Below are 54,581 nucleotides of genomic sequence, written 5' to 3' on the forward strand. Positions count from 1 at the left end.
AATCACCAACAAATGGTTCTTGTTCCATTGTGTAAATAGTTGCGTTTTTAAATAACATTTATATCACCTCTAGAGACTATTGTATCACGGTATGAAAAATATTACATATTAAATGTAATATTTTGTAAACAAAACTCAATTGTCTTTCATCTGCTTATTTAATATAATGGGTTTTAGGTGATTTTATGGCAAGAAAGAGAAGGAAAGTAAATACGAAGCGCATCGCAATCCTTGTTTTGATACCTATTATTTGTGTGGGTTTATTGATTGCGAATATGACAAATATTCGTTTGAGTATCAAAGGATATGATAGGGCTGCCAAAAAGGTCGTTTTAAAATTAGATAGTGAAGAAATTCATGATATTTTGAATTGTGATTATGTGATCGACATTGCGAAGTGGGATAAAGTAAAGAATAATTCGCATTATGTGTTGTATGACAAGTATTATCGAATGACAAAATATAAAACTTCCAAGGTTGTATATTTTGTGGATGCTTATTATGAGCGAATGGAAGATTTGAATTATTTGGGTTATACAACGAATTTCCTATTTAAAAATTCAGATTTATATACCATTAATACTTTGGATACTTTGATATCTTCAAATATTCCTTATGAAACGACAAAGAAATATTTAGCTGTCAAAGGGGCACAAATTTGTGACATTAAAGATTATGTGGATTCCGAACTAAGTCCATTAAAGGCGGTCTTAAAAGTTTCATATCCTGGCATTGACTCAAGTAAGCGAAATAGTCGTACATATACAATATTAAGTCCAGAAGATACTTTAGTTTTAATTAAAAATGGCTTTAGTGTAGGAAGTGATTATGAGCCAAGTGACTTAAGAAAGGTAAATATTCCTTATGAGAGTGAAGCTGGAAAATTAAGAGATGAGGCAGCTACGGCATTAGAAAAAATGTATAAGGATGGTTTAAAAGAAGGATACGATATCGCAATTAAGAATTCATATCGTTCGTATGAAAAACAAAAGGCGGTTTACGATGAATATTTTGCGACATATGATGCAGATTATGCGGCAAACCTAGTTTCTGTTCCTGGATCAAGTGAGCGTCAATGCGGGTTAAGTGTAGATTTAACGAGTCAAGGTGTGATGGACGGAATTTATGGTACATTTGGAGAAACTCCAGATTATGAATGGGTTGAGAAGAATGCATATAAATATGGTTTCATTTTACGCTTCCCAGAAAATGCAAGTGATAAAACGGGAGCTACAAATGAGCCATGGCATTTTAGGTATGTTGGAAAGAAAGTCGCAAAAGAAATCTATGATAAGGATTGGGTCTTAGAGGATTATATTCAGCATCATGGATTTACATACAATATGCGTTTGAATTGACGAATATAAAGGGATTAGATTAAACTAACTGCGGTGATGATTATGTGGTTAGGATTACTAATTCCTTTTTTTGGTACAACATTAGGTTCAGCTTGTGTATACTTTTTGAAAAATACAAACAATGAATTACTATCCCGGTGCTTTTCGGGAATAGCTTCAGGTGTCATGGTCGCTGCTAGTATATGGTCTTTATTGATGCCGGCAATGGAACAGGAAAAGAATATCTTGATCATTGTACTGGGGATATTCTTAGGGGCTTTATTACTTCTTTTCTTAGATTGTATGATTCCTCACATTCATCCTGGAACGGATGATGAGGAGGGAAAGGGTTCGCATTTAAAGAAAACCACAAAGTTAGTCTTTGCGGTAACTTTACATAATATTCCAGAAGGTATGGCCGTTGGGGTAGTCTTGGCACAAGCGATTCAAACTGGAAATTATTTTTCAGCCTTGGCCCTATCCATTGGGATTGCGATTCAAAACTTTCCTGAAGGAGCTATTCTTTCTTTACCATTAAAGAGTAATGGCTTTTCAAAAAATAAAGCATTCATGATTGGTGCATTATCTGGTATTGTAGAACCTATATTCGGATATATTACCATTCTGTTTTCAAATTGGATCTTACAAGGTTTACCTTTGTGTTTAAGTTTTGCGGCAGGCGCCATGTTGTTTGTGGTGATTGAAGAACTTGTTCCTGAAATGGCTCAAGGAAAACATTCCAATCTTCCTACATTTTTTTTCTTGTTAGGATTTTGCATCATGATGATGTTAGATGTACTTTTAGGATAGGGTTTCATTTTTTTCAGAAAAGAGTTAAAATTATTTTACATTATGTAGAAGACCAATCGGAATTCTGCATTTTCTTTTGGAAAGGGTGGGGTCATGGAAAGCACAGATTTATTAAAGGGAAGTATATGGAAGTCAATATTGATTTTTTCTTTACCATTACTTGTAGGAAATTTATTTCAACAATTATATAATACAGTTGATTCTTATGTGGTAGGAAACTTTGTTAGTTCGCACGCGCTTGCGGCCGTAGGACAATCCACTTCCATTATTAATATGTTGGTTGGATTTTTCATGGGATTATCGACTGGAGCCGGTGTTGTGATCGCACAATATTTTGGTGCAAAAGAAATAAAAAAGATGCAAGATTCGATTCATACATCGCTAGCTCTAACATTGGTTTTATGTGTGTTATTTACTTTTTTAGGAATTATTTTGGCTAGACCTATTTTAGACATGATTGGTTCACCTAAAGAAGTTTTACCTTTAGCTGTTACGTATCTACAAATCTATTTTGCAGGAGTAAGCTTTGCGCTAATCTACAATATGGGAGCCGGTATTTTAAGAGCTTTAGGCGATAGTAAAAATCCATTGATTTATTTAGTTGTATCCAGTCTAGTTAACATTGTGTTAGATTTTGTATTTGTGATTTACTTTGACTTAGGAGTTGCCGGTGTTGGCATTGCGACAACTCTAGCTCAGCTAGTTTCTGCCATTTTAGTCATGCATGAATTGATGCATACGGATAAGGATTATAAGGTATATATTTCCAAGATTCGTTTTTGTAAGCCAATCCTTTCACGAATTATTTCGATTGGAATTCCAGCGGCTCTACAAAACAGTATTGTTTCCTTTTCCAATGTCATTGTACAATCGTATATTTCTAGATTTGGATCGGCTGCCGTTGCAGGCTATAGTACAACGACAAAGCTAGATGGATTCTTGCAGCTTCCAATTCAAAGCTTCTCAATGGCCATCACAACATTCGTAGGTCAAAACTATGGGGCACAAAACTATAAGCGTGTAAGAAAAGGATTGTATACCACACTTATTATGTGTGAAGTGATTATTGTATTAGGAGCTTTCTTGATTTATACAAATGGAGACCTCTTAGTTGGACTGTTCTCACAGGATAAAGATGTGATTGTAGCAGGTGTCACTATGATTTCTGTTTTTGCGCCAGGCTATATCTTCCTTCCCTTATCCCACATTACGGCAGGTGCATTAAGAGGAGTAGGTTTATCGAAGGTTCCAATGTATTCGATGATTTTATGTTTCGTTATTTTAAGACAAGTCTATTTGTTTGTGGCAACACAATTTAGTTCAGAATTGATCACTGTATTCTTAGGTTGGCCTTTGACATGGATTGTAAATGCAGCATTATTAATGGGCTATTATCATATATATTCAAAAAAACTAGTAAGAGGCGAGATATATTAATATCCCGCCTTTTTTCTTTGTTTTGAATTAGGAATATTTAACTCCTTACGATATTTAGATATGGTTCTTCTTGAAGCATACAATTCCATATCTTCAAGTTCCTTTACAATTTGTTCATCCTGTAGAGGATTTTCTTTATCTTCTACCATAATTAATAATTGAATAGCCTTTTGAATCGAGTCCTTACTGCTTCCATTATGTGTTTTTGAAACAAATAGATCTTTAACAGGATAGATTTGATTATTGAATTCATAATATTTATCACTGAGTGTTCTAGAAACTGTGGAAATGGAGTATCCAGATTCTTGAGCAATTTCTTTAAGTGTACATTCTCTTAAATCATCTTGAAATAGAAAGTAATTCTTTTGATGGGTAATCAAAATATTGGCGAGTAAAAGAATGGTCTTATTTCTACGGTTTAAACTGTCAATATAGAATTTCGCTTCATTTAAATATTTCTTTGCCTCTTTCGATAATTTTACTTCTTCACAATGAAGCGACAGATTTCCCATTTCTTTAGGGATGATCTTTAATTGATCTTCAATAATCTCGATTGTGAATTCAGGTAATGCGAGATTTGTCGTGCTTTCTGTTGCATATTCACTACATGGAAAAGGATTGCACTCTTGCATGTGGGCTAATTCATCAAATACAGATTCATAAGGTATATCTAAGGATTCAGAAATCGTATAGAAATCTTTTTCTTCAAGTTCCTTTGAATAATCCTTTAATATTGTATATGCGATGATATATTCTTTTTCTTTTAGTTGTATCATTAAAGAATCAACACTGTTTTTGGCAGCAACTCCAAGGGGTTCAAAGGTTTGAATTAAATTTAATGTATCTGTAAATTCTTCTTTTGTACATTTTAAATCGTTTAGAACTATATCTAAGTCATAGTTAAAGAATCCATGACTATCTAAGGATTCAATAATATAATCGGCAATGGTTTCATTATGCTTTTGTTTTGTAGTGTGTAGCTGTAGATATAACTCATTCTTTAGGCTTGGTTTATCTGAAATACCTGCTTCTAAATATTGTTGGATATCTTGGCTAGGGGTGTATTCTAGAAAAGGATTATTTTGGCTGACAGTATATAAAAGGTCGGATAAAGTCTGTCTATCTTTACTTAATATTTCAAGATGCGACTTTAAACCCGTTGTCATATGGAATGTCTGTTTATAGGTATGTGTATATATCAAGTCTTGTTTCATATATATATGTTAGCACATAATGTGGTATAATCATCTAAAAAAGTGGAGGGTAACATGATAGAAAAAATATTGGCATATATTTTGGCTTGCTGTAATAATAATGAATTTGATCAAACAACAGTTGCCTTAATAAGTGAAAACTTAAAGATCAGTCGATCACAGATATCGGTTGTTTTAAATAAACTAGTGAAAGAAAATAAGCTTGTTCGTATTGAATCTAAGCCTTTTTGTTTCATTTCCGTTGATTATTTAAAAGAAAAGGGAATTCCCTATAAAGATAATGTATATACAAGTATAAATGAATTGATGTCAAACCAGGAAAAGAAGGATTTTGAAAAACTAGTAGGTATGAATCATTCATTGGCTCAAACAGTTAAACAATGTAAGGCTACGATTTCATACCCGCCTAATGGTCTACCAATGTTACTTTATGGTCCTACTGGAACAGGTAAATCTTTGATTGCGAAGCTTACGTATGAGTGGGCTAGAAATCAAGGTGTAATTGCGAAGGATGGACAATTTATACAGGTAAACTGTAGTGAATATGCGAATAACCCAGAATTATTAACGGCAAATCTATTTGGACATGTCAAAGGTGCCTTTACAGGTGCTGAAAAAGACAATGAAGGATTGATTGCGCTAGCTGATAATGGTGTCTTGTTTTTGGATGAGGTGCATGAATTAAAGGCGGAGTGTCAGGAAAAATTATTTTTATTTATGGATCAAGGTATTTATCATCGTGTGGGAGATAATGAAAAGTGGTATAAGTCCAATGTTCGGATTGTATTTGCGACAACAGAAAATCCGGATAAGGTTTTATTAAAAACATTGATGCGACGTATTCCTATGATTATTACGATTCCAAGTCTTGAACAAAGAGGCACGCAAGAGCGTATTGAGTTGTTGCATGATATTTTTAGTCAAGAAGAAAAGCGCTTGAATTGTCAGATCAAAATGAGCAGTAAGGTATATAATGCGTTGTTGCAAAGTAAGATGCCAGGAAATATTGGTCAATTAAAGAGTAGTGTTCAGTCTTGTTGTATCAATTCCTTATTCGATAAGGTTAATGATGATTTAGTGATTCATTTGGATAGCTTGCCTCAGGATTTGTTGCAGCAAGTGTATGCCAATCAAAAAACTGTTTTAGATGACGATGAATATATATATGTAGATGATTTACAAGGATACTATAATGGACAAAAAGAAATCTTACAGTTAAATGAGAGTGTGTTGGCTTGTTACAGACAGTACAAGGAAGAACATATGAATTTGTCGGATTTTATGGCTAAAGAGAAGAATTATGTTCAGAAATATTTTGATAATTTAATTTTTAGAAAGAAAGAATCTAGTCAAGTAGATTATTATAATCGTGGTGTGCAGCATATCTTTAATTTGATTGAATCTCGATATGGCTTAAAAATCACAAATAATGAAACGTTATCGATTGCTTCTTATTTAGATGAAATTCACCATGAGTATCATGATTTAAGAAGTTGGTTTATAAAGCATGAAGAAGAATGTGATGATTTATACCAGTTGCTTCAGGAAGAATTCTTTAGAGCTACTAATGTATCTTTAGAAATCTGTACATATTTAAAGTCTTATCTGGAAATTGATATGTATTCCATTATTATTTGTACATTTATCTTCTATGTATATAATGTACAAAAAGATTCTAGGCTTTCTCAAAAAGCAGCTGTTGTACTTTCACATGGCTTTTCTACGGCTTCTAGTATTGCAGATGCAGCCAATCGTTTCTTAGGCCAATATATTTTTGATGCCTTAGATATGCCACTATATATTGATACGGCTACAATGATTGAAAAGCTGAATCGTTATTTGGATCGTATTGGCAAGGTAAAAGAACTATATTTATTGGTGGATATGGGAAGCTTAGAAGATATTTATAAGGGTCTGCATATTGAAAATGCCAATATTGGAATTATTAATAATGTCAGTACACCAATCGCATTAGAGATTGGAAATGGCATTCGTAACAATATGGAGATGGATGCTTTGCTTCAAAAAACAATTGATGCTTTCCATGTGAATTTTGCGTATCATATTGAAAAGAACCAACTAAAACAACCTGTTATTCTTTGCTCATGTGCAAGTGGATTAGGAACGGCTAAGAAGTTGAAGTCAATGTTAGAACAGTCTTTTCCAGATGGAATCAATTTAGATGTGAAGACATTAAATTATTCGGAATTGATTGAACTAGGTAATAAGAATAATGTATTTGAAGAATATGATGTTCTATGTGTACTTGGAACGTTGGATCCCAATATGGAAGACATTCCATTTGTAGGGCTTGAAGACTTGATTATTGAAGATACATTTAATGATTTTAATCAATATTTCAAAGACTATATGGATGAAGAGCAGCTGTCTGTATTTGATAAAAATATTCTACATAACTTCTCATTGAGTAATATTATGAATGCACTAACGATATTAAATCCAACGAAGCTATTAGAACAGGTTGCCAATGCGATTGATGTTCTACAGAAATATGTCGGGGTTCGTTTTAGTAATCGTACTTGTTTTGGATTGTATGTACACATTTGTTGCTTGATTGAAAGATTGGTTGTATCTAGAAATGCAGAATATGACCCAAGCTTAGATTTCTTAAATGAACATAAAGATTTTGTGGACTATGTTAAGAAGGCGTTTAAACAAGTAGAGGATTTCTATGGTGTAGATATTCCTACAGAGGAAATGATTCATATTTATAATTATGTGAAGAATAACTAGTAAAGATGGGGAAACTCATCTTTATTTTTATATTATTTTTCTATGGCACAATATTTGCTTGTATATAAGTGAGCGACGTAATCAGAAAGGAGAAAGAAAATGAGTAGAGTGATATTTGCTTCTCATGGAGGATTATCAAAAGGAATGAAAGATTCTGTTTCTATGATTGTTGGTGACTTGGCGAAGGACGTAGAAACATATAGCTTACTTCCTGGTCAAAATCCTGAAGACTTTTATCAAGAGCTTTCTAAACAAGCAAAAGAGAGTGATGAACAAATTTTAGTTTTGTGTGACATCAAAGGTGGAAGTGTTCATACAGCTTTATCAAAGCTTGCGGTATTGGATAATGTAATGGTTTTCTCAGGAATGAACATGGGATTAGCACTAGATGCAGTGATGAAAAGTCTAGGTGGTGAAGTTAGCTTAGAGGATGCTACAGATTTGATCAATGCAGCTAAAGAGGGAATGACTGTTATGAATGGCATGTCTAGCGAAGAAGACGAAGATTTCTAAAAGGAGGAAAATAACATGATTAAATTATTAAGAGTAGATCATAGATTGTTACATGGTCAAGTTGCTTTTTCTTGGAAAAATGCAGTTGAAGCCGATTGTATCTTAGTTGCGTGTGACGCAGTTATGAAAGATGATTTAAGAAAAACTTCAATCAAATTGGCAAAACCAAATGGTGTTAAATTGGTTATTAAAAATATGGATGATGCAGTGAATGCGATCAACAGTGGTGTTACAGATAAATACAAATTATTAATTGTTGTTGAATCTATTAAAGATGCAGAAAGATTATGTAAAGATTGCAACATCAAGAAATTGAATCTTGGTGGAACAAAGGCAACAGCTGAAACTCGTAATATTTCAAAGGCTATGAATATTACACCAGCAGAAGAAACAATTTTAAAAGGATTATGTGCAGCAGGTGTGGATGTAACAATCCAAATGGTACCTGAAGATAATGCAGTAAACGTAGAAAAAGTATTATAGGAGGAGAAACATGTTACTACAAGCAATTTTACTTGGTTTGGTAGCAATGCTTGGAAATGCTGAATATTTGTTCGGAACAAGCTTGTTGTCAAGACCATTGGTTATGGGAGCTTTAACAGGTGTTGTACTAGGTGATATCCCAACCGGTGTTACTTTAGGTGCAACTTTAGAGTTGGCATTTATGGGAGCTTTCTCAATCGGAGCAAGTATTCCACCTGAAATGATTTCAGGAACAGTATTAGGAACAGCTTTCACAATTACTACAGGAGCTGGACCAGAAACAGCATTGACTGTTGGTTTACCAGTTGCTTCATTGGTTTTAATCGCAAAGAACGTTGGAATGGTATTCATTTTACCTCCATTTGTTCACAAAGCAGATAAATATGCAGCTGAAGGAAACATGGCAGGAGTTGCTAGAATGCACTTCTTAGGTGGATTCTTCGGTGTTAACTTGATTATCGGTGTTATCGTGGCATGTGGATACTATGCAGGTGGACCTGCAGTTCAGGCTTTATTGAATGTAATTCCTGAATGGATTTCAAATGGTTTACAAATCACAATGGGCTTATTACCTGCAATCGGATTTGGTTTATTGTTGATGATGATCATGGACAAAGATGTTGCATGTTTCTTCTTCTTAGGATTCGCATTAAGCGTATACTTAGGAATTCCAGTAACTGCAATCGCAATTTTTGGAGCTATCATCGCTATCGTATTAACTCAACTACGTAGCAATTCAGCTCAAACAGCTACAGAAGGAGGATTAGACGAAGATGACGACTTCTAATAAATTAACAAAAAAGGAAATAAATCAAGTATTCTGGCGTTCATTCGGAATGGAGTGGGACTGGAACTATGAAAGACAGATGAACATGGCATACTGCTACTGTATGTTACCAGTAATCAAAAAATTATATTCAAATAAAGAAGACCAAATTGCAGCTATGCAACGTCACTTGGAATTCTTCAATACAACACCTCAATTGTCAACATTGATTCTTGGTATCAGTGCTGCTATGGAAGAAAGTAACGCAAATGATCCTAACTTCGATACAGAAAGTATCAACAGTGTTAAGGTTTCATTGATGGGACCTTTAGCTGGTATTGGTGACTCATTCATCTGGGGAACATTACGTATCATCGCTACAGGTGTAGGTCTATCATTAGCAAATCAAGGAAATATCTTAGGACCTATCTTATTCTTATTGATCTTCAACATCCCTGCTCAAGGATTACGTTATTACTTAATGAACGCTGGTTATAAATTAGGTAGTGGATTCTTGGCTAAAATCCAGGAAAATGGATTGATGTCAAAATTGACTTATGCAGCAAGCGTTTTAGGATTGATGGTTGTTGGCGGTATGACGGCTGAAAACGTTTCAATCAAATTCCCATTGGCATTTGGTTCTGGTGATGAAGCAACTACATTAAATGATGTATTCAATAATATCATGCCTGGTTTAATGCCATTATTATTCACATTATTAGTTTACTATTTATTGAAAAAGAAAAATGTTAAGACAACATCATTGTTGTTATTGTGTGTCGCAATCGGATTGATTGGCTCATTCTTTGGTATCTTAGGTTGTTAATAAAATTTAAATAGATGGAGGACATGAAAATGATTAAATTTAACGAACAAGAAAAAATCGATAGCGTAAATGGAGCATTGGCTCTACGCCCTCGAATCAACGAAATCGTTGATGAAATCTGCGAACGTGGATATTCAAACATCTGCTGGTTAGGTGTTGGTGGTACTTGGGCAAGTGCTATGCAGGCTACAGTACACATGAAAGAGATGAGTGCTATTGAAACTTGGGCAGAAAATGCTGCTGAATACTTAACTACAGGAAACAAACGTATTACTAAAGATACAGTTGTTATTATCTCTTCTGTAACTGGAAACACTAAAGAAGTTGTTGAAGCTATTAAAAAAATCAAAGAAGAAGTTGGAGCTACAGTTATCTCATTTGTAGATGCTAAAGAAGCTATCTTATTAGACTTAGGAGACTACAAGATTTCTTACCCAGTTAACGAACAATTAAAGTTCTTCATGGTTGCTGACCGCTTTATGTTCAACAATGGTGAATTCGAAGACTACGAAGATATGTATGCAGAATTTGACAAATACTTAGCACAAGATTTAGTAGAAGTTGAAAAGCAAGCTGAACCATTCGCAATTGAATTCGCTAAAAAACACTGGAATGATGAAATGCACTACTTTGTAGGTGCTGGTAACCAATGGGGAGCAACTTACTCATACGCAATGTGCTACTGGGAAGAACAATTGTGGTTAAAAACTAAATCAATCACATCAAATGAATTCTTCCACGGTATGTTCGAAATCGTAACTAAAGAAACTCCAGTTACAATTTATATTGGTGAAGATGCTCAACGTCCATTATCTGAACGTGTTGCTAACTTCATTCCAAGAATTTGTGCAAACTACACAATTATCGATTCTAAAGATTACGAATTAAAGGGTATTAGCGAAAAATATCGTAAACACTTGTCTCACCATGTAATGCATGCTGTAAACAACAGAATTGACGTTCACATGGAAATCGAAACTCGTCACCCAATGGAAATCCGTCGTTATTACAGAAGATTAGAATACTAAAATATAAAGGTGGAACCATTCCACCTTTTATATGTTGTTTAGGGAGGTACATATGGAAAAATTAACAATGCTGGATTATGTTAAAGAAACGCCAGGCGTCTTAAGAAAGAACATTGAACAATATGAAACATTGCTAGAACCATTAATGAAGGAAGTGCAAGGAAAAGAAATCAAACGTATTTTGCTTGTGGCTTCTGGATCAAGTCATAATGCTTGTTATTGTGCAAGAAGCTTTGTAGAAAAAGTAAGTGGTTTAGAAGTAAGAATTATTACGCCATACACATTTACATATTATGAAAATGATATTAGAGAAACAGACTTAGTTTTGGTTGTTACGCAGAGTGGTTTAAGTACAAACGCAATTGAAGCGTTAAAAATCATTAAGAAAAAACAATATAGGGCAATTTGTTTAACTGGAAATAAGAATAGTGATGTAAAAGACTATGCAGATGCTGTCATCGAATATGGGGTTGGTGAAGAATTAGTTGGTTATGTCACAAAGGGCGTTTCAACATTGGCATTATTCTTAGATTTATTTGCGGTTGTGTATTCTGGTAAAGTGGAATATTTAGAAGAATTGAAAAAGGCTGCAGATTTGAATGAAGAAATGATAGATAAGGCAACAGATTTTATTCAGTTACACTATAAGAATTTATCATCTATGTCATGGGTGTATAGCTGTGGTGCAGGTGCCAATTATGGTACGGCATTGGAAAGTGCATTAAAAATGGGAGAAACAATACATATTCCTAGCTGCTGTTATGAAATTGAGGAGTATATTCATGGTCCAAATTTACAATTAACACCGAAATATAATGTGATTTTCTTTGATGGAAACGATGTGGCAAGTCATCGTGTGGAACAAGTATATAAGGCTACCCGCAAAGTAAGTGAGCGTGCTTATTTGATTTCAAATAATCCAGGATTGGCAAATGATAATCACGTTTTAAGCTTGAGTGATATGGTATCAAGTGAACTTTCACCAATTGTTTATTTACCATTTGTACAACTATTAAGCTTTATTATTTCAAACGACTTACATTCCATTTATCAACATCCTTTATTAAAGGAATTTAAGGCTATTGCGGCTGCAAAAACGGAGAATTTTGTAAATTATGACGGCGATGATTAATACAGTGATTTTTGATATGGATGGATTAATGTTTGATACAGAAACACTTTATATTGATGTATTTGAAGATGTTTGTAAAAAACATGGTCACGCTTTTCCAAGAGAAAATTTTTTAGGGATGTTAGGCACAAGTCATTTTGATTATTCGATCTACCATAAGGAATATCCATGGCTTGAGGATATGATAAAAATCGCAGATGATGTGTTCACTTCCTATTATGATGAGCGCTTTGCGATTCCGGGTTCTGCCAATAAATATGGTCTTGAAGAATTACATAATTATTTAAAGGAAAAAGGATACAAAATCTGTATAGCCTCTAGTTCAAGTGTTTCTCATATTAAGAAGTTAGTAGGAAACTGTGGATTTGATTTTCAAGCAGATTTGATGCTTTCATCACAAGATGAATATGCGTCAAAACCAGCTCCCGATTTATTTTTGGCATGTGCAAAAAAGATGGGAGTAAAGCCTGAAAATTGTATCGTACTTGAAGATAGTAAGAATGGAATTCGTGCGGCTTATAACGCAAATATGCGAAGAGTTTGGATTCCGGACCAAGTACAATTTGATGAAGAAGATATGAAATATGTGGATCTTCAATGTAAAGATTTAAAAAGGGTTATAGATATATTAGAAGCAATGTAGTGTTGCTTCTTTTCGTGCTATACTATATTTGTTTTTAGGGGAGATATGTATGTTAGAGTTAGTCGTATTTGATGTAGATGGGTTAATGATTGACACAGAAAGTGTATGGAAAGATGCTTTTGATGTAGTGGGAAATAAGTATGGTATTTCCAATTTAGGCGATGCTTTATTTAGTAAGCTTGTAGGGAAAAGACTTGAGGATGAAAAGGAAGCTATCGATGAGCATATTCCAAGTGAAATTCAAGAAGAATTATTGGATGAGTGGAGAGAAATTGGACTTCGTTCATTGGAAAGAGAAGTACCAGTAAAGCCAGGTTTATATGAGATATTAGATTTTCTTGAAGAAAATCATATTAAAATGGCCGTCGCAACTACTACAAGAAGAGAATTGACAGAACAACGATTAAAGAAAATTGGCGTATTTGATCGTTTTGACTATGTTCTTTGCGGGGACGAGGTGACAAAGCGAAAACCAAATCCAGAGATTTATGAAACTGTATTAAAAAAGATGGGCGTAACCAATAAGAATGCACTTGTATTAGAGGATAGCGTTGTTGGTGTAGAGGCTGCTTATCGAGCTGGAATTGATTGTATTCAAGTACCGGATTTGATTGCTCCAACAGAAGTACAGGAAAAACAGACAATTTGTATCGTTAGAGATCTAACAGAAGCTAGAGATTATATTAAAGAGAACCGAGTGTAAAATGCGACAAAATGATTTTGAAAATACACCCATGTTGAAGCTTGTTATGGGGTTGGCTATACCGAGTATGATTGCACAGCTCGTCAATATTCTATATTCCATTGTTGACCGTATGTTTGTAGGCCAGATTGAAGAAGTAGGAAATTTATGTTTGGCAGCCGTTGGAATATGTGGGCCAATCGTAACCTTGTTATCGAGCTTTGGAACACTGGTTGGTATTGGAGGTTCTATTTGGCTATCGATGTGTTTGGGACAAAAGAATGAGAGAAGGGCAAGTCAAATTTTATATAACAGCTTTGTGATGTTGGTTGTTCTTTCCATTTGTTTAACACTTGGATTCATTTTTTTAAAACACGATTTAATCTATTGGTTTGGTGGTAGTGATACTCTATATCCTTATGCCAATACATATCTTACAATCTATACATTGGGCACTTTTTTTGCTCTAATGTCGATCGGATTAAATTATTTTATAACGGGACAAGGTTATGCCACCATTGCCATGTTTAGCGTATGTATTGGGGCCATCACAAATATTATATTTGATTTTATTTTGATTCGTACACTGAAGATTGGCGTAGCTGGAGCTGCCATTGGTACTGTGATTGCTCAATTCTTATCGTGTATGTTTGTGCTTTGTTTTTTGAGGTTTAAGGCAAAAGTCAAACTTCGTAAGGAAGAATTATCCATAGAGAAAATGAAGCATATTGCAAAATTAGGTTTTTCACCATTTCTTATTATCGCATCCGATTCAGTCATTTTAATAGTGATGAATATGATGCTTCAAAAGTATGGTGGTAGTATGGGTGACGTCTATATATCGGCAATTACAGTAGCCCAAAGCTATTTCTTGTTGATTACGGGACCTCTTCTTGGAATTAGTTCAGGAACACAGCCGATATTTGCGTATCATTTTGGTTCACGCAATTTAAAGAAAATCAAAGAAGCATTTAAAATTGTGATTTCATTTGCGTTTTTATTTTGCTTAGTCATGTTCATTATTTCAATGTGCTATTCAAATGTATTTGTAGCTTTGTTTACAAGTGATGTTACAACTATGCCAATTGCGCAAAGAGCCATTAAAATCTTCTGTTTAGGTATTTTAATGATGTCCATTCAATATGTTTTAGTGGATGGAATCACGGGATTATCTAATGTAAAACTATCTTTGTTTTTATCGTTAAATCGTAAAATGATGTATTTATGTTGTACATGCCTGTTACCTGTGTTTTTAGGGGTTTCAAATATTTTCTATGCACAACCCGCAGCTGATATTTATGCAAGTATTGTAACGATTATTTGTTTCATAAAAATCATTCCTTCTTATTTAAAAAGTCATGGTGTACAATAAGATTAGGTGATGATTATGTTTTTTAAGAAAGAGAAAAAGATGAATGTTCCAGATTTATGGAATTTCATGACATCCTTAAACAAAAAGGATAAGGCTTTGTTTGAAGAACTATTAGATAATGATAATGAACCTTTGGAATATAAGGGGGATGTCAAACAGGGCGGATTATTAAAGAATAAAAAAATGATCGAAAGAAAGGTTATTGAAAAAGAAGAGGATGGAAGGTTGCGTGATTATACGCAATATCGTATTCAGCCAGATGTGTATGAAGTTTTAAAGCCTTCTTATGACCAGTTTTATTCAATTATTGGTGATTAAGCTTGTAGAAAAAGCTGTCTTTTCGACAGCTTTTTAGAATATTTTACCTTCAAGCATTTGTTCAATCAAAGTAAATACAGTCTGTTCCATTCTTCCATCATACAACATTCTATGTTTGGCATCCTCAATATAAATCAAACGTTTCTTTTGTGCTGGAATCTTTTTGTAGGCATGTGTTGAGCTAGATGGTGAAATTACTTCATCGCTTGTTCCATGCAACATCAAAATTGGACATTCAATTTGAGAAATAGATTCTTTATATTGAGAAACGATTTTTGTGAAGGTTTGGTATTGCTTCGAACTAGGGCCTTTCTTTTCTTTGTCTGACTTTTTAAATAATCCTGTTACTTTTTTGATATCTAAATATTCAAAGGCAGGTGCACATAGAATTAAAGATTGTACTTTATAAATACTAGCTAAATAACTGGCAATTACGCCTCCCATGGAAAATCCAATTAGGATGACATTGGGATTTTCTTTAATGGCAAGACTTAATTTGGCTTCACATCTTTGTACCCAATCTTTGTAGTTGGCATCATTTGGATTGTTTAAATCATACATATCAAATTGAATTACTTCATATTTTTTGGCCTTTAAATAGCGGGCTAATGGATCGAATTCATGACTTAGATTTCTTCCAAATCCGTGGATTGTAACTATTATAGGTTTCTTTCTTCGATTAAATAAAGACATTCGCATCACCTCGTTGTATAATTATTATAGCATCTATTGAAAGGAAGGTCACATGTATATATGAAGGCAACTTTACTGATTAAAAATATTGAAAATTTATATACATGTGATAAGAATTTTACTATTTTGAATCATGCCTTTATTGCATGTCATCATGATAAGATTATCGAAATCAATACAGGATCTTACAAGGAGTGGCTAGATCCTGCAACCCGTGTGATTGATGCTCAGGGAGAGTGTGTTGTTCCCTCATTTATTGATTGTCAATTTAAAAGCTTTACACATGTGCGCTTAGGAGATCAGTTAAGACAGGATATCAACGCTTTATATGCGATGCGTCAAAATGGTATTTTAACTTTGATTTGTGACAATCCCAATACGCAAAGAATGAAACTTGATCAAGATGTATTTTATAAAAAAAATCAGTCGGAATTACCGGTATTGAATCGATTGAGTGAATTAAAGAATGAAATTCCAGAAACGTTTTTGATGAGCTGTGGCTTTGGTCTTCCAAACTCTTATGTATATAGTATGGCACCCATAAGTTATGTATTGTTTCAAACACATCGTGTGTGTTCTAGAAAATTGTTGGAAAGTATGACGTCTTTACCGGCAAAAGAATTTGGTTTATCGGATCGTGGCTCGATTGAAATTGGTAAAACGGCAGATCTTTTGGTTTTACAAGTCACAACGATTGAACATTATTTCCAAACTTTGGGAAGGCCTTTGATTCATCGTATGATTAAAAATGGAATTCAATTCTATCCGGAGTGGATGGTTTGTTAGGAAGAATTTTCTTCCTTTTTTCATTTATGTAAAAAAGATGGACTAGTCGTTAGTCCATCTTCCAAAGATTCCACATGGCAATACACTGTTGTTTGTTGTGACTGGTAATAGGTTTTCACCACATTCAATGTGCCCGCCTTTTTCTTTTTGAATCGATCTAGATAAAGCTTCATTTAGTGTTGAACAGCTAAATCCTGTTGTATAGCAGTTCACGATAAAGAATAGGGCATCATCACTTAAGATTTTCATACATTCTTGAATCAATGGGAATAATTCTTCTTCAAGCTTCCAAAGTTCGCCATTTGGACCTCTACCATAGCTAGGTGGATCCATTACGATACCATCGTATTTTCTTCCTCTTCTTTGTTCTCTTTTTACAAATTTAATGCAGTCATCTACAATAAAACGGATCGTATGATCTTGTAGATTAGAAAGCTGCATGTTTTCTTTTGCCCATTGAATCATACCTTTTGAGGCATCTACATGCACAACTTCTTTAGCTCCGGCTTTTGAACAGGCCATAGTCGCACCGCCTGTATACGCAAACAGGTTTAGAATTCTTAAATCATCTCTTTTAGATTCTTTAATTTTATTGGCCATAAAATCCCAGTTGCTGGCTTGTTCAGGGAAAAGTCCTGTGTGTTTAAATCCAGTCGGACTGATTTTAAAGCGCAATCCTTTATATCCAATAGTCCAGAATTCTTTGACTGGTTTTTTCATTTCCCAATGACCACCACCAGATTTAGAACGGTGATATACCGCATCCGCTTTATTCCATGCACGCTCATCTTCAATTGGCCAGATTGCCACAGGGTCTGGTCTTCTAAGAATCGTTTGATTCCATCTTTCTAGTTTTTCTTTATTTCCAGTATCAATAACTTCATAGTCTTGCCATTCTTTAGCAATTTGATTCATACTTAAGTTCTCCTTTTAACTTAGTAATTATAACATAGATTTGCTAACTATGATATAATAGAGTGTGACTCTAGAAGGAGGTTTTAACATGTTTGTTCAAATGATTTGTAAAGATCGAAATGAAAAAGAAATGAATGAATTGTATGTTGTTTTAGGGCTTATCGCAAGACGTGAAGAAGTGCAAATTGAAGATCGTTATGATCATGTTGATATCTTGGTTTGTCCACAAGGAAAGATCATTGTGACAGAAGAAGATGGCGACATGGTTTTACGTGCGAATACTCGTCATGCAGGCCCAGGCTTTCATGCGTTTGTGGTAGATATATTTAAAGATATTCAGGAAGAAATACCTGGGGAATATGAATTGATAGATGATATGGAATTTGATAAGGATGAAGATTTTGATCGATTGAGTTCTATGTATGAGGATGAAATGGATTATATTCGTGGTGTTTTGTTGGAAAATGAAGTGATGCGTCAACAGAATTATATGTATGATGAAACGTATTTCTTGCCTCTACAAAAAGAAAATCGCATTCTTACAAGCCAGGGAGACTTGGATTTAAAGGAATTTAAGCATATGAATACACGCGATTTAATGGATGTTTTCTATGTTTGGAATGATTGGGAAAGAGATGCAAAATTCTATAAGAATTGTGCGTTAACTTTACTTGCCAAAGAAGGTGTTGGAAAGTATACATTAATGAATGAAAATACGATTAAACATGCGAATGATATTTGTGAATATATCGAGGCTGCTTATGAAAAGGATCATAATGTGGATCTTCCTTTAGATGCATATGCAGATTTATGTGAAAAGTTGGGTAGAGAGAATAAGTTACAGAATGCGAAAAACATGGAGGAGGAAGCTATTCAATATCGTATTCGTGAAGTGTACCACTTATTTGAAGACGCAAGAGTTGTTGCGAGTGGTGCTGCCGAAAGAAGCTATGATCCAGTAAATCAAGCATTATGTTTAATGTCACCCTATACAGATGAAGCACAATGGGATTGGTTGATTCAGGCTAGTAAACAACCGGGTATTGTCACAAACTTAGAGAACATTATGGAACAAGATCCAATTCAATATGATAAGAAAACAATTTGGATGGATTCATGGCAAGAAGATGGTATCTATGTATTAGAGGCTGTACTTCGCTACAAAGAAAAATTCTTATATTTCCACGATGTATGTGCCAAGGAAAAGGATTTAGCTTTCTTAGAACAATGCATTAAGGAATCTGGTTTTACGAAAACGCAACTAGATTAGAGTTGATGGATTATGGATTTATTACTACTGTATTAACACCAAAACATAAAAAGATAGAAATTGGCAAAGCAATTATAAATAATTGAACCTTTTTGAATTTTATAGGTGCTCATATTTCTGAGCACTTTTTTTGTGTTTTATGGTAAAATTGATACGGTGATTAAAAATATGAGTAACTCAATATTAGATACATTAAATGAAAATCAAAGAAAAGCTGCAACGACAATTAACGAACATGTTCGTATAATTGCGGGTGCTGGTAGTGGAAAAACACGTGTCTTAATGGCACGTATTGTTTATTTAGTTGAAGATTGTGGGATTATGCCAAATCGTATTTTGGCCATCACATTCACAAATAAGGCAGCCAATGAAATGAAGACACGTCTTACTGCACAACTTGGCAGTATGGCAAGTGTCGTACGAATTTCAACCATTCACTCTTTATGTGTAAGAATGCTTAGAGAAGATGCGGATTTGATTGGCTATCCAAAAACTTTCTCGATTATGGATCCAGAGGATCAAAAGGCTATCTTAAAGCCAATTTATAAAACATTAGAAGTAGATAAAACAGCTATTTCTTATAATCGTGCTTTAGGTGCTATTAGTGCTTATAAGACAAACTATATTGATCCACAAATGGCCGCAAATATGGCTATGGATGATGTGAGCATTACTTTAGCAAAAATCTATGCAGGCTATGAAAAACGTCGTAATGAAATGAAAGCTATGGACTTCGATGATCTATTATTAGAAGGACATCGCTTATTAAATAGCGTATCTTCTGTTCGTGAGAAGTGGCAAAATCGCTTAGATTACATTCATGTAGATGAATTCCAGGATGTCGATCCAATTCAATATGGAATTATTAAGTTGTTAACAGGAAAGAATACACATCTATGTGTTGTAGGAGATCCAGATCAGACAATCTATACTTGGCGTGGAGCAAGTGTTGATATTATCTTGAAGTTTAATAAGGATTTTGTGCCATGTCAAACCATCATTTTAAATGAGAATTACCGTTCAACACAGCCGATTCTAGATGCTTCCAATGCGGTTATTAAATACAATAAGGAACGTATTGATAAAGATCTATACACAAAGCTTCCGGGTGATGAAAAAATCACGATGTTTGAAGGTAAAGAGGATAGTGAAGAACCTATCTTTGTGGCTCGTCAAATCAATGAAAAGCACAAGAAGGGCTTGGAATATAAAGATATGGCCATTCTTTATCGTTCTAACTATTCTTCACGTGCATTTGAGCGTATCTTTAAATCTGTAGGTATTCCATATGTGATTTATGGTGGTGTTCGTTTCTATGAAAGACAAGAAATCAAGGATGCTCTATGTTATTTAAGATTATGTACAAATCGCAATGAAGAAGATCCAGATCAAATATCGTTAGATCTAGCTGTGCTTCGTGTAATCAATGTACCTCGCCGAGGAATTGGTGCGCGTACCATTGAAAATCTTCAACAACAAGCAGCCCAAAGACATATGAATCTATATGACGTTATGAAGGATCCGATTGGATTGAGTACGGCTGTTACTAAGAAATGTGAAATGTTTGTGGATTTAATCGAAGATCTTCGTGAAAATAGAGAACATTACGCGCTCGAAGATTTCTTGGATTATGTATTAGATACGACTGGATATATTTCGATGTTGAAAGAAGATAGAGAAAGTGGCCAGGACCGTATTGATAACTTAAAAGAACTAAAAGAAGATATTGCCCAAAGTATGATTGAAGATCCAGAAATGACGTTGGAATCTTATTTACAGGATATTGCTCTGTTTACGGATAAAACACAGGAAACAAGTGAAAATACTGTAAGCTTAATGACTGTGCATGCCGCAAAAGGATTAGAATTTGATACGGTATTTTTGGTAAACTTTAACGATGGTGTATTCCCAAGCTCAAGAGCCTGCGATGAAGGTGGCATGAAGGCATTAGAAGAAGAAAGACGACTTCTATATGTTGCGATGACACGTGCGAAAAAATCATTGTATATTTCATGGAATACAGGGTTTAGCTATATGCAGGATGCGTTTAAAACGCCAAGTCGTTTTAGGGCTGAAATCCCAATGGAATATATTGTGCAGGAAGAAAAAGAAGAGGCTCCTAAACAACCGAAGACTGTTGTTTCACAATCTTTAACGGGAAGACCAACTCGTGCTGCGGCAAACAAAAAGAAAGTGCGTTTACGTAAAGGGGATGCCGTTGAACATACGATTTATGGTCAGGGTGTTGTCCTTGAAATTCGTGGCGATGTCGCAACGATTGCGTTTGGACATACGATTGGTGTTAAAAAACTAAATGCATCTCATCCTTCTTTAAAGAAAGCTTAGGTGATCGATGATGGATGAAAAGGCAAGAATTTTAGAATTACGAAAAAAATTAGAGAAATATTCAATTGAATATTATGTATATGACAATCCAAGTGTAACCGACCAGGAATATGATCGATTAATGCAGGAATTGATGGCTTTGGAAGAGAAGTATCCCGAAATGTATGATGCGAATAGTCCAAGTCAAAGAATTATTGGATCTGTGCTAGATGGCTTTGAAAAGGTTACGCACGATTCACAAATGTTGTCCTTGGGCAATGTGTTTAATAAAGAAGAAATTGAAGAGTTTGTTCAAAGAATATCGGAAAGTGTGGACAATCCTGAATTTGTAGTCGAATGTAAATATGATGGATTAGCCATGTCTTTACTTTATGATAATGGAAACTTTACACGAGCCGTTACAAGAGGTGATGGAATCGTAGGAGAAGATGTTTCTAATAATGTGAAAACCATTATGTCTATTCCTATGCATATTCCCGAAACACGTCATGTTGAGGTTCGTGGTGAAGTCTATATGCCTAAGGCAAGCTTTGAACAATTAAATAAAAGACAAGAAGAAAGAGGATTGGCGCCTTTTGCGAATCCTAGAAATGCAGCTGCAGGATCCATTCGTCAATTGGATTCTGGCATTTGTGCAAGCCGTAAATTGGATGCCTATTGGTATTATTTCCAGAATGCTTCTGATTTTGCACTACAAACACAAGAAGAAGCTTTAGAAACAATGTCTAAACTACATTTTAGAGTCAATCCACTACGTAAGGTTTGTACAACCGTCGATGAAATTTGGCAGTTTATTCAAAAAATTCAAGAAAAACGAGAGGATCTACCTTATGAAATCGATGGTATGGTCATTAAATTAAATAATTTGGCCGAACAAAGAGTGCTTGGTAGTACCGCAAAGGTACCTCGTTATGCGACAGCCTATAAATTTCCAGCTCAGGAAGTTTTAACACGACTAAAAGACATTGTGATTACTGTAGGTCGTACAGGTAAAATTACACCAAATGCTGTATTAGAGCCCGTACGCGTGGCAGGAACAACGGTAAGTGCTGCTCAGCTTCATAATGAAGATATGATTGCGAATAAGGATTTACGTATTGGCGATATTGTTGTCGTGAGAAAAGCAGGCGAAATCATTCCAGAAGTAGTGACAAGTGTACCTGAAAGAAGAGATGGAACACAACTTCCATATCATTTCCCAACAACATGTCCAATTTGTGGATCTCACTTAGTTCGATTACCAGATGAAGCGGCTCACTATTGTATCAACCAGGATTGTCCGGCTCGCGTCGTTGAAAGTATGATTCATTTTGCGTCTAGAGATGCGATGAATATAGATACATTAGGAGACAAGAAGATTGAACAGCTTCATGATTGGGGCTATTTAAATTCGATTGAAGATATTTATTTTTTAGACCGCTATTATGATGAATTAATTGAAAAACCAGGTTATCAAAAGAAGTCTGTAGATAAGCTTCTTGAATCGATTGAAAATAGTAAAAAGCAGCCATTGGGAGTCATTTTATATGGTTTAGGAATCCGTCAGGTTGGTAAAAAAGGCGCAATGATTCTAGCTGAACAATTTGGCGATATCGATACTTTAATGCATGCGAGTATGGATGATTTAGTTACGATTCATGATATTGGTTTGATTACAGCTCAAAGTGTTATGGCATTCTTCAAAGAGGAAAAGAATCGTCATTTGATTGATGTGTTAAAAAGTGTAGGGTGCACGTTTACGCAGGAAAAGAAACAAGTTGTACAAAGTCGTTTCACAAATAAAACATGTGTGTTGACGGGAACTCTGGAACACTATACGCGTAATGAGGCAAAGGCTATCCTAGAATCTTTAGGTGCGAATGTTTCAGGCTCTGTATCCAAAAAGACAGACTATGTCATTTATGGAGTAGCAGCGGGTTCTAAGCTTACAAAAGCACAGAATTTAGGTGTTGCGACAATGAGTGAAGAAGAGTTTGTGCAGGAGGTAGAAAATGCGAAAGAATAAATTAGTATTGGGTTTACTTGCTTTAAGCTTATGTGCTTGTTCTACCGGAAATAAAAATCAGGCGAATGCTTTAAATGAAGATACATATCAGGCAGTTTTACCTTATGAATCCAGTGATACTCGAAGCAAGCATGTGGGTTTGATACAAGATACGGATTTGCGTGTTGAAATGGAAAGTGGCTTGATGGATCTATCGAAAAAATACTTTTCTGTCAATTCCGTAGGTTATAAGGTTCATCAGTTTTTAGATTATGATGAATTAGATGCGACAGATGGATCTAGAGGTTTGCTCGGAACAGTTCGTGATGGAAATCCCAATGGATTAAATCCAAGTGCAGATGAAGAATTTGACACAGGAAATGGTATTGTTACGAAGGCAACAATTCTAGTAGATATTTATGAATTAGACTGGTATACCAATGACAATCTAAAGGGGATTTCTTTGGGTTTAGTGGTGAATGGTGAATTAAATGCATCGGATGGATCTACAGTTGAAATCTCAGATGAAAAAATGGAAAGCTATTTGGAAGTCACTTTCTCTAAGCTAGCATCCTATATGCATGAGCGTTTTAATGAAATTACGAAGGATATTCCTATTTTTGTTGCCGCTTATCGTTTGGATGATTCAAACACAACTGGAAAAGGTGGCTATGTTTATGAAGGTTACTATAAAGGTGGACAAGGAAGCTTTACCTCTTTAAAACAAGAATGGGTCTTAGTTCCTAGCTCACGTTTTAAAGAATTGGATTCAACAGCTTATAGTGAATTTACAGATTTCAAGGAAGATATTTCAACAGTGCTTCCAGACAACACATATATTACTGGGGAAGCTAAATTTGAATCTAAGAAGCTAAAGAAATTAAATTTGACTATTACAGCACATGGAAAAACAGCTGGTGAAGTATTGGCTGTTATAGAAGATGTCAGAGACCAGATGTCGACTTTTGAGTCTAAAAAGTGTGACTATTTGATTACGATTCTAAATGATGATACAGTGTATGCGTTAATTGAAAGAGAATCTGGTTCTAGTGAATGTAATGTGATCAGTAAGGTATAGGAGGAGACTTATGGAGAAGTTCAGTACAGAATATTTTCACAAATTGGCAAATGATTTGAAGTTTGACTTGAGTGATGAAGAAATCGAAGAATTAAAAAAGGATTTTGTTGCCGTTGAAGAACAAGTATCCCTTTTTGAAAAAGTGGACACAGATGGGGTAGAACCTATGGTTTATCCTTTTGAAGCACCTACAACATTCTTAAGAGAAGACGTTGTGAGTGATGTATTAAGTCAAGAAGATGCGTTAAAGAATGTGAAGGATGCACGTATGGGACATGTTCACGTTCCAAAGGTGGTGAAGTAAAATGGAAATTTCAAATTGTGTAAATAAACAAACAGCGATTGAAAAAATCAATGCTGCACAACCAAAATTAAATGCGGTTGTAACAATGATTGATGAAGAGGCCAACACAAATGCAGGTAAGCTTGCTGGTGTGCCTGTCGCATTAAAGGATAACATTTCAACTCGTGGTGTTAGAACAACAGCAAGTAGTCGTATTTTAGATAACTATGTGCCTGTATATGATGCTACGATTGTTGAAAAGCTAAGAGCTGCTGGAGCTGATTTTGTATGTAAGGCAAGTATGGATGAATTAGGTATGGGTGGTACAAATAAAAATGCTTATACAGGAGTGGTTCATAATCCTTATGATTTAGATCGTATTCCAGGAGGATCTAGCGGAGGGTGTGCAGCCCTTGTAGCTGATGGATGTGTACCTTTGGCAATAGGTACAGATACAGGGGATAGTGTACGTAAGCCAGCTGCTTATTGTGGTGTTGTAGGTGTTAAACCAACATATGGACGTATTTCTCGCTATGGCATCATTCCATATGCAAGTTCACTTGATCATGTTGGATATTTTACAACTAACGTTCAGGATGCTGCGTTAGCTTTAGAGGTTCTTGCTGGTCGTGATGATCATGATATGACTTCTAGTTATGAACCGGTTGGAGAATATGAAAAATTATTGAATAGTGATCTTACTAATAAAACAATTGGTGTATTTAAAACGGTAATGGATGAAGTTGAAAGCGAAGAATTAAAGGCTCAATTTAACGCTTTAGTTTCTAAATTAGAGGCAAAAGGAGCTAAAATCGTAGAGGTTGAAATGCCGAAAGAATACATGGAATTAATTGCGCCTGTATATAAAACAATTGCGAATGCCGAAGCAACCGCAAACCATTCAAATTTAGATGGTATTCGTTTTGGTATGCGCGAAGATGGTAGTGATTTAGAAGAGATCATGACAAATACACGTACAAAAGGATTCTCAAGCTATGTTCGTGCTCGTTTCGTGATTGGTTCTTATTCTTTATTCGAAGAAAACCAGGATCGTTTATTCAGAAAAGCCCAAAAGATTCGTCGCTTAATTGTTCAAGCTTACGCGAAGATGTTTGAGAAATGCGATGCCGTATTATGTGTTGCAGCACCTACGATTGCGCCATTGATCAATGAAAGTTCAAATGTTCGTTTTGGCGTATCTAGCTTTGCCGAAGAACACATGCAGTTACAAAATTTCTCAGGCTATCCAAGTATTACACTTCCATTAGGTAAAGTGGATTCTATGCCTGTGGCTGTGAATTTAACTTGTAAACCTTTTGAGGAACAAAAAATGTTTGATGTTTCAAGTGCAATTGAAGAATGCACAGGCTTAAAAGGTCAATGTTTGGAGGGATAAGAATGAATTATTTTGTAACAATTGGTATTGAAATCCATTGCGAATTAAAAACAAATACGAAAATGTTCTCAGGCGCTCCTGTACGCTTTGGAGAAACCGCAAATACATGTACAAGTGTTGTGGATCTTGGACATCCTGGATGCTTGCCTTGTGTCAATAAAGAGGCGGTTGCCTTAGCTATCAAGGCATGTACAGCTATGCATTGTGAGCTTGAGACATTGGTTCGTTTTGATCGTAAAAACTATTATTATTCAGATTTACCAAAAGGGTTCCAGATCACGCAGCAATTCCATCCAATTGGATCAAATGGATATGTGGAAATTGATGTAGATGGTGAAAAGAAAAAGATTCGTATTGAACGTATTCATATGGAAGAGGATACCGCAAAACAATTCCATAAAGAAACAGGTACATACATTGATTTTAACCGTGCTGGAACACCATTGATTGAAATTGTATCAAAGCCAGATATGCATAGTGCAAAAGAAGCAGCTGCATATGTAGAAACTCTTCGTAAAAATCTTTTATATCTAAATGTTAGTGATGTAAAGATGGAAGAAGGAAGTATGCGTTGCGATGTTAATATTTCTTTAAGTAAAGATAAAGATACTTTAGGAACAAAGACAGAGATCAAAAACTTGAACTCGATTGCGAATGTTCAAAAGGCAGTACAAGCAGAAATTGAACGTCAAAGTGCTTTACTAGATGCTGGTGAAAAAGTGGAACAGGCTACGCGTCGTTATGATGAGGCACAAAAGACAACGATTTTGATGCGTAAAAAAGAAGGAAATGTCGACTATAAGTATTTCCCAGAACCAAATATTTTCCCAATTCAATTGGATTTAGACTGGGTAAAATCAATTCAGGATAATTTGGAAGAACTTCCAGATGCTCGTTTAGATCGTTTTATGAAGGATTATGAATTGAGTGAGTACGATGCGAGTGTTTTAGTTTCGGACCGTGAAATGGCTGATTTCTTTGAGAAAGTATTAAAATCTACAAAGTTTGCGAAGAAAGCATGTAACTGGATCATTGGAGATGTGTCTGCTTATTTAAATAAAAATAATTTAAGCTTTGCGAAAATTCCTTGTACAAGTGAAAACCTTGCAAGCTTGATCAATGTGATTGAAGCTGGAGAAATCAGTGGTAAACAAGGTAAGGTTGTATTTGAAGAAGTGATGCAGGGAAAAGATCCTAAAAAAGTAATTGAAGAAAAGGGTATGAAGCAAGTTAGTGATGATGGTGCAATCTTAGCAATTGTACAAAGTGTATTGGATGCGAACCCTCAATCTATCGAAGATTTCAAAAATGGTAAGGATCGTGCTGTAGGATTCTTGGTAGGACAAGTCATGAAGGCAAGTCGTGGACAAGCAAATCCTAAGCGTACAAATGAACTAATTCAGGAAGAATTAAAGAAAAGATAAAAGTCTGATTCATTCAGACTTTTAATGTTTTCAAGTACTGTGATATAATAGTTACGTTATTAGGAGGTTTTTATGGCCAAGATGAAACGTAAAAGACTTGCATCCAATAAACCAACAGGACAAGGACACAAGCTTGTTTGGTTTACTGTTATTATAATTATGATTCCAGTTGTGATTGTAGGTTATGTATTGTTGACAAGTATGGGCGGACAAAATCGTCCAGTAGAAGGAAGTCGTTTTTCTAAAACAGATTTAGACCCTGCCATTACCGATAGTAGTATTTCTTCACTAGAAACTAGCTTAACTTCGATTGATAATGTGGAAAAGGCAAGTGTGGATCTATTGAGCGCTACACTTCGAGTGCATCTTGATCTTGTAGATAGTGCAACGGATGATGTGGCAAATCAAGCATTGGATTCAGCTTATAATATTGTGAATGATCAATTACCAATTGATACATATTTTACAAATAAAGATGGATCGAAAATGTATGATCTTGAAATAGATTCTTATAATTATTTGATTGATGACACGCATACTGCGGATGGATGGACATATTTAAAATTAACGAAAACAGGTGCAAGTAAAGAACCTGTTACAGATAATATGACTACCGCAAAGGATCCAGAGCTTGCGAGTCAATTAAAGGCAGCCAGTGATCAGATTCAACAGAATATTGAAAATGCGCAAAATGAAGAGGATGGGCAATAGTCCATCTTTTCTTTTTTGGGGAGGATAAAATGAAATTATATCTTGATGACAATAATACTTGTTACACAATGCACGAAGCAACAGGTGAAATGCGATGCTTTGAAGAATTTGAGAATAATGTAAAATGGGTGGACTGTAAACCGTATGTATATGGAGATATTAAATTCATAGATAATGACATTTGTCCGGTGCATGTTTTGTTGAATACAAGCATGATTGATGAAAAATGGATCTATATGAATTTGAAGCCTTATATGTCTAAAAATGATCGTGTTTGTATTTTACCCTTTAGCTTTTTTGATGATACAAAAAATGAGCAGGATTGGAACAAACAATATGGACCTGGAATGGGAATATGGTATCGAAGCAATCAAGATGTGTTCTATAGATATGGAATTTCGAGTAGTCATATAACATGGGTTAATTATTTTACGGATTCAATTGAAGAAATGAAAAATAAAATAATGAATAGTTCAGTTTTACTTTTGACAGGTGGGGCTCCGGATTTAATGATGAAACGTATCAAAGAAAAGAAGTTAAAGAAAGTAATAAAAAATTATAAGGGAGTGATGATTGGATATAGTGCAGGTGCTATGATTCAATTGGATGCATATCATATCAGTCCAGATGAAGATTATCCGAAATTTTCATATCAAATTGGTCTTGGATGTTTATCAGGTTTTGATGTAGAGGTTCATTTTAGAAAGAGTAAAGTGCAAATGGAGAGTATTGAAAAAGTAAAAAATGATAAAAAAATTCCTGTGTATGGAATCTATGAAAATGGTGGAATGATCCTCGAAAAAGAGGTGATTTGTTTCGGTCAAGTGGATTGTTATTTATGAAAAGTGAAAAAAGTATAAATTTATTTGCATAAATTAATCTATTTTTTGCACAAATTAACAAAAAGTTAGAATTTAATGTTATTTTCACATTATTGTGACAAACTATATATAGTGTGAACCGATACTACGGTTAGAAATAGGGAAAAGAAAATAACATGACAGAAAATAATATGATGAGGAAAGAATAAAATGAAGTTTAGTAAATTAATAACCGAAGTAGATTTCGAATTGCTAGAATGGCTATGGGAACATGGATATCCTATAGATCGCATTGAAGAGGATGGAGAGATTTACTATAAAACACCGGCTATGTTATGTCAGAATCTAAAAGTAAATGATGAGGTAAAAAATTACACAAATGGTTTAATTAGTATGGAAATTGATAATGGTCGTAGTAGAAAAGGCATGTATCGAACAGGAAACCTACTGATTGATATGGATTCTAAAACAATCTTTAAAGATGAATGTAAAATTATGGTTTCGCAGTCAAGCTTTGCGGTCATTTCTTCGTTAATTGAAGTACCGCATAGAACAGTAAGTAGAGAAACATTAATTTTCTATTTAGAACAAATCTATCATCACGAAATTCAAGACAATACTTTAACAGTGCATATAGCTGCGATTCGCCGGACACTCGGTAAAAAATGCATAGGAACCCATAAAACTGTGGGTTATTATTGGCGATATGATGTAATAAAAGTTGGATAAAGTTGAAAAATGGCTCAAAATAAAGGTATAATAACTTCATAGTGGAAGGAGATATTAGATTATGCCACAACTATTTGAGTCAAAAGATAGTTTTAAAGAAAGTTTTAAAAATGCTGTTTCTGATGCCTGTGGACGTGATTTTGAGGATACATATCCTGAAGAAAGATATATTGTTTTAGGTAACATGATTCGTGATTTTGCTGGTGAACATTGGAGAGAGACAAAAAATGCGATCAAAAAATCAGAAGCAAAACAACTTTATTATTTTTCAATGGAATTCTTGATGGGCCGCTTGATGACAAGCAACCTAATGAATTTAAACATTTATGACGTTGTTAAAGATGGTTTAAAAGATTTAGGTATGGATATCAATGACATGGAAAATATTGAAAGTGATGCTGGATTAGGAAATGGTGGTTTAGGAAGATTAGCCGCATGTTTCATGGATTCATTAGCATCTCTAGATTTACCAGGACATGGTAACTGTATTCGTTATCGTTATGGTCTATTTAAACAAAAAATTGAAAACAACCAACAGGTTGAATTACCAGATTGCTGGTTAAAAAATGGAAATGTTTGGGAAGTTTGGAAACCCCAACATGCCGTAAAAGTTGAATTTGGTGGATATGTAGATGGCTACATGGATGGATATGGAAAATTCCATGCTCAACATCATCCAGACTTTGTAGTTCGTGCTGTACCATATGATGAACCAATTGTTGGATATCACACAACAACAACAAATACCCTACGTTTATGGGATGCAGAAGTTGATGAAGATTCAGTTAACTCAGGTACATTAAATGAATATTTAAATAAAGTCACTGCAATTACAGCCAATGTATATCCTGATGATTCGACTATTGAAGGAAAACGTTTACGTTTAACACAAGAATATTTCTTTGTATGTGCAGGAATTGACCAAATCATCCGTTCACACTTACGCGTTTATCCTAGCTTGGATAATTTAGGAGACAAAGTTGCAATTCAATTAAATGATACGCACCCTGTATTAGTTATTCCTGAATTGATGCGTGTTTTATTAGATGACTATTTCTACGATTGGGATGATGCATGGAGCATCGTGACAAAGACTGTTGCATACACAAACCATACTGTTATGGCGGAAGCGTTGGAAAAATGGTCTCAAGACATGGTTCGTTCGTTATTGCCACGTCTATATATGATTATTGAGGAAATCAATCGTCGTTTCAAATATGACGTAGATCATAGAGGATTATGTGGAATTTTCAATAACGTTTCAATCCTTAAAGAAGGACAAGTACACATGGCAAACTTAGCTGTTGTGGGATCACACAGTGTAAATGGTGTTGCGAAACTTCACTCAGAAATTTTAGTGAATGATGTGTTCAAAGATTTTGTTACAATTTATCCAAATAAATTTAACAACAAGACAAATGGTATTACACACCGTAGATGGTTATTGTTCTCAAACCCTCAATTGACTGAATTGTTAGAAGAAACAATTGGTGATGAGTTCAAGACAAATCCAGAAAAATTAGAAGATTTAATGGCATATGTTGAAGATGAATCTTTACAAAATAAATTTATGAATGTGAAGTTAGAACGTAAAAAAATCTTGGCTGCTTATGTAAAAGAAACTCTTGGCATTGAAGTGGATGTAAATTCAATCTTTGATTGCCAGGCAAAACGTCTACATGCATATAAACGTCAATTGTTAAATATCTTCCATGTTATGTACCTATACTTAAGAATGAAACAGGATCCTTCATTTAGAATTTATCCTCGTACATTCTTCTATTCTGCAAAAGCAGCAGCTAGCTACGATTTAGCTAAGGAAATCATTAAGTTGATCAACATGGTTGCGAATGTTGTAAACAACAATCCTGAAATTTCTAAATACATGAAGGTTGTTTTCATTCCTAACTATTCAGTATCTATCGCAGAAATCTTATTGAATGCAGCTGATGTTTCTGAACAAATTTCGACAGCTGGTAAAGAAGCAAGTGGTACAGGTAACATGAAGTATATGATGAATGGTGCTATTACACTTGGTACATTAGATGGAGCCAACGTTGAAATCGTTGAACGTGTTGGATATGAAAATGCGGAAATCTTTGGTTTACGTGTAGAAGACATTAATGAACTTCGTCATGAAAACTCATATAACGCATGGAATCTATACAATTCAAGTTACAACATCCGTATGGTAGTTGATTCACTTAAAAATTGTGTTTGGTCAAATGATCCAAATGAATTTAAATTAATCAATAACGATTTAATGATGCGTAATGATGAATTCTTTGTATTAGCGGATTTCGATGCATATTGTTATGCACAAGAAAAAGTACAGGCACGTTACATGGATAAGAATCGTTGGGCTAAGACAATGTTGATCAATATTGCGAAGTCTGGATATTTCTCAAGTGACCGTACAATTAGCGAGTACGCAAAAGAAATTTGGGATTTAAAACCATTGTCATTTGAAGACTAAAAGAATTAAAAACGGATCATAATCACTTTGAAAGGTGAATGATCCTTTTTTTTGGTATTATAATATTAATTGAGGGTTATGTGAAATGAACGAAGTGTTATTTGCGGAAATATATTATATATGCGTAGCCATTATGTTGATTCTAGGTTTTAAAACCTATCGTTCTATGATGAAAAACGCTCAAAAAGTTAGCTTTTTAGCCGTTGTTTTTTTGCATATATTATATTTTCAAACCGACTTAGTACGAATGACGACAAATAGTCAGGATTTGTTTCTAAATGAAATGTGCTTCCTGTTCTTTTCGCTATGCACACTTTCCTGGTTTAACTACATTCAGACAATGCTCGGTATTCATTATGTAAAGAAATCACAAACATTTTTTTCGATGCTTCCACTGATTATAAGTGTTGTATTATTGTTGGTTAATACCTTGAATGGATGTTTGTTTTATATTGATCAAAGTAGAGAGTTTCAAAATGGATTACTCTATGTTTCATATGTTCTAATAAATGATATCTATTACATTATAGGAGCTTATCAAGCTTATATTTATAGTCATGGAGCGAAGAATTATCAACAAAAGAAATCCAATCGGATATTGGGAATTTATATGATATCTCTATTATTGATTGGTACGATTCAAGATTTTTTCCGGGACATTCCTATTTTTTGTGTTGGTACCAGTCTTAGCATTTTAATCGTATATATCAGTTTAGAAGAACAAATGATTTCCATTGATCCATTAACACAATTAAACAACCGTAATCGTATGGAGCAGTATTTGTTTGAATGTGTAAGAAGTCAAGATTTAAATATGTATTTGTTGGTACTGGATGTGAATCGATTCAAAAAAATCAACGATGAACATGGACATGCCCAAGGTGACTTGGCATTAAAGGCTATTGCGAATTGTTTAAAGGAATCCTGCATTGAAAAGAGTGATTTTATTGCACGTTATGGCGGAGATGAATTTGTGATTGTTTATAAAGGGAATGATGTAGAGGATTTATGCCAAAGAATTCATGATTCTATTCAAAAACTACCTTTTCCTTTTGATCTGGATGTGAGTATTGGATGCGCACTATATCATAAAGATATACATAAATGGAGTGATTGGTTTATTGAAGCAGATAAACGACTATATAATGAAAAGAGGAACTTAAAAGGCCAGTGATTTACTGGCCTTCATTTGTACCAAGCGATAGCTCGAATAGGAGTACCATCACTGTTTTTGATTTTAAGTGGAAAGCAGCTAAACCAAAATAAGTCATTGTCACATAGATGTAAGTTCTTTAGATTCTCGATATTTAAAATATCATAATTTTTAAATAAAGCCTTATGCCTTGTTAAATTTGCATCTGAGATAGGATCTAAACCAATCACATCAAATCCGATGCCTTTAAACTTTTGATTCAAAATGAAATCTAATACCTCCTCATCCATACAAGGGTATGCATTAAAGTAGGAAGCTTGATTCCCGCGCCTAGATTAAAAAGAAGAAAATCTGCTTGTTTTGCCTTGTAAGAATCAATTAAATCCATTGTGATTGATTGTCCCTCTTTTAATGTTTTACAATCAATGACCAGAGCTTTACCTATGAATTGTTCTGGTGGAAATTGATCCAATGTTATGCGATTTTAAAAAAAATAAGCTGGTGGATCCACATGTGTTTCTGTATGTGAATACATATGCAACAAAGTTTCTTTAAAACCATCCCTCATATAGTATTCCTCGTTGTTAATTTAGGTTTTTCTGTACCTGGATAAACAAGCATATCCTCTGAAATTGTATGTGTTAAATCGATGACTTTCATTTTAACCTCTTTTACATACTATTTAAACACTACATTTAATCTGTATTGTGTTAGAATTATAAGTACAGGTGATTAAGTTATGAAAAGAATATTATTATTAGGAGCTACAGGCTCTATTGGTTTACAAACTGTGGATGTGATTGAACAACATCCAGATCAATTTTGTCTAGTTGGAATTGCAGCTGGACATCAAGTAAATGTGATGCAAAAAATCATTGATAAGCATCCTACAATCAAAGTGGCAGGCATTTCAGATGTTTCCAAGGCAAAGGATTTAAGTGGTGTAACTGTTTATAGTGGGGATAATGCGATGGTGGATTGTATTGAAAACTGTGAGTATGATTTACTAGTGAATGCTGTTGTAGGTTTTAGAGGCTTAAAGCCCACATTAACATCCTTAAAGAAGGGAATTGATGTTGCACTAGCCAATAAAGAAAGTTTAGTCGCAGGTGGCGTTCTAGTTCGTCAAGCATTACATGAAACAAATACGAAACTATATCCAATCGATTCTGAGCATTCTGCCATCTTCCAATCCTTACAAGGAAATCGCAGTGCAGATGTAAAACGCTTGATTATTACGGCAAGTGGTGGAAGCTTTAGAGATAGAACCAGAGATGAATTGGGGAATGTTACAGTAGAAGAAACGTTAAAACATCCAAACTGGAATATGGGAAAACGAATTACAGTGGATAGTGCAACGATGGTAAATAAGGGATTTGAAGTCATTGAAGCCCATTATCTATTTGATTTGTCCTACGACAAAATCGATACGGTATTACATCGTCAAAGTATTGTACACTCAATGGTTGAATACAACGATAATGCGATTATAGCGCAATTAGGCTCTGCAGATATGCGATTACCAATTCAATATGCTTTGTGTTATCCAGATCGTCCTGTGTTAAAAGAGGATCATCCTTTGGATATGACAAAGACAATGGATTTGAATTTTAAAGAAATGGATTATGCCCGTTATCCAATGTTGAAGTTAGCTTATTCTATTGGTAGAAAAGAAGGGAATTTGGGAGCTGTTTTTAATGGAGCCGATGAACAGGCAGTACAATTATTCTTAGAAAAGAAGATTTCTTTCTTGCAGATTGAAGAAAGTATTGAGCAGGCTTGTAAGCAGGCTAAATATATTGAAAATCCAACAATCGAGCAATTAGAAGCGACGGACGCATGGGCTCGAAAGTTTGTCGTAGAATATTGGGACTAGACCAATTGAAATTTTCGGAGTAAAATAGTGGAATGAAATGGAGGGTTTGTCGTGAATAAAGCAAAGGTTTATTGTGTAGCAAGTGCTGTTGCGGTTTGTGTGGCTTCGAATCCTAGCGTTGATGTACTTGCCAAGCATGTACAGCCAGTAAAATTAGAAGAAAAAGCCCAACAAGCAATTTCAGCTGAAGAATTTATTAAGAATTATTTAAGTACAAAAGAAAATGATACATATAAATTGATTACTAAAGTAGATGAAGCAAATTATTTGTCTGTCTTAACAGGAAATAAATTGTTTATGGATCTAACTTCAGAAAATCAAGATCAGATTAAAGCAGCTTATGAAACTGCCTATACCGATGCAGGTATGAAAAAAGAAGATGGATGTACTTTAAGTGCTTATGAAATTGTAGTCGATGAAGCAAATAAATTAGTCGCAAATGCGAAGAATGCATTGGAATTATCTTTAAAGGATGCGAAAAGCTTAGATGCAAAAAACTTTACATCGGATAGCTATGCAGTTTTAAAGGCATGTATAGATGAAGCGGATGCGTTAGTTGTTTTACCAGAAGTAACGATTGAACAGCTTTCGAATGAACAAGTTAATTTAGAAAATGCCAAAAAAGCTTTGGTCAATATTTCAGGCTTAAATGCATTGACAGATCAATCAAGTACATACAATAAGGATGATTATACAAAAGAAAGCTATAATGTGTATGAAAAGACATTGGAACATGCTTTAACAGTATTGAAGAATGCTGCTAGTACGTATGATGAAGTAAATAAGGCACAGGATGCATTAAATCAAGCTGTGGCCAAATTAACGAAAAAGGCGGATTTTTCGGCTTTAAAAGATAAAGTAGCTGAGGGCTATGACTTTTTAAAGACAGATAAAGATATGCTTACAGAAGCATCTTACAATAACTTTAAAAAGGAATTAGAGGCATGTGATGTGGTTCTTCAAAATGATGCTTCAACACAGGATGAAGTAGATAAAATGTTAGATGAGTTAAATGCTTATTTTGACAACAATGATAACTTTGAATATACAACTGTTACATTGGATGTAAAAGATGAATCAAAGAATGTTCAACAAAATGTAACTGTTGATGTACCTGTCAAACAACAGGTTACTCAAGAACAGCCAAAAGTTGTACCAACACCTCAAACTAAAAGTGTTCCAACTACTTCTAAACAGGCAACGACAGTGGCTGCAGAAAACTTTATTAAGACGTATTTAACAAGCTCAAGTGGAAATGTATTTGCGATGGCAAATAGCTATAATTATCAAAAAATTCTATCTGGTATGCCAAGCTGGATGCAATTATCGGCTGCAGATCGTAGTGCTGTGAACGCTGAATTGGTAAGCAAGGGCGGTAAAAACTATCGTGAACTTGTAAAAGAAGCTCAGACTTATAGTATGAATACAAGAAAAAGTGGATTAATCAATACAGCTACAAATACAAATGTAACGCTTTACGCATGGTTATGTGCAATGTCATTAGGTATGTTAACATTTGTGTTAAAACGTCTAAGAAAACAAGATTAAGGGCTATGGCCCTTTTTTTCATGCTTAAAAATTGTTATAATAGTGCGAGAAAGGCTTATGATTTTATGAAAAAACAGAAATACAATGTTAAAGATTTAACTCTAGCATATTTCCAGAAAAAATCGAAATTGTATCGTGCAGGTGGATACAAATATGCCACTCCATTAAAGCGAAGTGTAGCGGATTATCAAAATCATTTCTTTGCATTCTTAATGGATATCAATATTTGTTTGTTGCCTGTTTATATATGGGTTATTGAATTTTTATTAATTATGTGTGGATTGATTCCACCACATTTCTTTGATTTATTATTCTATTTGATGTTCGCATTACTTTTTGTCTCAAGTGTACTATTGTTGGCATTTTTTACGGCACGAACAAATGGACAGTCATTTGGATATGCTATGATGGATCTAAAATTGGTAAATAGAAGTAAGAAGGAGGCTATGCCTTTACAGCTAATTTTAAGACAAGCTCTAGGTTTTGGACTTCCACTTATGATTTTAGGATTTTTCTTTCAGGTGCCAGGTGTCATCGCATGGTGGGTTTTAAATGGAATTGTTGTGTTGATTACACCAAATCAACAAACGTTATTTGATTTGATTTTTGGCTTGGTTACTGTAAATGAACCGGATCAGGATATTCGTTTTGAAGTTAAACAAGAACCTGAAAAAGAAGAGCTAACAATTACTCCAATTGATTTACATATCCGCTCAAATTATAGTGATGATGGATATTATGATGTAGAAGAGTTGTTTAAGCAGGCAAAGGAAAATAAATTGGAAGTCATTTCCATCACAGACCATAACTGTGCAAGAGCCAATGCGGCTGCAATGCGTTTTTCAAGTCTTTATAACATCCAATACATTCCTGGTGTTGAAATTGATGCCCAATATAAAAGAATGCGTGTACGTATTTTAGGATATTATATTGATTGGACAAACGAAGTGTTTGAGGTGTTAGAACAAAACTCATTAAAGCGAGAAAAAGAGCTTTCGATGGAACGTGTTCAAAAATTTGAAAATTATTCTGGTATTCGAATTGATGTAAATTCTTTGATTTCAAATTCGCGCTTCCAGACAATTACGCCGAATGAAATCACAAAAATGGTATTCCATAACGAAAGAACGCGTTTATTACCATTTGTAAAGAAATATATTGATGGCTGCGAAAGTGAAAGTGTGGCAATGGCGCGCTTTGAATCGGATGTGTTTGGTAAGAACGGCCCTTGTTATGTCAAGGCAAGCTATCCAAGTGCGCAAGCTGTTATTAATGCGATTCATAATGCGGGTGGAATAGCTGTTTTATCAAGCTGGCATTTAGATTATATTTCAGATGAAGTATTAGAAGAAATCGTTGATTTAGGTATGGATGGAGTGGAATGCTTCTCAAATGATATTCATGAACAAACGGTTGCGGCAGCATTAAAGATAGTTTCGCAACGTAAATTATTTGTTTCTTGTGGTAGTGACTATCATGGTCCTACAAAGCCTAAATATCATATGGGTGTTTCAAATTGTCCACAAAAGGCTTTGCCGCTTGTACGAATTTTGACAAAAGCGGCGAAATAAATTTGCTCAATATGCACTTTATAGCGTATAATAGAGCAGTCAATAAGCTAAGAAAAGAAGAGTATTTATATAGAGTTCTGTAGAGAGCAGATAATTTTGGTGAAAATCTGTGTGCAATATATAGAGAATATGGTCTTGGAGCTTCTTTATCGATAGGTAGGTAAAGACGTATGCTGGCGTTAACAGCTTGAGGTGTGAAAACACAAACTAAGGTGGTACCACGAAGCTTTCGTCCTTGGATGAAAGCTTTTTTAATTTTTATGATAGGAGGAAATATAGATGACACAAAAGAAAGAACCATTTTATTTAACAACGGCCATTGCGTATACATCAGGTAGACCTCATATTGGAAATACATATGAAATTATTTTATCTGATGCGATTGCTCGTTTTAAAAGAGCACAGGGATACGATGTATTCTTCCAGACAGGTACGGATGAGCATGGTGTAAAAATTGAAGAAAAGGCAAAGGCTGCTGGTGTAAGTCCACAAGAATTTGTGGATGACGTAGCTGCTCAAATTAAATCAAACTGGGATTTGATGAATACTAGTTATGATTATTTTGTACGTACAACAGATGATTATCATGTTAAAGAAGTACAAAGCATTTTTAAACGCTTATACGATCAAGGAGATATTTATAAAGGAACATACGAAGGATGGTATTGTACGCCTTGTGAATCTTTCTGGACAGAGTCTCAGTTGGTCGATGGATGTTGTCCTGATTGCGGTCGTCCTGTTAAAAAGGCAAAGGAAGAAGCTTACTTCTTTAATATGCAAAAATATGCAGATCGTTTGATCAAATATATTGAGGATCATCCTGATTTCATTCAGCCAGAATCACGTAAGAACGAAATGTTAAACAACTTCTTGCGTCCAGGACTACAAGATCTTTGTGTTTCTCGTACATCATTTACTTGGGGTGTGCCTGTAGATTTTGATCCAAAACATGTTGTATATGTATGGATCGATGCTTTAAGTAACTATATTACTACGCTTGGTTATCATGCGAATGGTAAAAGTGATGAAAAATTCAATAAGTACTGGCCTGCAACGCATATTATCGGAAAAGATATTTTGCGTTTCCATACAATCTATTGGCCAATTATTTTAATGGCATTAGATTTACCTTTACCTAAAAAGGTATTTGGTCACCCATGGTTATTAACGGGAAGTGACAAAATGTCTAAATCAAAAGGTAACGTAATCTATGCAGAAGATTTAGTAGCTCACTTTGGTGTAGACGCTGTTCGTTACTACTGCTTACATGAAATGCCTTTTGCCCAAGATGGAACAATCACTTGGGAATTGATGATTGAAAGAATTAATTCAGACTTAGCGAATATTTTAGGAAACTTAGTATCTCGTACAATTGCGATGTCAAATAAATACTTTGGTGGCTTAGTCACAAATCCAAATGTATGTGAACCTGTTGATGAAGAACTAAAGGCTTGTGCTTTAGAGACTAAGAAGAAAGTAGAAGCTAAAATGGATGAGCTTCGTGTAGGAGATGCATTGGATGAAGTATTCACATTACTACGTCGTACTAATAAGTATATTGATGAAACAATGCCTTGGGTACTAGCTAAGGATGAATCAAAACAGGATCGTTTAGCTACAGTTCTATATAACTTGTTAGAATCTATCCGTATTTCAGCTGTATTGTTACATTCATTCTTGCCTGAAACGGCAGATAAGATGTTCGCATATTTAAATACAAAGGTAACGGATTTAGATTCTTGCGATTCATTTGGAAACCTAGAAACAGATATTCATGTTGTTGAAAAGTGTGAACCATTGTTTGCACGTATTGATGAAAAGAAATTTATGGAAGAGTTCAACAAAGAAAAAGAAGCAGCTAAAAAAGAAGAACCTAAAAAAGAAGAGCCAAAGGTTGAAGAAGTTACAATTGATGATTTTGCGAAGCTTCAATTTAAAGTGGGTACAATCGTTAAATGTGAACCACATCCAAAGGCAGACCGTTTATTGGTAGAACAAATTGATTTAGGTGGTGAAGTTCGCCAGGTTGTTAGTGGAATTGCGAAACACTACAAGCCAGAAGATTTGGTTGGAAAACAGGTTGTGGTTGTCACAAATCTAAAACCAGTTAAATTACGTGGCGTAGAATCATATGGTATGATTTTGTGTGCTACAGATGATAAAGACTTGTCATTTGTCACAGTCGCAAAAGAAATGCCTAACGGTGTAACTGTTCGCTAATGAATGATAAACAAAAGGTTGTTTTTAAACAATTACAGCTTGCAGGGCTTGGCATTGTTGTCTTTGTGTTCGGCTTGTTGTATCAAGAAAAAGCCATTTCTATTGTAGGAATCTTTATCTTGGTTTTTGGTTTAATAAGAACCTACTATATTAAAAAAGTGATCGATAAATTAGATGAGTAAACAATGCTCATCTTTTTTTCTTGTACAAAAAAAGGCGATCAGCTCGCCTTGATTACTGCATTAAACGATGCATATTTTTAGCTTCATACATAGAATCGTCCATAGCCGATAAGAATGCATCGATATTTTTACCATTAAATTTAGTTATTCCAATCGAGAAAGATAGATGGAATGGTTCTTTGCCATGAATATTAAATTGACGAACATTGTTTTCAATCCGTTTTTTCAATTTAATAGCTTCAGCATCGGACTGTAATTTTGCGAAAATGACAAATTCATCACCACCCATACGAATGGCGACTGAATCTTTATCGATTGAATGTAGTAGAATTTTACCGAATTGAATAATGGCATGATCACCTTTTAGATGTCCATATGTATCGTTGATAACTTTAAATTCATTGATATCCAATAAGAATCCATATACATGTTTAGTTTTATCATTTTGTAGTTTATTTAAATAATGGTTCATGTATTTCCGATTGTATAATCCTGAAAGATCATCGATAAAGGATATGGATATTTGAAATTCAATATAAACTAAGATAAATGCGATTGCGATACATAGCCAGATTGTGGAAATTCCAAAGAATAAGCCTTGAATCATAGTGCCTATCATGCACGGAATGATAAAGTAGTAAATAGGAAAGAATTCGACTAAAATAGAATCATTTTTAGCTTTTTGAACAGTATACATACTTTCAATGTAATACATAAAGACTATAATATATAAAATAAAATTAACAGGGCCACGAGTATATTCGTTTTTCTTTGAAATATCGAAAATAATACCTGTACCACATAAATTGATAATTAATAAAATCATAGCGATGATAAGTGGAATGGCTAAAATTTTCGATTTCTTTTTGATACGATTAAAATTTCTATAAATATGATATTCTACGAATAGACACCAACAATAACCGATTATAATTGAGATACCTGCGGCTATTGTATTTGAGATATATTGAAGAATATAAAATAGAAATCCAATTTTACCATCAATCAAAAAACTAAGTGTTTCACATAGAGTAGCGGTAAAAGTAACAATCAAGAGGAGGTTGTATGTTTTTTCATCGAATCGATTTGTTTGATCAATTCGTATTCTATATAAGAGTAAAAAAAGAACTAAAAACGCACCAGTCCCGTTTGCGACCAATATCTCGGGTATGTTGATCATATTAAGCTCCATTTCTTTTTGGTTATTTAATTTAATGATAATCCTCTTTAAAGGAACTTGCAAATAAAATGAAGTGATGAATGTAAATAAAACTTTACAAAGATTAAATATAAATTAAGCATATGCTAAATGTCTGTTCAATCGTATGTGTGCCTATTGTACTTTATATAAAGCGAATTATACTGAAAGTGAAAAGAGAGGTACACATATGGAAACAATTAAAAATTCATTGATAGAAATCATTCTCATTCTACTTTGCGCATGTACCGTTTTCATTTATAAAGTGCCAGATACTTTCGGTAATTGGTTATTAAATACAGTGGTGCTGGTTGTGATGGGTATATGTCTAATAAGAATAGCACTGCATATGCTAAATAAATAATTTTGTTAAAAATGAAAGGGCTTTTTCTAGGGAAAAGCCCTTTTCTGGTGTATAGTATACATATGAAAAGGTTTTTAAAAAATATTGCACAAGGTATGTATGATGGACTACAGGAAAACGAAGCTACACATAATCAATATAGTTTTCAAGAAATCTATGATGTAATCCAGGAATTTGTATCCTATATTTTTGTTGGCTTGATCTTAAGCGTAGGAGCTGTTTTTGGATATCCTTATTATAAGACATTTATATCGTTAGGTGCGGTACTCCTTCTTGTATGGGCTTTTATCTTGTATTATTTTTTAAATTCTAAAGACTTCAAAAAAATAAAAAGGAAATGAGGATGTTTATGCAGTTTATTTTAGTTTTACTTGTGGCATTTGTCGCAGGTATTGAAGGCATCTTAGATGAGTTTGAATTTCATCAACCCATTGTTGCCTGTACTTTAATTGGTTTAGTGACAAACCATTTAGCAGAAGGATTATTATTAGGTGGATCTTTACAATTGATTGCCTTAGGGTGGGCCAATATTGGTGCGGCTGTTGCACCCGATGTATGTTTAGCTAGTGTGATCTCATCTATATTGATGGTTCATGGATTAAATAGTGCAATTGATACTCGATATGTCATCGCAATCAGTATTGCGCTTGCGATTCCATTATCTTTAGTGGGTTTATCTTTGACAAAGGTATGCCGTAATCTGGCAATCAAACTTGTACATAAGATGGATGAAACAAAAAAAGTTTCATACTATCAATGGATTGGTATTTGTATGCAGGGAATTCGTGTTTTGATTCCTACTATTGTTTTATTGTTGATTCCATCAACCGTGATTTGTTCAATCTTGGAAATGATTCCAGTCTCAATTTATAAAGGCTTATTGATTGGTTCTGGTGTAGTTTGTGTGGTTGGCTTTGCGATTGTAGCTAATGTATTAGGCTCTAAATTTACTTATCCATTCTTTATGATTGGCTTTGGTTTGGCATGCATGACAAGCTTGTCTTTACTATCGTTATGCTTTATTGGTGGTGGTTTAGTTTGGCTGTTTATGTTGCTGAACACAAAAGAAACTTCCACAAAGACAAGTGATGATCCATTAGGGGATATCTTAAACGATTATGAGTAGGTGGTTTATATGAAGAAGAGTACAAGATTAAAGGTTTGTTTAAACCATCAATATTTACAAGGTTCATGGAATTTTGAACGTATGCAAAATGGAGGCTGGTGCTACGGCTTACTTCCGGCATTGAAAGAATTATATCCAAACAAAGAAGACTATGATTTGGCTGTAGAACGCCATTTAAAGTTTTATAATACGCACCCATATGTGTCTGCTCCAATTGTTGGTATTGTCTTGGCTATGGAAGAAGAAAAGGCAAAAGGCAGTGATATTACGGATGAAAAAATCAATGAGGTCAAAGTTGGATTGATGGGACCATTGGCAGGTGTAGGAGATCCCGTGTTCTGGTTTACAATGCGTCCAATTTTAGCTGCGGTTGCAGCATCCCTTGCGTTATCGCAAAATGTTCTAGGACCTATTTTCTTTTTTGTGGCATGGAATGTATTACGCTTTGGCTTTTTATGGATTACCCAAGAATTAGGTTATAAGAAGGGTACGAAGCTTGTTACAGATCTATCTGATAGTTTTTTAAAGAATGTTACTTTAGCCGCAAGCATGCTAGGTATGTTTGTGGTAGGAATTTTAGTGCAGAGATTTGTTTCAATCGATGTGGTAAACATTCAATCGGATTTAGATATGGTATTGCCAGGAGTTCTTTCTTTATGTGTATTTTTTGGTTGTACAAAGATACTAAAAAAAGGTTTTTCACCCGTATTATTAATTGTTATTTTATTTATTCTTTGTGTCATTTTAGAAATGGCAGGAATCTTAGTGATTTAAGTCTAAAAATATGATTTATTTACTGTTAAAGTCAGAACGCTCGTGACTTTAGTCATGAGATGAATGACGTATGTAACAGTTTTTCAACAGTTTCTATACACGAATCATGATATAATATATACGTAGAATGCATCGTAAAAAAGGGAGATTTCGATATGTATACAGTACGCTTTCAATTGGAACTAAGTGGATCTGAGAAACGTTTTTTGTCGAAATCTTTTTTCTATGCAAATCAGATGCATAATCAATTAGTTCAATATGCTACTAATCGTTTGAATGCTTTGTTTCATGATACAGAATATGTGGATGCACGCAAAGCTTATGGAGAAGCTGAATTTTCTAAAAAGAAAGGTTCTGAACTGTCAGCTTCTGAAAAGAAGAAGAAAAAAGAGTTATCAAATATCATGTGTATTAAACAAAAAGAGTATAATCTTACGAAGACTTCTTTGTGTAAGTTCGTATCCAAAGAACAAAAGAAATACAAGAACTACATCAACTCTCATCAGGCACAGGCAGAAGCTGACGCTGTATATAAGGGAGTAGAAAAGGTTCTTTTTGGGGATGGGCGTCATCTTCATTATCGAAGATACAATAGTTTTGACTGTATCAAACAAAAATGTGCTGCAACAGGAGTGCGTCTTTCTAGATGGGATACCATCTGCTTTATGAAGCACTATTTTAAAGTGCGTATTCCAGAAGATGAATATATCCAGAACATCATTTCTTCCTCAGATTTGAAGAAGGATGTCGTCTACTCCTTTTTAAAAAGAATCGAATTCAACAGTGGATTCAAATATTATGTAGTGATCACACTTCGAGGTGATGCACCAAAACGAATTAAATTGTCAGAAGATGGTGGACATCGTACAGGCGTTGACTTCGGAACCTCTACGATTGCGACAGTCTCAAACAACGAGGTCCATCTGGAAGAACTAGCTCCAGATTCTGTAAATTATGAAAAAGAGATTCGTCATAAGCAGAATCTGATAGATGCATCTATGCGAAAGCATAATCCAGAAAACTATAACAAGAATGGTACAGTCAAAAAGGGAAAACACAAATGGAAAACCACAAAACGATGTAGACATTTAAAACGCCAAGTTCGAGTTCTCTATCGAAAACAATCTGCTTACATTAAGACTTCACACCATACCTTCATCAACAAGCTCTAAAAAAATACGAGTGAGCTGATCCTTGAACCAATGAACTTTAAAGCTCTGCAAAAGAAATCAAAGAAGACAGAGCGTAAAGATGAGGCAACGGCTGTTAAACAAAAAGATGGCTCTTTGAAGATGGTGTGCAAATATAAACTAAGAAACGCTATGGACACTCCATCAAGAACCGTTCTCCAGGCCTTATGCAGGCCGATTTAAAAACAAAGGCAACACAATATGGAATACCATACTACGAAATAGATATTCATCAATACCGAGCTTCTCAACTTCACCATGATACTGGTGAATACATCAAACCTACTTTAAATGAAAGATTTAAAACGATTGCAGGATGTAAAGTACAAAGAGATTTGTATTCTGCCTTTCTAATTTGTCATACTGACGATACATTGACTGTCCCTGATTTTGAAACCTGTCATCTTGACTTTCCACATTTTGTCAAGATGCAGGATACATTGATTCTAAATAAGAAAAAATGTGGACACACAATGAAACACTGCTTTGGATTCTAGCTTAAAGAATCTCTCATCCAGTTAGGTTTCAGGCGTAAGCCCTGCTGGATACAGTATGAGAATACAGAGTACGGTCCACATGGATCGGAAATGCTCAAAAAACAAGAGTTATGTAAAGACTATATGCAAGGTCTAGAACCATGCTGAAAGCTTTGCGATGCTCCATTTCTCGCAATGAGAGAAAGAGAATCTTGTCATTTTAATGATGAGAGTACGTCAATTCTTACAATAGTATTATTTAAGAAGAAAAAGATAAATCGGAATTTGTGGAGAGATTTCCTGAACTTTCCTTATTTTTCAAGGCTTACAGCCTCTTAGATAGTGAAATGATATGTATTTTCCCTTATCTTTGCCCTTATGCGGAATCCGCAAGGGAAATAAGGGAAATTTTTAGTTAAGCATTGCTCACTACTTTATCAAGAAGTCTTGCGGAATCCCGTTTTGCTTTTCTTGTTGAGTGAGCGTAAATATTCATTGTGGTACTGACATCAGAGTGTCCTAACAGTTCCTGTACATCTTTCGGTGCAGCCCCATTGGAAAGCAGATTGCTGGTGTAGGTGTGACGTAACTGGTGGAAATGGAAATCTTCAAATCCTTCCAGTTTCTTTGACACTGATCTGCATACAATGCTGAGTGTACTCGGCAGTTCCAAAGAGCCATCCGGTCTTAAGCAGACAAAGGAGATTTCTTTGTAATCTGCCGGGACTTCCTGCGTTCCGTCAAGGTGATAGTATTCATAATAGACTCTGTTTTTCACATGAACTTCTTTGTAGTAATTGCGGTGATATAATTCGCCATACTGCATCCGGTTTTTGAGTTGTTCCTTTCTGGCAGCTTTCAGTATTTCAGTCAGGGTATCGCCAAAATCAACAATCCTAACTTTTTTCCGCTTCGTTGGTCCAATAATGTTTTTGTGTTTCATGCCGTCGTAGCGGATACTGCGTTTTATGGTCAGGCATTGTTCCTCAAGGTTAATGTCCTGCCATGTAAGACCACAGGTTTCTCCGATACGGAGCCCGGCATAATACGCAATCTGAATCGGTAGAATGGCAGGTGGGTTTTTCTTTTCCAGATACTTGATAAGTTGCTCGTAATCATCATGCGAAATCGGTTGTGTGCCTTCTTCCACTTCATCATCGGAAAAGAGGTCAACTTCCTCTGCCTGTCGTTTCAGTTTGATATATTGCATCGGATTGAAACTGATTAGTTGTTTTGGAAATACTGCAAAACGGAATGACTGCTGTAACACTGCGGAAAAAGAATGGATATAATCTTTGCTGTATCCCTTTCTTACTTTCCCGTCTGGAAACTCACCACCGAATGTAAGCAGATCAAGAAATGCCTGTAAATGTTCGGCAGTAACTGTTTTCAGTTTGCGGTCTGCAATCGGGTGTTTTTTGATACAGCGGATTGCACCAAGATAATTTTCCACTGTGCCGTTGCTGAGTGTCCCGGTTTTCAGTTCTTCTTCCGCCCACATATCCAGAAGCTCTCCTACCGTAAGGCTGTCTGCCTTTGCGACAAACTTCTTATTTTCGTAATCTTCCAGTGCTTTGCGGAGAAGTTTTTCCGTCTCACTTTTACTTTCGGTTCCAGCATATTCTTTCTGAACCATTTTACCGCTTGCATCTTCTACATAGAAGCGATAGTACCATTTTTTTCCTTTTTTTCTAACAGATCCTTTTGCCATAATTGTATTTCTCCTTTCGATATCAGACAATCGGAACTGTTGAAATGCTTCTTGCGTGTAAGTATATCACAACTCCGGTTGTCTTACTATACCGATTCAGAATCCTCATACATAACTTCGGATAAAAGATTGGCAAGTCTTTGTTCGGCTGCTTCCGGTTTCTTTGAATAGAGCCTTATCACATCTGCCATATCGTTAAATGCGTTGACAGTATGTGTGATCTCTCTGAGAAACATAATCTCATTATATTCATCTTTCGATTCGAATCCCATTACTTTGGCAATGTCCGCATCTTTGGTACTGCCTTTGTAATTTTTACAGGCGAACTGAAACGAATCCAGAAACAGTTCATATTGCTTTAACATTAACAGCAGTAAGTCTTTAGAAAAAGCGTCTTCTGTTTTATTAAGATCAAGAGGTAACTGTTTGAGAATATCGCCCATCACATCACGAATCTGCAATTCCTTCTTATCCGTAATATCAGTTTCATATTCATCGGTTTCCCCTTTGAGCCATTCAATCGATACATGAAGTGCTTCCGAAAGACCTTCCAGTACCATCTTTTTGGTATTGTCAATCGAACCATTCTCATAACGCAGGATTGTGGAAGCGGTAACTCCCATCTTCTCTGCGACATAAGGCTGTGTCAGATTTAATTCGAGACGGCGCTGTTTTGCCCTGCTGCCGATCAGCTTGCGTAGTTCTTTATCTTTCATGCTGATGTGCCTCCTTTTTCGGTATGTCATTACTATACCACGCAACAAAATATATTGCAATATGCAATTTATAGAAAACGAATGAAATTTCATAATGCTTGACAAAGCAATATAAACACGCTATACTGACAGCACAAATGAAATTGCATAATGCAATTTAAAAGGAGGTGGTCATATGACACAAAGAAAGATTGCCTTATCTATTGAAGAAGCTGCTGATTATACGGGAATCGGCAGGAACACCCTGAGAAAACTGGTGGAATGGAAGAAACTTCCGGTATTAAAGGTTGGGAGAAAAGTCCTGATCAAAACGGATATGCTGGAACTTTTTATGGAAGCCAACGAGGGCAGAGACTTGAGGGATAAGGGAAATGTGAAAGCAGTCACAAGAAACGGTTCAACTTAAAAAAGCGGTTCCCGAAGAAACCGCCAAAGGTTCTATCAGACCGGAGTCATGATATACCTACACGCAAACAGATTATACCATGTACTTCGTCTGACAGACAACAGGAAACTTATGTTTGGAAGAAAAAGAAAGGACGATGATATTTATGGCAAGATCAACAAAGAGTTATGAGGAGCGTATGCTCCAGTTGGAAAAGAAAGAACAGGAAAGCCTTGAGAAAGCAAAACAGTATGCAGCACAGAAACGGGAACTGAAGAAACGTCAGAAAGATGTGGAAACTAAAAAGCGGACACACAGGCTCTGCCAGATTGGTGGTGCGGTGGAATCGGTGCTGGGTTCTGCGATTGAGGAAGATGATATCCCAAAGCTGATCGGCTTCTTAAAAAGGCAGGAAGCAAATGGGAAATTCTTCTCAAAGGCAATGCAGAAAGAGCCAGTTGCGAATACGGAGGAAGTGTAATGCCGGAGGGAGTGGATTTTCCATTCCCTTCATTGCTTTTTCATGAAGGGCGCACTTATGGACAACCAGAGGTCGTCCGTATAAGTTTGCCACAGGTGGCAACCGGTCTGCGCTTATGCTTGCCGGGCTCGTTCCGTCGGCGGGGCTTTCAGCCAGACCTGCTCATGCCGCAGGAGGCACTCTTCGCCAGAGGGGCGCATTCCATGCAGGCTGTTATGCACAGGGCACTCTTACGCAGAGGGCGTTCCGGCAGATACCATTTTCTTTTTGGGAAAACGTTACCTGCCGGAAATCAAAGCCGGATACGGCAGAAAGGGGGAAACGGAGCATGGCGATTTTTCATTATACAGTAAAGATTGTTGGACGCAGCAAAGGGAAATCCATCATATCAGCATCTGCGTATCTCAATGGTGATGTGATGAAAAATGAAGAAACAGGCAGGATCAGCTACTACACTGCCAAAAAAGAAGTCGTTTATACCAGCCTGTTGATGTGTGAAAATGCACCACAGGAATGGCTGAACGTACCTGCTGAAAATATCAGACGGTTTCAGAAATCTGCCCGATATAAAAGAGCAGATAACAAAGATGCTGCACTGGGAAAATTTAAACTTACTTTTCAGAAACAGCGTTTATGGAATGAAGTTTTGAAGATTGAGAAGACCTCGGATGCACAACTCGGCAGGTCATTTGAATTTTCGCTTCCGAAAGAATGGAGCCGACAGGAACAGATTGATTATACAACTGAATATATTCAAAAGACCTTTGTAGATAAGGGAATGTGTGCGGACTGGAGTATCCACGATAAAGGAGATGGAAATCCCCATGTGCATTTACTTGTGACGATGCGACCATTCAATCCAGACCACTCATGGGGGAACAAAGAAATCAAGGATTGGGAGTTTGTCAGAGATGAAAATGGAAATATTGTGGTGGATGAATCCCATCCGGACTGGTGGCAGGATAAAAAGAACCCTGACCGTCATGGAATCCGAATCCCCGTACTTGATGAAAATGGAGTCCAGAAAGTCGGGACAAGGAACCGCAAACAGTGGAAACGTGTATTAACCGATGCTACCGGGTGGAACAATCCGAAAAATTGTGAGCTATGGCGGAGCGAATGGGCAAACGTCTGTAATGCACATTTGAAAACGGAAAATCACATTGACCACCGTTCTTATGCAAGGCAGGGAAAATTAGAGATACCGACGATCCATGAGGGCGCAGATGCCAGAAAAATTGACGAGAAATTTCAAAACGGACAGACATCCTCTACTTCATGGAAAGTAGAGGAAAACCAGATCATAAAAAGACAAAATGCACTGCTGGATAAAATACAGATTTCTTTTGGAAAAGTATCCAGTGCATTAACACAATGGAAGGAGCGATTGCGTGACATTAGAAGAAAGCCGGGAAGTCATTCCCATGATGGAGACAATGATAAACCAGATCGAGGAACAGCAGAATCTTATGGCAGAGATGGTACAGGAATTGCAGGAACGGGACAGGCAGCTCCTGTCTTTTCAGGAGCAGAACCAGAGTTTAAAAAGCTTAAACAGCGAATTATCCAGGCTGCTAAATCTTTTGCCAGATACAGAAGAACTGCTCTCACAGATCGAGCAACAGAAAACCAGAATCGAACAGTTGGAAAACGAGAATCAGCAATGGCAGGAATTAACGCAGAAGCTGAACAACGAGAACAGCTTATTGCAGAAACAGAACAGCGAATTGCTGACCTTAAACAGCAGATAGAGAAAGCGAGGGAGATCGATGAGCGAATGCAGAAACTTAGAGAACGTCGGGCAGGTGGAAGAACTTCTGCTGATGACCGAACAGATGCAGGACGAACTGGATCAGAAAGACCAGACAATCCAGGAACTAAACAGGCAGCTAAGCGAATCGCTGACCTTGAACGAGAAATTGAACAGCGAAAACAGAGCCGAGAATATCGAAGCATTGCGGACAAGATTAAGGCAAACAGAGGAACGATTGACCAGCGAGACAGACAGCAGGAAAAGAGCCGACGCAGAAGCCGTGGCATGGAAATTTAAGTATGAAAAAGCAGAGCAGGAAAAACTTTATGCACAGACACACCAAAAGACGGTAGAGGTAGCTGTTGAGAAAAAAGTGCCTTATGAGAAATGTGAAAAATGTGACCGTACTGCTTACCGGAAAGCAAAAGAAAAATGCGATAGCCGTAAAAGCCAGTTAGAAAAGAAATATAAAAATATGACGATTGGTTATGAAAGTATCTTGTTTCTACTGGCATGGTACAGCATAACAACAACACTGTTTACTGCGATTCTTTCGCCGGTTTTCCTTAACGACTGTATCGTCTTTTTCGGTGCGTTAGGAAAAGGAATGGGAAGTTTATTTCGGGAGTTTGTGACAGGTGCAGACTCTTTCGGACAGTTAAGCAGTGGAATACCTAACAGTATTCTTTCCGGGATTGTGTACTGGCTGATTGCCGGTACTGTCATGGCAATTTTATTCGTAATAACCGGGTGGCTGATAATCGGGATTGGTTATCAGGTAGGAAAAATCTACCGGAAATATTGTTGGGATATCATCAGTATCGTGGTAGCGATAACGAGTACAGCTGTTGTAATTTACTTTGGAGAATGGATTAAAAACGCTAATCCGATAAATCTTATTGTATTGCTATTACTGTCGCATATTATTTATATTGGAATCAGATGTTATGTGAAAGACTGGATGGAAGAACGAGGATATTATTAAAAGAGGACAGGGAAATTTCATAATCTTCCTGTCCTTAGTAAGGGACTATTGATTGTTTATATAAAGAAAAAGTATATAAATAAATCTTGACAATTAGTACGAACTCGGACTATACTATAAAAGTCCGGATTCGTACTAATTTAAGGAGAAAAAAGATGAGAAAAGATAATAATATGATAATACAGTTGCAACGATATTATGCTTTATGGAAAGAATGTACAGCAATGTATGAGGAATGGTCAAAGGATCAGGGACTGTCTTCAAATGGAGTTTTTGCTTTGTATTCATTTTATGAAAGTAATGGAAGATGCACGCAGAAAATGATAAGTGAAAAATGGAATATACCTAAGCAAACGGTAAATACGATACTAAAAGATTTTCAGAAAAAAGGATACATCAATATGGTATCTGATGATTCAGACAAGAGAAATAAGCTGATATGCCTCACAGAATCAGGAATGGAATATACGAAAGATATCATAGAAAAACTGCACTCAAAAGAAATATATGTAATCGAAAAAATGGGATTAGAGAATATAGAAAGTCTTAATGATAATACAGAGCTGTTTATCAGACTTTTCAAGGAAGGAGATTGTAAGAAAAATGAATCATAAATCATTATTTTTTAAATATGTTATTCCATCTATTATAGCATTTGCATTATCAGGAATATATGCGATAGTGGATGGATATTTTGTAGGCAATACCATAGGAGATGCTGGACTTTCGGCTATTAATATTGCATATCCGATTGTGGCTTTGATTCAGGCTCTTGGAACAGGAATTGGTATGGGAGGAGCTGTTTATTACTCAATTAATGCAGCAGAAAAGAAAGGAAAACGGGCAGAAGAATTTATTGCTACAAGCTGGTGGCTTCTTGTAATAGTAAGTGTTATCAGTACCATAATTATTTACTCCTTTTCGTCTAAAATTTTAGGATTGCTTGGAGCAGATGGAATTATATTAACAAATGCGACAGATTATATCAAAATTATAGCACTTGGAGCAATATTGCAGATTCTTGGAACTGGAATGATGCCATTCATTAGAAATTATGGAAACTCTTTCTGGTCAATGTTTGCGATGGTTGGTGGATTCATAACCAATATTGTTCTGGATTTTATCTTTGTATGGATATATGAAATGGGCATGAAAGGTGCAGCCACAGCTACAATAGCCGGACAGGGTGTGACTGCAGCAATTGCAATCATATACGCATTATATAATAAAAAGTTTTATGTGTATGTATCCTTAAAAAATGTAAAAGAAATGTGTGGCGCTATATTCAGAGTAGGTCTTGCACCATTTGGGCTAGCATTGACTCCTAATATTTCATTGGTGTTTATAAACCGATTCTCCGCTTCTTATGGGGGAGAAAAAGCTATTGCAACTTATGCATGTGTATCCTATATTATCTGTATCATATATCTCATATTGCAGGGCGTAGGTGATGGAAGTCAACCTTTAATGAGCCGTTTTTATGGTGAGAAGGATCAAGAAAGCCTGAGAGGAGTTCAGAGAATGGCATACATTTTTGCAATAATTCTTGCTGTTTGTGGTGGAATTATCATGTATGTAAACAGAGCAAATATTGGAGGGGTTTTCGGAGCTTCTTATGAAGTAAGTATTGAGATTTCTAAAATTGTACCTATATTTTTAGTGTCATTACCATTTGTTGCGATTACCAGAATAGCGACAGCTGGATTTTATGCTACTGAAAAAAGTGGATTGTCATACATTCTCACATTCATTGAACCAGTATTGATGCTGATATTTATGCTTGTTTTACCACCTTTATTTGGTGGACAGATTATGATATGGTGGAGTACGGTATTGGCACGTGTTTTTTCAGCGATTCTGGCATTCATACTAATAAAATATTGCGAAAAGGGAGATTTGCAATATGGAATACAGAAAATTTAACAATCAGATAGTAGCAAGAATAATCTAGGTTTATCTATTGTATTTTTAAGGACAGCCTCATAGCAATAGGGCTGTCCTTTTAAAATTATGAAGCTAATTTTTAATAAATTCTAGTAGATTTTGATTGGAATAATCATAACTCTAATGAATCTTCAGCATCTACCCACATCTGTAAATTCCCATCAAGATATAACCTTGCATATTCTAATGGCTCATCGATTGCAAGCGATGTCAAAGCACAATCAGATCCAGGTGTGGTTCTTAAATTTTTTTCTGCTTCCCAACAATCAATACGGAGTATATAGCCCGTATTAGTATATACATCAATGCTGTTGCACTGTGGATTGTATTCTGCAAATATTGTTCTCATTGTATCCCATCTCCTTATCATTTAATCAATCAGTAGTAGCAAAAATTAAGAAGCATTTCAATCAGTTCACCATGTCACTTTTATTTTGTGTTATACTGTCTTATAGATTTTTCTTGCCCTTGTATTTGCCCTTATCAGAGTGCATAAACACTGATGGGACGATATAACACAAGGGAAATAATAAGGGAAAGCTCACCTGCGACAAATCCAGTGTTTTCAAGGGGGTGCGAAGAATTTAATAATAAAATATAACAGTTATTAAATTTCTTAAAACAGGTGAAATCTCAATCGGGATTTGTTAAGTTGGTAGTAATTTTTTGCAATAATGAAGGTAAAGGAGAGCATTTTATGA

Annotated in this window: 53 protein-coding genes and 1 other annotated feature; of the genes, 45 read left to right on the forward strand and 8 right to left on the reverse strand. The window is 35.3% G+C overall.

Annotated features, from left to right (window positions below; translation table 11 throughout):
• The first annotated feature begins 185 nt into the window (after positions 1 to 185).
• The 3 genes from DWY01_RS07215 (at position 186) to DWY01_RS07225 (ending at position 3,584) form a co-directional block, all read left to right on the forward strand.
• Positions 186 to 1,358 carry a M15 family metallopeptidase gene (locus DWY01_RS07215; RefSeq protein ID WP_117995485.1) on the forward strand — a complete coding sequence of 391 codons (1,173 nt, stop codon included), beginning with the start codon at positions 186 to 188 and terminating at the stop codon, positions 1,356 to 1,358.
• A 36-nt stretch (positions 1,359 to 1,394) separates the two neighbouring features.
• Positions 1,395 to 2,147 (forward strand): ZIP family metal transporter, encoded by a 753-nt coding sequence (locus DWY01_RS07220; RefSeq protein ID WP_117995486.1) that lies wholly within the window; start codon positions 1,395 to 1,397, stop codon positions 2,145 to 2,147.
• 93 nt (positions 2,148 to 2,240) lie between these two features.
• Positions 2,241 to 3,584, forward strand: a complete 1,344-nt coding sequence (locus DWY01_RS07225; protein WP_117995487.1) for an MATE family efflux transporter — start codon at positions 2,241 to 2,243, stop codon at positions 3,582 to 3,584.
• Here DWY01_RS07225 and DWY01_RS07230 read toward each other — a convergent pair.
• Positions 3,581 to 4,798 carry a LacI family DNA-binding transcriptional regulator gene (locus DWY01_RS07230; protein ID WP_117995488.1) on the reverse strand — a complete coding sequence of 406 codons (1,218 nt, stop codon included), beginning with the start codon at positions 4,796 to 4,798 and terminating at the stop codon, positions 3,581 to 3,583. The genes DWY01_RS07225 and DWY01_RS07230 overlap by 4 nt on opposite strands.
• 54 nt (positions 4,799 to 4,852) lie before the next feature.
• On the opposite strand from DWY01_RS07230, the gene DWY01_RS07235 reads away from it, so the two are divergent.
• The 11 genes from DWY01_RS07235 to DWY01_RS07285 all read left to right on the forward strand — a co-directional run bounded on the left by DWY01_RS07235 (position 4,853) and on the right by DWY01_RS07285 (position 15,315).
• On the forward strand, positions 4,853 to 7,552 hold the full coding sequence (locus DWY01_RS07235; protein ID WP_117995489.1) for a sigma 54-interacting transcriptional regulator: 2,700 nt from the start codon (positions 4,853 to 4,855) through the stop codon (positions 7,550 to 7,552).
• 99 nt (positions 7,553 to 7,651) lie between these two features.
• Complete coding sequence (locus tag DWY01_RS07240; protein WP_117995490.1) at positions 7,652 to 8,065, forward strand: PTS sugar transporter subunit IIA; 414 nt, start codon at positions 7,652 to 7,654, stop codon at positions 8,063 to 8,065.
• 15 nt (positions 8,066 to 8,080) lie between these two features.
• Entirely contained in the window at positions 8,081 to 8,548 is a 468-nt protein-coding gene (locus tag DWY01_RS07245) for a PTS sugar transporter subunit IIB (RefSeq protein WP_117995491.1), read from the forward strand.
• A 10-nt stretch (positions 8,549 to 8,558) separates the two neighbouring features.
• A complete protein-coding gene (locus DWY01_RS07250; protein WP_117995492.1) occupies positions 8,559 to 9,335 on the forward strand; it encodes a PTS sugar transporter subunit IIC in 777 nt (258 codons plus the stop codon).
• Positions 9,322 to 10,140: a PTS system mannose/fructose/sorbose family transporter subunit IID gene (locus tag DWY01_RS07255; RefSeq protein WP_117995493.1), complete on the forward strand. Its 819-nt coding sequence runs from the start codon at positions 9,322 to 9,324 to the stop codon at positions 10,138 to 10,140. The genes DWY01_RS07250 and DWY01_RS07255 overlap by 14 nt, the downstream gene beginning before the upstream one ends.
• 29 nt (positions 10,141 to 10,169) lie before the next feature.
• Entirely contained in the window at positions 10,170 to 11,168 is a 999-nt protein-coding gene (locus DWY01_RS07260; protein ID WP_199519916.1) for an SIS domain-containing protein, read from the forward strand.
• Positions 11,169 to 11,220: 52 nt separating this feature from the next.
• A complete protein-coding gene (locus DWY01_RS07265) occupies positions 11,221 to 12,300 on the forward strand; it encodes an SIS domain-containing protein (RefSeq protein ID WP_117995495.1) in 1,080 nt (359 codons plus the stop codon).
• Entirely contained in the window at positions 12,284 to 12,943 is a 660-nt protein-coding gene (locus tag DWY01_RS07270) for an HAD family phosphatase (protein ID WP_117995496.1), read from the forward strand. Before DWY01_RS07265 ends, DWY01_RS07270 begins: the two co-directional genes overlap by 17 nt.
• A gap of 49 nt (positions 12,944 to 12,992) precedes the next feature.
• Positions 12,993 to 13,646: an HAD family phosphatase gene (locus DWY01_RS07275; RefSeq protein WP_117995497.1), complete on the forward strand. Its 654-nt coding sequence runs from the start codon at positions 12,993 to 12,995 to the stop codon at positions 13,644 to 13,646.
• Position 13,647: 1 nt separating this feature from the next.
• Positions 13,648 to 14,997 carry an MATE family efflux transporter gene (locus DWY01_RS07280; RefSeq protein WP_243001988.1) on the forward strand — a complete coding sequence of 450 codons (1,350 nt, stop codon included), beginning with the start codon at positions 13,648 to 13,650 and terminating at the stop codon, positions 14,995 to 14,997.
• 15 nt (positions 14,998 to 15,012) lie between these two features.
• Positions 15,013 to 15,315 (forward strand): hypothetical protein, encoded by a 303-nt coding sequence (locus DWY01_RS07285; protein ID WP_117995498.1) that lies wholly within the window; start codon positions 15,013 to 15,015, stop codon positions 15,313 to 15,315.
• A gap of 33 nt (positions 15,316 to 15,348) precedes the next feature.
• Here DWY01_RS07285 and DWY01_RS07290 read toward each other — a convergent pair whose 3' ends face one another.
• Positions 15,349 to 16,008, reverse strand: coding sequence for a carboxylesterase (locus tag DWY01_RS07290; RefSeq protein ID WP_117995499.1), 660 nt, complete (start codon positions 16,006 to 16,008; stop codon positions 15,349 to 15,351).
• A gap of 60 nt (positions 16,009 to 16,068) precedes the next feature.
• Between DWY01_RS07290 and DWY01_RS07295 the strand changes: the two genes are divergently transcribed.
• A complete protein-coding gene (locus DWY01_RS07295) occupies positions 16,069 to 16,794 on the forward strand; it encodes a hypothetical protein (RefSeq protein ID WP_117995500.1) in 726 nt (241 codons plus the stop codon).
• 42 nt (positions 16,795 to 16,836) lie between these two features.
• Here DWY01_RS07295 and DWY01_RS07300 read toward each other — a convergent pair whose 3' ends face one another.
• Positions 16,837 to 17,709, reverse strand: a complete 873-nt coding sequence (locus tag DWY01_RS07300) for a class I SAM-dependent methyltransferase (protein ID WP_117570886.1) — start codon at positions 17,707 to 17,709, stop codon at positions 16,837 to 16,839.
• Between the two features lie 88 nt (positions 17,710 to 17,797).
• Here DWY01_RS07300 and DWY01_RS07305 point away from each other — a divergent pair, with 88 nt between their 5' ends.
• The 12 genes from DWY01_RS07305 to DWY01_RS07360 all read left to right on the forward strand — a co-directional run bounded on the left by DWY01_RS07305 (position 17,798) and on the right by DWY01_RS07360 (position 33,401).
• The gene (locus DWY01_RS07305) at positions 17,798 to 18,979 is read left to right on the forward strand and encodes a hypothetical protein (RefSeq protein WP_199519917.1); all 1,182 of its coding nucleotides are present in this window, start codon (positions 17,798 to 17,800) and stop codon (positions 18,977 to 18,979) included.
• 168 nt (positions 18,980 to 19,147) lie between these two features.
• Entirely contained in the window at positions 19,148 to 21,325 is a 2,178-nt protein-coding gene (locus DWY01_RS07310) for an ATP-dependent helicase (protein ID WP_117995502.1), read from the forward strand.
• 10 nt (positions 21,326 to 21,335) lie between these two features.
• The gene (gene ligA, locus DWY01_RS07315; RefSeq protein ID WP_117995503.1) at positions 21,336 to 23,330 is read left to right on the forward strand and encodes an NAD-dependent DNA ligase LigA; all 1,995 of its coding nucleotides are present in this window, start codon (positions 21,336 to 21,338) and stop codon (positions 23,328 to 23,330) included.
• The gene (locus tag DWY01_RS07320; RefSeq protein ID WP_117995504.1) at positions 23,317 to 24,387 is read left to right on the forward strand and encodes a CamS family sex pheromone protein; all 1,071 of its coding nucleotides are present in this window, start codon (positions 23,317 to 23,319) and stop codon (positions 24,385 to 24,387) included. The genes ligA and DWY01_RS07320 overlap by 14 nt, the downstream gene beginning before the upstream one ends.
• Positions 24,388 to 24,397: 10 nt before the next feature.
• On the forward strand, positions 24,398 to 24,691 hold the full coding sequence (gene gatC / locus DWY01_RS07325) for an Asp-tRNA(Asn)/Glu-tRNA(Gln) amidotransferase subunit GatC (RefSeq protein ID WP_117995505.1): 294 nt from the start codon (positions 24,398 to 24,400) through the stop codon (positions 24,689 to 24,691).
• Between the two features lies 1 nt (position 24,692).
• The gene (locus DWY01_RS07330; protein WP_117995506.1) at positions 24,693 to 26,066 is read left to right on the forward strand and encodes an amidase family protein; all 1,374 of its coding nucleotides are present in this window, start codon (positions 24,693 to 24,695) and stop codon (positions 26,064 to 26,066) included.
• A gap of 2 nt (positions 26,067 to 26,068) precedes the next feature.
• On the forward strand, positions 26,069 to 27,490 hold the full coding sequence (gene gatB, locus DWY01_RS07335; RefSeq protein WP_117995507.1) for an Asp-tRNA(Asn)/Glu-tRNA(Gln) amidotransferase subunit GatB: 1,422 nt from the start codon (positions 26,069 to 26,071) through the stop codon (positions 27,488 to 27,490).
• Positions 27,491 to 27,562: 72 nt separating this feature from the next.
• Complete coding sequence (locus tag DWY01_RS07340) at positions 27,563 to 28,201, forward strand: hypothetical protein (RefSeq protein ID WP_117995508.1); 639 nt, start codon at positions 27,563 to 27,565, stop codon at positions 28,199 to 28,201.
• Positions 28,202 to 28,230: 29 nt separating this feature from the next.
• Positions 28,231 to 29,043: a Type 1 glutamine amidotransferase-like domain-containing protein gene (locus DWY01_RS07345; protein WP_117995509.1), complete on the forward strand. Its 813-nt coding sequence runs from the start codon at positions 28,231 to 28,233 to the stop codon at positions 29,041 to 29,043.
• Positions 29,044 to 29,232: 189 nt separating this feature from the next.
• Positions 29,233 to 29,751: a winged helix-turn-helix domain-containing protein gene (locus tag DWY01_RS07350; RefSeq protein ID WP_117995510.1), complete on the forward strand. Its 519-nt coding sequence runs from the start codon at positions 29,233 to 29,235 to the stop codon at positions 29,749 to 29,751.
• Between the two features lie 61 nt (positions 29,752 to 29,812).
• Positions 29,813 to 32,227 carry a glycogen/starch/alpha-glucan phosphorylase gene (locus tag DWY01_RS07355; protein ID WP_117995511.1) on the forward strand — a complete coding sequence of 805 codons (2,415 nt, stop codon included), beginning with the start codon at positions 29,813 to 29,815 and terminating at the stop codon, positions 32,225 to 32,227.
• Positions 32,228 to 32,312: 85 nt separating this feature from the next.
• Positions 32,313 to 33,401 (forward strand): GGDEF domain-containing protein, encoded by a 1,089-nt coding sequence (locus DWY01_RS07360; protein ID WP_117995512.1) that lies wholly within the window; start codon positions 32,313 to 32,315, stop codon positions 33,399 to 33,401.
• 11 nt (positions 33,402 to 33,412) lie between these two features.
• On the opposite strand, the gene DWY01_RS11995 is transcribed toward DWY01_RS07360, so the two are convergent.
• Positions 33,413 to 33,643 (reverse strand): hypothetical protein, encoded by a 231-nt coding sequence (locus DWY01_RS11995; RefSeq protein WP_371412822.1) that lies wholly within the window; start codon positions 33,641 to 33,643, stop codon positions 33,413 to 33,415.
• A 476-nt stretch (positions 33,644 to 34,119) separates the two neighbouring features.
• On the opposite strand from DWY01_RS11995, the gene dxr reads away from it, so the two are divergent.
• The 5 genes from dxr to DWY01_RS07390 all read left to right on the forward strand — a co-directional run bounded on the left by dxr (position 34,120) and on the right by DWY01_RS07390 (position 40,777).
• Positions 34,120 to 35,256, forward strand: coding sequence for a 1-deoxy-D-xylulose-5-phosphate reductoisomerase (gene dxr / locus DWY01_RS07370; protein WP_117995513.1), 1,137 nt, complete (start codon positions 34,120 to 34,122; stop codon positions 35,254 to 35,256).
• 51 nt (positions 35,257 to 35,307) lie between these two features.
• Positions 35,308 to 36,804, forward strand: a complete 1,497-nt coding sequence (locus DWY01_RS07375; protein ID WP_117995514.1) for a hypothetical protein — start codon at positions 35,308 to 35,310, stop codon at positions 36,802 to 36,804.
• Positions 36,805 to 36,869: 65 nt separating this feature from the next.
• A complete protein-coding gene (locus DWY01_RS07380) occupies positions 36,870 to 38,375 on the forward strand; it encodes a PHP domain-containing protein (protein WP_199519918.1) in 1,506 nt (501 codons plus the stop codon).
• A gap of 40 nt (positions 38,376 to 38,415) precedes the next feature.
• Positions 38,416 to 38,615, forward strand: a binding site (T-box leader).
• A gap of 39 nt (positions 38,616 to 38,654) precedes the next feature.
• Positions 38,655 to 40,595, forward strand: coding sequence for a methionine--tRNA ligase (metG, locus tag DWY01_RS07385; RefSeq protein WP_117995516.1), 1,941 nt, complete (start codon positions 38,655 to 38,657; stop codon positions 40,593 to 40,595).
• A complete protein-coding gene (locus DWY01_RS07390; protein WP_117995517.1) occupies positions 40,595 to 40,777 on the forward strand; it encodes a hypothetical protein in 183 nt (60 codons plus the stop codon). The genes metG and DWY01_RS07390 overlap by 1 nt, the downstream gene beginning before the upstream one ends.
• A gap of 52 nt (positions 40,778 to 40,829) precedes the next feature.
• On the opposite strand, the gene DWY01_RS07395 is transcribed toward DWY01_RS07390, so the two are convergent.
• On the reverse strand, positions 40,830 to 41,957 hold the full coding sequence (locus tag DWY01_RS07395) for a GGDEF domain-containing protein (protein ID WP_199519919.1): 1,128 nt from the start codon (positions 41,955 to 41,957) through the stop codon (positions 40,830 to 40,832).
• Between the two features lie 208 nt (positions 41,958 to 42,165).
• Here DWY01_RS07395 and DWY01_RS11530 point away from each other — a divergent pair, with 208 nt between their 5' ends.
• The 6 genes from DWY01_RS11530 to DWY01_RS07420 all read left to right on the forward strand — a co-directional run bounded on the left by DWY01_RS11530 (position 42,166) and on the right by DWY01_RS07420 (position 45,926).
• A complete protein-coding gene (locus DWY01_RS11530; RefSeq protein WP_158553673.1) occupies positions 42,166 to 42,339 on the forward strand; it encodes a hypothetical protein in 174 nt (57 codons plus the stop codon).
• A gap of 62 nt (positions 42,340 to 42,401) precedes the next feature.
• A complete protein-coding gene (locus DWY01_RS07400) occupies positions 42,402 to 42,680 on the forward strand; it encodes a hypothetical protein (RefSeq protein WP_117995519.1) in 279 nt (92 codons plus the stop codon).
• Between the two features lie 8 nt (positions 42,681 to 42,688).
• Positions 42,689 to 43,465, forward strand: a complete 777-nt coding sequence (locus DWY01_RS07405) for a PTS sugar transporter subunit IIC (RefSeq protein ID WP_243001989.1) — start codon at positions 42,689 to 42,691, stop codon at positions 43,463 to 43,465.
• Between the two features lie 9 nt (positions 43,466 to 43,474).
• Complete coding sequence (locus DWY01_RS07410; RefSeq protein WP_117995521.1) at positions 43,475 to 44,239, forward strand: PTS system mannose/fructose/sorbose family transporter subunit IID; 765 nt, start codon at positions 43,475 to 43,477, stop codon at positions 44,237 to 44,239.
• Between the two features lie 155 nt (positions 44,240 to 44,394).
• A complete protein-coding gene (locus DWY01_RS07415) occupies positions 44,395 to 45,411 on the forward strand; it encodes a hypothetical protein (RefSeq protein WP_117995522.1) in 1,017 nt (338 codons plus the stop codon).
• Positions 45,412 to 45,596: 185 nt separating this feature from the next.
• Positions 45,597 to 45,926 carry a hypothetical protein gene (locus DWY01_RS07420; RefSeq protein WP_117995523.1) on the forward strand — a complete coding sequence of 110 codons (330 nt, stop codon included), beginning with the start codon at positions 45,597 to 45,599 and terminating at the stop codon, positions 45,924 to 45,926.
• Positions 45,927 to 46,320: 394 nt separating this feature from the next.
• Here DWY01_RS07420 and DWY01_RS07425 read toward each other — a convergent pair whose 3' ends face one another.
• Entirely contained in the window at positions 46,321 to 47,616 is a 1,296-nt protein-coding gene (locus tag DWY01_RS07425) for a tyrosine-type recombinase/integrase (protein WP_117347818.1), read from the reverse strand.
• Between the two features lie 86 nt (positions 47,617 to 47,702).
• The gene (locus DWY01_RS07430) at positions 47,703 to 48,332 is read right to left on the reverse strand and encodes a helix-turn-helix domain-containing protein (RefSeq protein WP_117347817.1); all 630 of its coding nucleotides are present in this window, start codon (positions 48,330 to 48,332) and stop codon (positions 47,703 to 47,705) included.
• Positions 48,333 to 48,507: 175 nt separating this feature from the next.
• Here DWY01_RS07430 and DWY01_RS07435 point away from each other — a divergent pair, with 175 nt between their 5' ends.
• The 7 genes from DWY01_RS07435 to DWY01_RS07465 all read left to right on the forward strand — a co-directional run bounded on the left by DWY01_RS07435 (position 48,508) and on the right by DWY01_RS07465 (position 53,859).
• Entirely contained in the window at positions 48,508 to 48,738 is a 231-nt protein-coding gene (locus tag DWY01_RS07435) for a helix-turn-helix domain-containing protein (RefSeq protein ID WP_002578307.1), read from the forward strand.
• Between the two features lie 145 nt (positions 48,739 to 48,883).
• Positions 48,884 to 49,198 carry a DUF3847 domain-containing protein gene (locus DWY01_RS07440; protein ID WP_002578306.1) on the forward strand — a complete coding sequence of 105 codons (315 nt, stop codon included), beginning with the start codon at positions 48,884 to 48,886 and terminating at the stop codon, positions 49,196 to 49,198.
• Positions 49,198 to 49,551 (forward strand): hypothetical protein, encoded by a 354-nt coding sequence (locus DWY01_RS12000; protein WP_009243740.1) that lies wholly within the window; start codon positions 49,198 to 49,200, stop codon positions 49,549 to 49,551. The genes DWY01_RS07440 and DWY01_RS12000 overlap by 1 nt, the downstream gene beginning before the upstream one ends.
• Positions 49,527 to 51,248 carry a MobA/MobL family protein gene (locus tag DWY01_RS07450; protein WP_009243741.1) on the forward strand — a complete coding sequence of 574 codons (1,722 nt, stop codon included), beginning with the start codon at positions 49,527 to 49,529 and terminating at the stop codon, positions 51,246 to 51,248. The genes DWY01_RS12000 and DWY01_RS07450 overlap by 25 nt, the downstream gene beginning before the upstream one ends.
• Entirely contained in the window at positions 51,232 to 51,936 is a 705-nt protein-coding gene (locus DWY01_RS07455) for a DUF6040 family protein (protein WP_021369328.1), read from the forward strand. Before DWY01_RS07450 ends, DWY01_RS07455 begins: the two co-directional genes overlap by 17 nt.
• Positions 51,937 to 52,091: 155 nt before the next feature.
• Positions 52,092 to 52,550 carry a MarR family transcriptional regulator gene (locus DWY01_RS07460; RefSeq protein ID WP_108817235.1) on the forward strand — a complete coding sequence of 153 codons (459 nt, stop codon included), beginning with the start codon at positions 52,092 to 52,094 and terminating at the stop codon, positions 52,548 to 52,550.
• On the forward strand, positions 52,540 to 53,859 hold the full coding sequence (locus DWY01_RS07465; RefSeq protein WP_109214827.1) for an MATE family efflux transporter: 1,320 nt from the start codon (positions 52,540 to 52,542) through the stop codon (positions 53,857 to 53,859). Before DWY01_RS07460 ends, DWY01_RS07465 begins: the two co-directional genes overlap by 11 nt.
• Before the next feature lie 133 nt (positions 53,860 to 53,992).
• Here DWY01_RS07465 and DWY01_RS07470 read toward each other — a convergent pair whose 3' ends face one another.
• Complete coding sequence (locus DWY01_RS07470; RefSeq protein WP_002578301.1) at positions 53,993 to 54,229, reverse strand: DUF6061 family protein; 237 nt, start codon at positions 54,227 to 54,229, stop codon at positions 53,993 to 53,995.
• Positions 54,230 to 54,581 lie beyond the last annotated feature (352 nt).

It is taken from the genome of Eubacterium sp. AF22-8LB (assembly GCF_003458715.1).
In the GTDB taxonomy this organism is placed as follows: domain Bacteria; phylum Bacillota_I; class Bacilli_A; order Erysipelotrichales; family Erysipelotrichaceae; genus Holdemanella.

Coding starts and splice junctions, on each gene's coding strand:
- DWY01_RS11530 (WP_158553673.1), top strand. CDS start 42,166: ATGGAAACAATTAAAAATTCATTGATAGAAATCATTCTCATTCTACTT.
- DWY01_RS07305 (WP_199519917.1), top strand. CDS start 17,798: ATGTTTGTTCAAATGATTTGTAAAGATCGAAATGAAAAAGAAATGAAT.
- DWY01_RS12000 (WP_009243740.1), top strand. CDS start 49,198: ATGCCGGAGGGAGTGGATTTTCCATTCCCTTCATTGCTTTTTCATGAA.
- DWY01_RS07425 (WP_117347818.1), bottom strand. CDS start 47,616: ATGGCAAAAGGATCTGTTAGAAAAAAAGGAAAAAAATGGTACTATCGC.
- DWY01_RS07470 (WP_002578301.1), bottom strand. CDS start 54,229: ATGAGAACAATATTTGCAGAATACAATCCACAGTGCAACAGCATTGAT.
- DWY01_RS07340 (WP_117995508.1), top strand. CDS start 27,563: ATGGCCAAGATGAAACGTAAAAGACTTGCATCCAATAAACCAACAGGA.
- DWY01_RS07450 (WP_009243741.1), top strand. CDS start 49,527: ATGGCGATTTTTCATTATACAGTAAAGATTGTTGGACGCAGCAAAGGG.
- DWY01_RS07355 (WP_117995511.1), top strand. CDS start 29,813: ATGCCACAACTATTTGAGTCAAAAGATAGTTTTAAAGAAAGTTTTAAA.
- DWY01_RS07230 (WP_117995488.1), bottom strand. CDS start 4,798: ATGAAACAAGACTTGATATATACACATACCTATAAACAGACATTCCAT.
- DWY01_RS07300 (WP_117570886.1), bottom strand. CDS start 17,709: ATGAATCAAATTGCTAAAGAATGGCAAGACTATGAAGTTATTGATACT.
- gatB (WP_117995507.1), top strand. CDS start 26,069: ATGAATTATTTTGTAACAATTGGTATTGAAATCCATTGCGAATTAAAA.
- DWY01_RS07380 (WP_199519918.1), top strand. CDS start 36,870: ATGAAAAAACAGAAATACAATGTTAAAGATTTAACTCTAGCATATTTC.
- DWY01_RS07410 (WP_117995521.1), top strand. CDS start 43,475: ATGAAGAAGAGTACAAGATTAAAGGTTTGTTTAAACCATCAATATTTA.
- DWY01_RS07255 (WP_117995493.1), top strand. CDS start 9,322: ATGACGACTTCTAATAAATTAACAAAAAAGGAAATAAATCAAGTATTC.
- DWY01_RS07465 (WP_109214827.1), top strand. CDS start 52,540: ATGAATCATAAATCATTATTTTTTAAATATGTTATTCCATCTATTATA.
- DWY01_RS07250 (WP_117995492.1), top strand. CDS start 8,559: ATGTTACTACAAGCAATTTTACTTGGTTTGGTAGCAATGCTTGGAAAT.
- DWY01_RS07265 (WP_117995495.1), top strand. CDS start 11,221: ATGGAAAAATTAACAATGCTGGATTATGTTAAAGAAACGCCAGGCGTC.
- ligA (WP_117995503.1), top strand. CDS start 21,336: ATGGATGAAAAGGCAAGAATTTTAGAATTACGAAAAAAATTAGAGAAA.
- DWY01_RS07280 (WP_243001988.1), top strand. CDS start 13,648: ATGCGACAAAATGATTTTGAAAATACACCCATGTTGAAGCTTGTTATG.
- DWY01_RS07390 (WP_117995517.1), top strand. CDS start 40,595: ATGAATGATAAACAAAAGGTTGTTTTTAAACAATTACAGCTTGCAGGG.
- DWY01_RS07420 (WP_117995523.1), top strand. CDS start 45,597: ATGCAGGCCGATTTAAAAACAAAGGCAACACAATATGGAATACCATAC.
- gatC (WP_117995505.1), top strand. CDS start 24,398: ATGGAGAAGTTCAGTACAGAATATTTTCACAAATTGGCAAATGATTTG.
- DWY01_RS07345 (WP_117995509.1), top strand. CDS start 28,231: ATGAAATTATATCTTGATGACAATAATACTTGTTACACAATGCACGAA.
- DWY01_RS07295 (WP_117995500.1), top strand. CDS start 16,069: ATGAAGGCAACTTTACTGATTAAAAATATTGAAAATTTATATACATGT.
- DWY01_RS07360 (WP_117995512.1), top strand. CDS start 32,313: ATGAACGAAGTGTTATTTGCGGAAATATATTATATATGCGTAGCCATT.
- DWY01_RS07440 (WP_002578306.1), top strand. CDS start 48,884: ATGGCAAGATCAACAAAGAGTTATGAGGAGCGTATGCTCCAGTTGGAA.
- DWY01_RS07395 (WP_199519919.1), bottom strand. CDS start 41,957: ATGATCAACATACCCGAGATATTGGTCGCAAACGGGACTGGTGCGTTT.
- DWY01_RS07430 (WP_117347817.1), bottom strand. CDS start 48,332: ATGAAAGATAAAGAACTACGCAAGCTGATCGGCAGCAGGGCAAAACAG.
- DWY01_RS07400 (WP_117995519.1), top strand. CDS start 42,402: ATGAAAAGGTTTTTAAAAAATATTGCACAAGGTATGTATGATGGACTA.
- DWY01_RS07225 (WP_117995487.1), top strand. CDS start 2,241: ATGGAAAGCACAGATTTATTAAAGGGAAGTATATGGAAGTCAATATTG.
- DWY01_RS07320 (WP_117995504.1), top strand. CDS start 23,317: ATGCGAAAGAATAAATTAGTATTGGGTTTACTTGCTTTAAGCTTATGT.
- metG (WP_117995516.1), top strand. CDS start 38,655: ATGACACAAAAGAAAGAACCATTTTATTTAACAACGGCCATTGCGTAT.
- DWY01_RS07240 (WP_117995490.1), top strand. CDS start 7,652: ATGAGTAGAGTGATATTTGCTTCTCATGGAGGATTATCAAAAGGAATG.
- DWY01_RS07270 (WP_117995496.1), top strand. CDS start 12,284: ATGACGGCGATGATTAATACAGTGATTTTTGATATGGATGGATTAATG.
- DWY01_RS07310 (WP_117995502.1), top strand. CDS start 19,148: ATGAGTAACTCAATATTAGATACATTAAATGAAAATCAAAGAAAAGCT.
- DWY01_RS07290 (WP_117995499.1), bottom strand. CDS start 16,008: ATGTCTTTATTTAATCGAAGAAAGAAACCTATAATAGTTACAATCCAC.
- dxr (WP_117995513.1), top strand. CDS start 34,120: ATGAAAAGAATATTATTATTAGGAGCTACAGGCTCTATTGGTTTACAA.
- DWY01_RS07330 (WP_117995506.1), top strand. CDS start 24,693: ATGGAAATTTCAAATTGTGTAAATAAACAAACAGCGATTGAAAAAATC.
- DWY01_RS07405 (WP_243001989.1), top strand. CDS start 42,689: ATGCAGTTTATTTTAGTTTTACTTGTGGCATTTGTCGCAGGTATTGAA.
- DWY01_RS07220 (WP_117995486.1), top strand. CDS start 1,395: ATGATTATGTGGTTAGGATTACTAATTCCTTTTTTTGGTACAACATTA.
- DWY01_RS07350 (WP_117995510.1), top strand. CDS start 29,233: ATGAAGTTTAGTAAATTAATAACCGAAGTAGATTTCGAATTGCTAGAA.
- DWY01_RS07235 (WP_117995489.1), top strand. CDS start 4,853: ATGATAGAAAAAATATTGGCATATATTTTGGCTTGCTGTAATAATAAT.
- DWY01_RS07245 (WP_117995491.1), top strand. CDS start 8,081: ATGATTAAATTATTAAGAGTAGATCATAGATTGTTACATGGTCAAGTT.
- DWY01_RS07435 (WP_002578307.1), top strand. CDS start 48,508: ATGACACAAAGAAAGATTGCCTTATCTATTGAAGAAGCTGCTGATTAT.
- DWY01_RS07275 (WP_117995497.1), top strand. CDS start 12,993: ATGTTAGAGTTAGTCGTATTTGATGTAGATGGGTTAATGATTGACACA.
- DWY01_RS07460 (WP_108817235.1), top strand. CDS start 52,092: ATGAGAAAAGATAATAATATGATAATACAGTTGCAACGATATTATGCT.
- DWY01_RS07215 (WP_117995485.1), top strand. CDS start 186: ATGGCAAGAAAGAGAAGGAAAGTAAATACGAAGCGCATCGCAATCCTT.
- DWY01_RS07260 (WP_199519916.1), top strand. CDS start 10,170: ATGATTAAATTTAACGAACAAGAAAAAATCGATAGCGTAAATGGAGCA.
- DWY01_RS07415 (WP_117995522.1), top strand. CDS start 44,395: ATGTATACAGTACGCTTTCAATTGGAACTAAGTGGATCTGAGAAACGT.
- DWY01_RS07285 (WP_117995498.1), top strand. CDS start 15,013: ATGTTTTTTAAGAAAGAGAAAAAGATGAATGTTCCAGATTTATGGAAT.